This is a genomic window from Caldicoprobacter algeriensis (assembly GCF_023838525.1).
Taxonomy (GTDB): Bacteria; Bacillota; Clostridia; order Caldicoprobacterales; family Caldicoprobacteraceae; genus Caldicoprobacter; species Caldicoprobacter algeriensis.
This window is the reverse complement of sequence record NZ_JAHUQD010000021.1, coordinates 1-46,508: the sequence shown is the minus strand read 5'-3', so window position 1 is coordinate 46,508 and position 46,508 is coordinate 1. Positions and strand designations below refer to the sequence as shown.

The 46,508-nt window shown below is 43.2% G+C and carries 48 protein-coding genes; 22 read left to right on the top strand and 26 right to left on the bottom strand.

The features are described from left to right. Positions 1-290: 290 nt before the first annotated feature. On the top strand, positions 291-671 hold the full coding sequence (locus KVG29_RS10775) for a hypothetical protein (RefSeq protein WP_252228445.1): 381 nt from the start codon (positions 291-293) through the stop codon (positions 669-671). 163 nt (positions 672-834) lie between these two features. Here the strand turns inward: KVG29_RS10775 and KVG29_RS10770 are convergent, their stop codons facing one another. The 3 genes from KVG29_RS10770 to zwf all read right to left on the bottom strand — a co-directional run bounded on the left by KVG29_RS10770 (position 835) and on the right by zwf (position 3,644). Then, positions 835-1,278, bottom strand: a complete 444-nt coding sequence (locus tag KVG29_RS10770) for a PPC domain-containing DNA-binding protein (RefSeq protein WP_252228444.1) — start codon at positions 1,276-1,278, stop codon at positions 835-837. Between the two features lie 66 nt (positions 1,279-1,344). Then, on the bottom strand, positions 1,345-2,037 hold the full coding sequence (locus tag KVG29_RS10765; RefSeq protein WP_420840556.1) for an RraA family protein: 693 nt from the start codon (positions 2,035-2,037) through the stop codon (positions 1,345-1,347). A 128-nt stretch (positions 2,038-2,165) separates the two neighbouring features. Beyond that, positions 2,166-3,644, bottom strand: coding sequence for a glucose-6-phosphate dehydrogenase (zwf, locus tag KVG29_RS10760; RefSeq protein WP_252228442.1), 1,479 nt, complete (start codon positions 3,642-3,644; stop codon positions 2,166-2,168). Between the two features lie 288 nt (positions 3,645-3,932). Between zwf and KVG29_RS10755 the strand changes: the two genes are divergently transcribed. Continuing rightward, on the top strand, positions 3,933-4,109 hold the full coding sequence (locus KVG29_RS10755; RefSeq protein ID WP_252228441.1) for an aspartyl-phosphate phosphatase Spo0E family protein: 177 nt from the start codon (positions 3,933-3,935) through the stop codon (positions 4,107-4,109). Positions 4,110-4,119: 10 nt separating this feature from the next. Here KVG29_RS10755 and KVG29_RS10750 read toward each other — a convergent pair whose 3' ends face one another. From KVG29_RS10750 to KVG29_RS10740, 3 genes are read right to left on the bottom strand one after another with little or no spacing between them, the layout of a single operon-like run. Further along, positions 4,120-4,314, bottom strand: a complete 195-nt coding sequence (locus KVG29_RS10750) for a DUF951 domain-containing protein (RefSeq protein ID WP_252228450.1) — start codon at positions 4,312-4,314, stop codon at positions 4,120-4,122. Then, on the bottom strand, positions 4,314-5,192 hold the full coding sequence (locus tag KVG29_RS10745; RefSeq protein ID WP_252228440.1) for a mechanosensitive ion channel family protein: 879 nt from the start codon (positions 5,190-5,192) through the stop codon (positions 4,314-4,316). The genes KVG29_RS10750 and KVG29_RS10745 overlap by 1 nt, the downstream gene beginning before the upstream one ends. Positions 5,193-5,233: 41 nt before the next feature. Beyond that, positions 5,234-5,950 carry a gamma-glutamyl-gamma-aminobutyrate hydrolase family protein gene (locus KVG29_RS10740; RefSeq protein WP_252228439.1) on the bottom strand — a complete coding sequence of 239 codons (717 nt, stop codon included), beginning with the start codon at positions 5,948-5,950 and terminating at the stop codon, positions 5,234-5,236. A gap of 498 nt (positions 5,951-6,448) precedes the next feature. Here KVG29_RS10740 and KVG29_RS10735 point away from each other — a divergent pair, with 498 nt between their 5' ends. Next, on the top strand, positions 6,449-7,363 hold the full coding sequence (locus KVG29_RS10735; RefSeq protein WP_252228438.1) for a cation diffusion facilitator family transporter: 915 nt from the start codon (positions 6,449-6,451) through the stop codon (positions 7,361-7,363). A 3-nt stretch (positions 7,364-7,366) separates the two neighbouring features. Here KVG29_RS10735 and KVG29_RS10730 read toward each other — a convergent pair whose 3' ends face one another. The 3 genes from KVG29_RS10730 to KVG29_RS10720 are packed head-to-tail and all read right to left on the bottom strand — an operon-like array spanning position 7,367 to position 10,763. Next, positions 7,367-8,701 carry a hypothetical protein gene (locus KVG29_RS10730; RefSeq protein ID WP_252228437.1) on the bottom strand — a complete coding sequence of 445 codons (1,335 nt, stop codon included), beginning with the start codon at positions 8,699-8,701 and terminating at the stop codon, positions 7,367-7,369. Next, complete coding sequence (locus KVG29_RS10725; protein ID WP_252228436.1) at positions 8,673-9,791, bottom strand: DUF58 domain-containing protein; 1,119 nt, start codon at positions 9,789-9,791, stop codon at positions 8,673-8,675. Before KVG29_RS10725 ends, KVG29_RS10730 begins: the two co-directional genes overlap by 29 nt. 3 nt (positions 9,792-9,794) lie before the next feature. Then, the gene (locus KVG29_RS10720) at positions 9,795-10,763 is read right to left on the bottom strand and encodes an AAA family ATPase (protein ID WP_252228435.1); all 969 of its coding nucleotides are present in this window, start codon (positions 10,761-10,763) and stop codon (positions 9,795-9,797) included. Between the two features lie 176 nt (positions 10,764-10,939). On the opposite strand from KVG29_RS10720, the gene KVG29_RS10715 reads away from it, so the two are divergent. Then, positions 10,940-11,146 carry a DUF2935 domain-containing protein gene (locus tag KVG29_RS10715; protein ID WP_252228434.1) on the top strand — a complete coding sequence of 69 codons (207 nt, stop codon included), beginning with the start codon at positions 10,940-10,942 and terminating at the stop codon, positions 11,144-11,146. Between the two features lie 65 nt (positions 11,147-11,211). Beyond that, positions 11,212-12,357, top strand: a complete 1,146-nt coding sequence (locus KVG29_RS10710) for an MFS transporter (protein ID WP_252228433.1) — start codon at positions 11,212-11,214, stop codon at positions 12,355-12,357. Between the two features lie 113 nt (positions 12,358-12,470). On the opposite strand, the gene KVG29_RS10705 is transcribed toward KVG29_RS10710, so the two are convergent. Further along, positions 12,471-12,629 (bottom strand): hypothetical protein, encoded by a 159-nt coding sequence (locus KVG29_RS10705; protein ID WP_252228432.1) that lies wholly within the window; start codon positions 12,627-12,629, stop codon positions 12,471-12,473. A 199-nt stretch (positions 12,630-12,828) separates the two neighbouring features. Between KVG29_RS10705 and KVG29_RS10700 the strand changes: the two genes are divergently transcribed. The 4 genes from KVG29_RS10700 (at position 12,829) to KVG29_RS10685 (ending at position 15,965) form a co-directional block, all read left to right on the top strand. Next, positions 12,829-14,160 carry a tetratricopeptide repeat protein gene (locus tag KVG29_RS10700; RefSeq protein ID WP_252228431.1) on the top strand — a complete coding sequence of 444 codons (1,332 nt, stop codon included), beginning with the start codon at positions 12,829-12,831 and terminating at the stop codon, positions 14,158-14,160. 17 nt (positions 14,161-14,177) lie between these two features. After that, positions 14,178-15,050 (top strand): diacylglycerol/lipid kinase family protein, encoded by an 873-nt coding sequence (locus KVG29_RS10695; protein ID WP_252228430.1) that lies wholly within the window; start codon positions 14,178-14,180, stop codon positions 15,048-15,050. Positions 15,051-15,078: 28 nt separating this feature from the next. Further along, positions 15,079-15,594, top strand: a complete 516-nt coding sequence (locus KVG29_RS10690; protein WP_252228429.1) for a DUF4446 family protein — start codon at positions 15,079-15,081, stop codon at positions 15,592-15,594. A 77-nt stretch (positions 15,595-15,671) separates the two neighbouring features. Further along, positions 15,672-15,965 (top strand): YkuS family protein, encoded by a 294-nt coding sequence (locus tag KVG29_RS10685; RefSeq protein WP_252228428.1) that lies wholly within the window; start codon positions 15,672-15,674, stop codon positions 15,963-15,965. Here KVG29_RS10685 and yyaC read toward each other — a convergent pair. Further along, the gene (yyaC, locus tag KVG29_RS10680) at positions 15,962-16,483 is read right to left on the bottom strand and encodes a spore protease YyaC (protein ID WP_276576530.1); all 522 of its coding nucleotides are present in this window, start codon (positions 16,481-16,483) and stop codon (positions 15,962-15,964) included. The two genes, KVG29_RS10685 and yyaC, sit on opposite strands and share 4 nt — an antisense overlap. A gap of 280 nt (positions 16,484-16,763) precedes the next feature. On the opposite strand from yyaC, the gene KVG29_RS10675 reads away from it, so the two are divergent. Both KVG29_RS10675 and KVG29_RS10670 read left to right on the top strand, forming a co-directional pair. Then, entirely contained in the window at positions 16,764-17,906 is a 1,143-nt protein-coding gene (locus KVG29_RS10675) for a hypothetical protein (protein ID WP_252228426.1), read from the top strand. Beyond that, positions 17,903-18,607, top strand: a complete 705-nt coding sequence (locus KVG29_RS10670) for a CvpA family protein (RefSeq protein WP_252228425.1) — start codon at positions 17,903-17,905, stop codon at positions 18,605-18,607. Before KVG29_RS10675 ends, KVG29_RS10670 begins: the two co-directional genes overlap by 4 nt. A 60-nt stretch (positions 18,608-18,667) precedes the next feature. Here KVG29_RS10670 and KVG29_RS10665 read toward each other — a convergent pair whose 3' ends face one another. From KVG29_RS10665 to rpmH, 11 genes are all read right to left on the bottom strand, one after another. Continuing rightward, positions 18,668-19,528: a ParB/RepB/Spo0J family partition protein gene (locus KVG29_RS10665; protein ID WP_252228424.1), complete on the bottom strand. Its 861-nt coding sequence runs from the start codon at positions 19,526-19,528 to the stop codon at positions 18,668-18,670. Next, positions 19,529-20,302: a ParA family protein gene (locus tag KVG29_RS10660; protein ID WP_252228423.1), complete on the bottom strand. Its 774-nt coding sequence runs from the start codon at positions 20,300-20,302 to the stop codon at positions 19,529-19,531. A 185-nt stretch (positions 20,303-20,487) separates the two neighbouring features. Continuing rightward, entirely contained in the window at positions 20,488-21,306 is an 819-nt protein-coding gene (noc, locus tag KVG29_RS10655; RefSeq protein WP_420840555.1) for a nucleoid occlusion protein, read from the bottom strand. Positions 21,307-21,492: 186 nt separating this feature from the next. Further along, complete coding sequence (rsmG, locus tag KVG29_RS10650) at positions 21,493-22,218, bottom strand: 16S rRNA (guanine(527)-N(7))-methyltransferase RsmG (protein WP_252228421.1); 726 nt, start codon at positions 22,216-22,218, stop codon at positions 21,493-21,495. Continuing rightward, on the bottom strand, positions 22,199-24,097 hold the full coding sequence (gene mnmG, locus KVG29_RS10645) for a tRNA uridine-5-carboxymethylaminomethyl(34) synthesis enzyme MnmG (RefSeq protein ID WP_252228420.1): 1,899 nt from the start codon (positions 24,095-24,097) through the stop codon (positions 22,199-22,201). Before mnmG ends, rsmG begins: the two co-directional genes overlap by 20 nt. Before the next feature lie 15 nt (positions 24,098-24,112). Beyond that, entirely contained in the window at positions 24,113-25,486 is a 1,374-nt protein-coding gene (mnmE, locus tag KVG29_RS10640) for a tRNA uridine-5-carboxymethylaminomethyl(34) synthesis GTPase MnmE (RefSeq protein ID WP_252228449.1), read from the bottom strand. Between the two features lie 122 nt (positions 25,487-25,608). Further along, positions 25,609-26,226 carry an RNA-binding cell elongation regulator Jag/EloR gene (gene jag, locus KVG29_RS10635; protein WP_252228419.1) on the bottom strand — a complete coding sequence of 206 codons (618 nt, stop codon included), beginning with the start codon at positions 26,224-26,226 and terminating at the stop codon, positions 25,609-25,611. Beyond that, positions 26,223-27,257 carry a YidC/Oxa1 family membrane protein insertase gene (locus tag KVG29_RS10630; protein WP_252228418.1) on the bottom strand — a complete coding sequence of 345 codons (1,035 nt, stop codon included), beginning with the start codon at positions 27,255-27,257 and terminating at the stop codon, positions 26,223-26,225. The genes jag and KVG29_RS10630 overlap by 4 nt, the downstream gene beginning before the upstream one ends. Before the next feature lie 3 nt (positions 27,258-27,260). Beyond that, positions 27,261-27,470, bottom strand: coding sequence for a membrane protein insertion efficiency factor YidD (gene yidD, locus KVG29_RS10625; RefSeq protein ID WP_252228448.1), 210 nt, complete (start codon positions 27,468-27,470; stop codon positions 27,261-27,263). Between the two features lie 16 nt (positions 27,471-27,486). Then, positions 27,487-27,831: a ribonuclease P protein component gene (gene rnpA / locus KVG29_RS10620; protein ID WP_252228417.1), complete on the bottom strand. Its 345-nt coding sequence runs from the start codon at positions 27,829-27,831 to the stop codon at positions 27,487-27,489. 58 nt (positions 27,832-27,889) lie between these two features. Further along, positions 27,890-28,024, bottom strand: coding sequence for a 50S ribosomal protein L34 (gene rpmH / locus KVG29_RS10615; protein WP_025748740.1), 135 nt, complete (start codon positions 28,022-28,024; stop codon positions 27,890-27,892). A gap of 412 nt (positions 28,025-28,436) precedes the next feature. Between rpmH and dnaA the strand changes: the two genes are divergently transcribed. The 8 genes from dnaA (at position 28,437) to KVG29_RS10575 (ending at position 38,395) form a co-directional block, all read left to right on the top strand. Continuing rightward, positions 28,437-29,768 carry a chromosomal replication initiator protein DnaA gene (gene dnaA, locus KVG29_RS10610; RefSeq protein WP_252228416.1) on the top strand — a complete coding sequence of 444 codons (1,332 nt, stop codon included), beginning with the start codon at positions 28,437-28,439 and terminating at the stop codon, positions 29,766-29,768. 171 nt (positions 29,769-29,939) lie between these two features. Next, a complete protein-coding gene (gene dnaN / locus KVG29_RS10605) occupies positions 29,940-31,046 on the top strand; it encodes a DNA polymerase III subunit beta (RefSeq protein WP_252228415.1) in 1,107 nt (368 codons plus the stop codon). 11 nt (positions 31,047-31,057) lie between these two features. Continuing rightward, positions 31,058-31,312 carry an RNA-binding S4 domain-containing protein gene (locus tag KVG29_RS10600; protein WP_252228414.1) on the top strand — a complete coding sequence of 85 codons (255 nt, stop codon included), beginning with the start codon at positions 31,058-31,060 and terminating at the stop codon, positions 31,310-31,312. After that, complete coding sequence (gene recF / locus KVG29_RS10595) at positions 31,284-32,393, top strand: DNA replication/repair protein RecF (protein ID WP_252228413.1); 1,110 nt, start codon at positions 31,284-31,286, stop codon at positions 32,391-32,393. Before KVG29_RS10600 ends, recF begins: the two co-directional genes overlap by 29 nt. Positions 32,394-32,501: 108 nt before the next feature. Beyond that, complete coding sequence (remB, locus tag KVG29_RS10590) at positions 32,502-32,792, top strand: extracellular matrix regulator RemB (RefSeq protein ID WP_252228412.1); 291 nt, start codon at positions 32,502-32,504, stop codon at positions 32,790-32,792. Between the two features lies 1 nt (position 32,793). Next, positions 32,794-34,710, top strand: coding sequence for a DNA topoisomerase (ATP-hydrolyzing) subunit B (gene gyrB / locus KVG29_RS10585; RefSeq protein ID WP_252228411.1), 1,917 nt, complete (start codon positions 32,794-32,796; stop codon positions 34,708-34,710). Positions 34,711-34,739: 29 nt separating this feature from the next. Beyond that, complete coding sequence (gyrA, locus tag KVG29_RS10580; protein WP_252228410.1) at positions 34,740-37,178, top strand: DNA gyrase subunit A; 2,439 nt, start codon at positions 34,740-34,742, stop codon at positions 37,176-37,178. 146 nt (positions 37,179-37,324) lie between these two features. Beyond that, a complete protein-coding gene (locus tag KVG29_RS10575; protein WP_252228409.1) occupies positions 37,325-38,395 on the top strand; it encodes a branched-chain amino acid aminotransferase in 1,071 nt (356 codons plus the stop codon). 47 nt (positions 38,396-38,442) lie between these two features. Here KVG29_RS10575 and KVG29_RS10570 read toward each other — a convergent pair whose 3' ends face one another. From KVG29_RS10570 to argS, 4 genes are all read right to left on the bottom strand, one after another. Continuing rightward, the gene (locus KVG29_RS10570) at positions 38,443-38,757 is read right to left on the bottom strand and encodes a spore coat protein (protein ID WP_252228408.1); all 315 of its coding nucleotides are present in this window, start codon (positions 38,755-38,757) and stop codon (positions 38,443-38,445) included. A 22-nt stretch (positions 38,758-38,779) separates the two neighbouring features. Next, on the bottom strand, positions 38,780-38,992 hold the full coding sequence (locus KVG29_RS10565; RefSeq protein WP_252228407.1) for a ferritin-like domain-containing protein: 213 nt from the start codon (positions 38,990-38,992) through the stop codon (positions 38,780-38,782). A gap of 144 nt (positions 38,993-39,136) precedes the next feature. After that, the gene (locus tag KVG29_RS10560) at positions 39,137-40,201 is read right to left on the bottom strand and encodes an undecaprenyldiphospho-muramoylpentapeptide beta-N-acetylglucosaminyltransferase (protein WP_252228406.1); all 1,065 of its coding nucleotides are present in this window, start codon (positions 40,199-40,201) and stop codon (positions 39,137-39,139) included. A gap of 11 nt (positions 40,202-40,212) precedes the next feature. Next, positions 40,213-41,910, bottom strand: a complete 1,698-nt coding sequence (argS, locus tag KVG29_RS10555; protein WP_252228447.1) for an arginine--tRNA ligase — start codon at positions 41,908-41,910, stop codon at positions 40,213-40,215. A gap of 303 nt (positions 41,911-42,213) precedes the next feature. Here argS and gltX point away from each other — a divergent pair, with 303 nt between their 5' ends. The 3 genes from gltX to KVG29_RS10540 all read left to right on the top strand — a co-directional run bounded on the left by gltX (position 42,214) and on the right by KVG29_RS10540 (position 46,210). Next, positions 42,214-43,674 carry a glutamate--tRNA ligase gene (gltX, locus tag KVG29_RS10550; protein WP_252228446.1) on the top strand — a complete coding sequence of 487 codons (1,461 nt, stop codon included), beginning with the start codon at positions 42,214-42,216 and terminating at the stop codon, positions 43,672-43,674. Between the two features lie 318 nt (positions 43,675-43,992). Continuing rightward, positions 43,993-45,654, top strand: a complete 1,662-nt coding sequence (locus KVG29_RS10545) for a cohesin domain-containing protein (protein ID WP_252228405.1) — start codon at positions 43,993-43,995, stop codon at positions 45,652-45,654. Between the two features lie 28 nt (positions 45,655-45,682). Continuing rightward, positions 45,683-46,210, top strand: coding sequence for a cohesin domain-containing protein (locus KVG29_RS10540; RefSeq protein ID WP_252228404.1), 528 nt, complete (start codon positions 45,683-45,685; stop codon positions 46,208-46,210). The last annotated feature ends 298 nt before the right edge of the window (positions 46,211-46,508 follow it).

Here is a 46,508-nt window from a genome sequence, read left to right as displayed (position 1 = left end):
TTAAAGGAATATTATTTATATTTAAGCACCACCCACTCTGGGGAGGTATTTGAAAAATATACCTAAAAAATCAGTTATATTCAGCAACTAAAGCTGATTTTGTATAAAAATTTTTGACACTACGAAAACCAAAAGGAGGTAAAAACCATGAAAAAGAGTAAAATTAAATCCATCTTCACCCCCCAGAAAAGGTCATAGTCCAGGATATTGAAGGGCAAAAGGAGGATACCAAGGTAAACCTCAATGAAGGACCCGGATACGTTATATACGTCGATGAAAGCATGTATCACGTGGTAAAACAAGATGGAAAGGATAGAATCGTTCCAAACGTGGATCCGGGCGATAATTTGCCAGAAGTATACATGGAAATTCAGCGAGTAGCGGATAAATCTCCTCAAGAAATGGCCGCACAAATAGAAGCTGAACTAAAATCTTCTTTTGAAACTGTTGAAAATTATGGCGTCATTGAAGACCCTGTTAAATCAATATCTCTACGTGCTCGTAGTGGCCTGAAACCAAATGCCACTATAGTTAGATATTATCTCGTAGATGATAAACAGGGGGGCACTTTTATAATAAAGCAACAGTACTTTTTAGAGGCAGCAGAGGGCCATGGGGCAAGATTCTACCATATGCTCAAAGAGTTTAAAGTGGTCAATTCCCAGGAATAATCACAAAAATCAAAGCAAAAAGAGGTTGGTAAATCAACCTCTTTTTGCTCTATCGGGCTTCCCTTAAAAGTTTTCCTAATATCCTTTCTTACTCTCATCAAGGAAAACTTACGGAAAGCCTTATATTTTTATTAACCTCATAACTGCCGCCTACAGCCTAACCTCATGATTGCCGCTTGCGGCTTATAAGCTTTAAAATATTCTTATCATTGGGTACTCTGGTAAGGTCCAGCGATTTTACCTCCACTATAACTATTTCTGCCAAATACAAAACCCTGCAGCCGTTCTCAAGATGCCCCGCATAGGCTTTTTCACGATCAGACACCACGGCATGCAAATGTGGCTTTCCATCCGCTATTATGCCGTCTATTGACGCAAGCTCAAGAGGTTTGTCTTCCCAGCGTTCAAAATGCTCAACCGGCGGATAACCGGTGGTCATGACCATATGCAGTGTGCACCTGTCCAGTGTTCCTATGCCAGATACCACCACCGCATCTTTAATCCCTTCCTTGACGATCAGCTCATTTATGCTCTCAAGCACCATGTCTCCTTGGTCTAACCTTAGTATAAATATTCTGCCAATTTCTTGTGTTGAAAAATACTCCATAACGCCAACCCTCCCACTATCCTTTTAGAACCAAACAAAACCCAAAAATCCTTTTGGACCCATTCTTTACTTGACAGTATCGTCCAGTTCCCACCCCAGGGCTTCATACAATTTTCTTCTTTGAACCTTGTCTTTGTTCAATTCGCGCCTTGCATACTTTGCTACCTCGTAAGCCAACTTTCTGGGGACCACAATTACCCCGTCTCCATCCGCTACAACCACATCTCCGGGATGTACAACTACACCGCCAACCGATACAGGAATATCCTTGGCATCGTAACGCAACCTACCCTGTACCATTGCCTGAGATATAAATCTAGACCACACAGGAATCTTTTGCAAAATCAGTTCGTCAGTATCTCGCACTCCACCTTCTATCACATATCCACGTGCTCCTCTTTTAAAACCTTCCAGAGAATTATGAGACCCCATAAGCCCTGCATTTACCCCGCTTTGGTCAATAACTATGAAATCACCTGGCTGGATATCTTCTATCCAAGGATAGGTACATACGTTGTTGTAATACCAGTTTACCCATTCGGTATATTCATCGGGACTCATTTTGGGGATCGAACCCTCATAAGGCAGATACCGTACCGTCCTAGCAATCCCTACTACTCTCGTTCTAAACAACGGACGAATCTCATAAGACATGCTACCATAACCATGCATCATATTCCAATCCATTCCATCTCGTACATCAGCCACGCGAAGTCCTTCATAAAGCTTTAAAAGTTCTTCCCTTTCTGATTTAGACATGTCCATGATTAAAAACCCCCTCATTCACTCTAAACAATAAGTTCTTATACTGGTAATTTTTATCTTACTTTTTTATATTGTATCAGGATATTGTACCAAGTTCAAATAACTTTTATTTTACAAAAGAACTATTCCATCATCTTCCACCTTCTCCCGTCCCTTTCTATAAGCTTCCTGGCTGCAGGAGGGCCCCATGTCCCAGCCGGATAATTTGGAAAATCAGGCTCCTCTTCTGCCAATACTTTGGCTATGTTATCCACAAAGCGCCAGGCATATTCCACCTCATCCCAGCGCGTAAAAAGCGCAGAATCGCCTTTCATGGCATCCAGCAAAAGCCGCTCATAGGCATCGGGAGACACGGCATCGACGGCACAGTTCTGGCAAAAGTCCATCCCCACCTGTATTATCTCGTTCTTAATTCCGGGTTTCTTGGCGTTGAAATACAGCTCCACTCCTTCACGGGGTTGGATCCGTATCAAAAGAGTGTTGGGTTTGAGCCCCTTTAGTTCCTTAAAATACAGCACCTCGGGCAGGGATATGAATTGTATAACTATCTCAGTAAACTTCTTGGGCAATCTCTTACCAGTCAGCAGATAAAACGGCACCCCACCCCATCTGAAGTTTTCAATCTCCACTTTCATGGCCATAAAGGTTTCGGTGTTGGAAAAAGGCGACACCCTGCTCTCCTCCCGATATCCTACAACAGGCTTTCCATCTATATAGCCCCCGCCGTACTGCCCCCTCACCACGTCCCGCCGTACCTTGGCAGGAGTCATTTCCGACAGCGATTTTAGCACCTTGACCTTTTCGTCCCTTATAGACTCGGTATCCAGCTGTGCAGGAGGTTCCATGGCAGTTAGCATCAAAAGCTGGAGCATGTGATTTTGTATCATATCCCTCAGCGCCCCTGCCTTTTCATAATAAGACCCTCTGTTCTCAACCCCCACTGTTTCGCTGGATATAATCTGTACATGGTCTATATATTTGTTATTCCACAACGGCTCAAAGAGGGCGTTGGCAAAGCGTATAGTCATTATGTTTTGGAGCATTTCTTTCCCTAGATAATGATCTATTCTGTATACATGCCTTTCGCTAAACACGCTTGTTATGACATTGTTTAAAGCTATTGCCGAACTTAAATCGCTGCCAAAGGGCTTTTCTATAATCAGCCTCTGCCAGCTCAATCCGTCGTTCACCACCATACCGGCAGATTTGAGGTGCTGAACTATCGTTTTAAAATGCTCAGGCGCCACCGCCAGATAATATACCCTGTTGCCCTGCGTTCCATAACGGTCATCCAGCCTGGACAGGTATTCCTTCAAGCCCACATATCCATAGGAATCACTTATATCCAATTTATAGTAATAGAACCTGGATACAACGGCATTCAAATCTTCATCAGTGCCGCTGTTGGGCCTTGAAAACTTCTTTATCGCTTCAACGGCATCCCGCCTGAACTCTTCGTTGGTCTTATCCCTGCGTCCCACCGAGACCACAGCAAAATGCTGAGACAGTTGCCCTGATAAAAAGAGGTTGTAAACAGCAGGATACAACTTTCGATGAGCCAAATCACCCGTACCACCAAATATGACCAATAAACAGTCCACAGGTTTTCACCTCCATAGGTTCCCCATTTAAAACGCCTTTAAATTTATATCTTAAGTATAACCAGCCTCTACTCCTCTAAAACTAATTTTTATCGCGTAAACCTTACAACGCCCTGTGCATAAAGTTGTGGCATATTATGTCGCTTAATTGAGAAAAACTGTATTAATTTTTTGTTAAAACTTTGTAAATAATGGTGATAAACATCTTGACCCTATCGCACTTTTAAGCTATAATTCGATTCGTTGACTTTTGTATTGACTTTTGACAAGGAAAGAGTGAGGGATCATATGGAATTGGTAACAGAGATAAATACGCTACGCCAAGAACTGCACAATATAATATTAAAAAACCAAAAGCTGTGTAGTGAACCGGTAATCAAATACAGTCAAAAGCTGGACAAACTGATTGAGCTTTATTACTCTCAAACGTACAATGCATCAAAAAAAGGGGCTTCAAAAGAGTGACCCCCTTTTTTTATTCCCCCTCCTTCTTTATCAGCTTTTTTACCCTCTTTTCAAACTTTTCTCTGTCCATCATGACTATTCTACCGCACTTTAAGCATTTTATCTTGAAATCTGCTCCCACTCTTATTATTTCCCATTGGTCATTGCCACAGGGGTGTTGCTTGCGCGTCTGTACAATATCACCTACCGAATACTGATTTGGCATCACTGTTTCTCCTCCTTTTCGGACTGAATTATAACCCTGCGGGGATAAGGTACTCCTATATCGTTTTCATCGAAAGCCTCTTTGATTCGCTTTTTTAACTCTCGTTCTACTTCCCAATGTTTCAAGGGCAAAGTACGGGCTACAGCACGAATGGTTATTTGAGAATCTCCCATGTCCATAACCCCCAAAACCTGGGGCTGTTCAACTATGTTTTTATTCTCCTGAGCATACCTCTTTGCAACATCTTCTATGAGCTTAATGACCCTATCAATATCGGTCTCGTAAGGCACACTTATGTCGACCACAGCCAACACATTACCCCTCGTATAGTTTACCACTTTTTGTACTTGTCCGTTAGGTATGATGGTCAAATCGCCTTTAAAACCGCGTATCTTGGTAATCCTTAAACCTATTTCCTCCACCGTACCCGTCGTATCGCCTATGGTAACAAAATCCCCCACTGCATACTGGTCCTCGAATAATATGAAAAATCCGTTAATCACATCCTTTACCAAACTCTGAGCTCCAAAACCTACGGCTAGTCCACCTATGCCAGCCGTAGCTAAAATAGAAGTAGTATCCACAAATTGCCCCAAAACAGTAAGGCCCGTAACAAAATATACGGTATATTTCAATATGCTATGAGCCAAAGCCCGAAGGGTATTTACCTTTCTTGCATCCACGCCAATTTTTGCCTGAATCCGTGCATTAAAAAATCTATCTATTAAAACCTTACCTATCTTGTGTATAATACACGCCAAAAACAATATAGCCAATATTTTCAAAGCGATAAAAACTAAATGCTGATAGTTTTGAAGTTTAAGCCCTTCAATCCAGGCATTCAGTTCCCTACCAATGCTGAACAAAAACTCCCTCATAATATCGATTTCCTCCCTCCGTTCATTAAACGCCCTATTTTTTATGGCTTGCTCCTGCTGCACGCCTCCACAAAAGCTTTAAATAGTAGCAACATGTTTTGATGATGCCTATACATCCGCTCAGGATGCCACTGAACCCCTACCGCAAAGGTATGCTCTCTGGATTCGATAACCTCAATGACGCCGTCATCGCTTCGGCCGGTGGCACAAAAAGGAGGAGCCACTTCTCTTACAGCCTGATGATGAAAGCTGTTTACCCGTATATGCTGCTGCCCCATTATAGAGCTTATCCTGGAACCGGGTTCAAGCCTGACCCCGTGAATGGGATGCCACCCGGGCGCTGTTTGACGATGATTTATGGTAACTTCAGATTTCAATTGAGTGGCTATATCATGATAAAGCGTCCCACCCATAGCCACGCTCATCACCTGAATCCCCCTGCATATGCCCAGTACAGGCTTGTCATTGTCCATAGCCCAGGCGCAAAGCCTTATCTCTGCCTCATCACGAATTGGATTTACCTGCCCTAAAGCGTAATGGGGATACTCGCCAAAGTAATGGGGGTCTATGTCGCCGCCTCCTGTAAACATAATGCCGTCCAGTCTGGAGGCCAAAGAACAAACATCCTCAACATCGATATATGGCAACACCACAGGCAGCCCTCCAGCCGCGTATATGGCCCTACAATAGTCGCTGTGCAGCTGAATCCTATCAGCCTCCAAATCATAATCGCAGGTAATACCTATCAAAGGCCTCATGCTCCCTACACTCCATTTTCATCATAATATCTTTTTATTCCATGTTACGCAATCCCGTTTTATTTTATAATCCTCTATTCTAGCGCTATGCTTTAACTCATAGGCCTTGTACAATATGCTAAATTTACGGAGACTATTTTATCACATTTTTATACCTTATTCCCCCTCTTTTTGTAAAGTACGCTCTCGAAAAGTCTGAGAGCCTTATTTTAGCTTGTTTGCAGGTTCGGTCTTGGAACTTCACCCCATAATTATTCTGCAAGGTTGCTCTACAAAATCAATCGTTGTGCCTATGTTGCTCAGCTACTTTTCGAGAGTATTCGTAAAAGGATTTGATTGCAATAATTATTCTCAATTGATAATGATGAATATTATCTTTTATTCGCTGCTCAAATAATTTTTGTTGATTTTTAGGCTATTTTATGTTGCATTTCTTCATGAAATGAAATAATATAATAGTAATTTTATTCTTAATTGAAAATGAAAGGGGTTTTAAACATGGGAAATGCTCGATACCATGCAGGGCAGAGAGTTAACAGGGTGGGCATTATAACAAACGCTCTGTTGACGCTGCTGAAGCTGTTAGCAGGTTTGGTGGCCCACAGCACTGCCATGATCGCTGACGCCGTTGAATCGGCTTCAGATATATTGACCACATTGATTGTAGCATTGGGATTGAAAATAGCAAACAAGCCAGCCGATCAGGAGCACCCATACGGTCACGAAAAGGCTGAGGCTATAGCAGCAAAATTTGTTGCCGGATTCCTACTGACAGCAGGGCTGGCGATTGGATGGAAGGCAATACAGCACCTCATCACAGGCGATGCCGAAACGCCCGGCGTTCTTGCCCTTTATGCGGCCATCCTAACCATAGCCGTCAAGGAAATACTGTTTCAGTATACCATCTTTACCGCCAAAAGGATAAACAGCACGGCACTCAAAGCCAACGCTTGGCATTATCGCTCGGATGCCTTGACCTCTATGATAACCCTGATAGGGATTGGTGCAGCCAGGCTGGGCTATGCCGCAGCTGATCCGATAGCAGCTATATTGGGTGCCATGCTCATTTTAAAGATGGCATATGAAATATATGCAAGGTCTATCTCAGAGCTGATGGACTCCTCGGCTCCCCCAGAAAAGGTGGAAGCCATACACCAAATCATACTTTCAGTACCAAACGTCAAAGGCATAGACCTTTTAAAGACGCGCAGGCATGGCAACATGATATATGTGGATGTGGACATAGTTGTTGACCGCCGCATAAGCGTGCTAGATGGGCACAACATCGCCAATGAAGTAAGAAGTGCTGTAATATCAAAGGTGGGGGATGTAAAAGACGTCATGGTTCACGTAAACCCCTGCCAGCCAGCATCTCTCCACTCCGCGTGTCAAAAATGCGATAAATCGTGCTAAAAATCAGTCGCCGAAGCGTTTATCTATCATGTCTGCTAGCTCGTCAAGACTTCTATGGTCGATCAGCTTCTCAGCGTCTTTACCATATTTCACAAGGTTATATAGTGGGATGAGCACATCGGCCTGACGTCCCTTCCTCTCGTTCCACACCTTTAAATCCTCCTTTATCTCGTTGGGCGTCATATAGCTTTTGGGCCGGTATCCTAGGCTGATACAGCGAATCAGAAATCGCCTGTAAAGATACCGCACCTTCTGGGTGACATCGGACAGGTCTTCCCACCGCGGCTCCCTCTCAATCAAGGAGGTCAGCCAGTGCTTCCACCTACTGGCATATTCCTTTCCCAACGTTTTTAGGTCGATCACCTTTTCCTTCACATCCACATATCCAGCATCAGTCCCCATCCACTCCCCTTCCTGTATCAACCTTGCCAGCAGCTTGATAAGCCTCCTCATTACTCTATACAACATCATGGCGAGTGCAGCAACCAACGCAATTACAAACGCTATACTTAAAACATAAGCCAAAACCTCGAATATGTAGTCAAAGATATTTGGAGCTCTAGGCTCTGCCTCGGGCAGCATATCCAGCATCCCACCATCCGGCGGCATCTCCCCTCCCGGCTCACTCATGGGTACAAGGTTGCTTAAAAATAAGATGACCTTGACAATCAACAAAATTATGGCATTAACCAGCCATAAAACCACTTCCTTAAGGCGGCTCAAATTTGCTACAATGACTATCAATATAAATGTCAAGGCAATCAGCAGCCTGTTGTGCCGCAAAAGCCCGGAAGAAAGCACAGGCTCACCGTTTCTGGATAGAGTCGCTCTTTTGAGTTGTTGTAGGTTAAATATGATAAGGCTTATGCCGGTATAAATAAAGCCCATCCGCGCTACCAAACCTGCATAGGGCATGAGCGTCATTGAATGCTTGTAGAAAAAGTAGGCTACAAAATATATCAGTATCCCCACCCACAAGGCAGCAGAGGGGAAAACCTCCTCCCACCTGCGCTCAACAAAGGACATCCCTCTGAAAAGCAGCACAACCCCTACGCTGTATGAAGCCCACAGCGGCAGACCCCAGCCGAAAACGCTATATGCCAGAGAAAATGTAATGATGACGCCCAACAGTACAGATGCAATCTTCGGCTTTTTCCTTAAAACGGTCCTCAAAAGGATTCCTGCAATATAATACACAACTAAAAAAGCCACCCAGCTAAGAACCACAGACTCAGGAAAAGCGAAAACCGCTAGCATCAAAATTAAAGGGAAAAAAGCAATGAGTTCCACTGCGGCCTGCATGCTCCGCTTAAGAAACGCCAATGCCTGATTCTTCATGCTCTTCACTCCTTATATCCTGTTGCGGGTGCAGCCAAAGAAATTCCACTGCATTACCGTATTCCTTCAACTTTCTTATCTGATTCTCCATCCGTGGGCTTGCGTAAGAGGTGATTATGAGAAAATCCATCCCCGTAACCCCTCTTGCCAGGTCCTGTTCCAGAAATGTAAAGAATGTCACGCTCCTTGCTATAACCAATTTAGCCAGGGCTTCATATATGGTGGTGAGATGCTCCAGGCTGCACCTCGGCAAGATGCGCACCGGTTCCCCTGGCCGGTCTATCAGGTATCCGTTGCTTCCAAATCCCACCTCTATTCCCCGGGAAATAATGTGCTGTGCAATGGAAGCAACATAGGATATGCCCTTTTCAATCCCTTCGGGTTCAGTGACAGCATTCCACATCTCTTCGGAAATGTCAACGTTTAAGTATATCATCAACCTGGGGTTTGCAGTAAAATCGAGGTTATTGACCTTTATCTTGCCAGTACGGGCAGTGGTTTTCCAGTTGATGCGGTTTAGAGGATCGCCGTAAGCATAATCCCTTACTCCTGCCACCATGAACGGGTCATCCACTATCCAGCGCTTCACCGTAACATCTCCCTGCCAGCTGTGAGACGGCAAAGGAATATCCTCCATCGGTATGAGTTTGGGATATACCAGAAGCTGTGCCGACAGCTGAAACTCCTTTGACACTTCCTGAAATCCAAACAAATCACCACAGGTCATCGTAACCGAATTGAGATAATAACATCCCCTCTTTAAGCACTTCACTTTGTGCCGCCGGATGATTCGAGTGTACGGCATCAAGCTGAAAAGGCTTTTGTGAAACTGTTGATGCTGTATATCGAGATTGAACTGCTTTTGAAATTTCAAATTTGCGCTGATTTTGGATTCTATGCGGAGCCATGGGACAGGCAAGAGCTTTTCATTGGATATCACCTCAACCATCTCCACCTCTTGCCCCTCAAACACGGCCGGAACGTTAAAATACCTATGGTATTTGAGGTTTTTTAGCCCCCACTTTCTGAATACCATCCCTTGTATCATCACAATGACAACGGTTATAAATATAAACCACTGAACAGACATGGTTTAACCTTCCCTTTCCCACAGCCGTTCTTCGGTGGGTACCGGAACCTGCCGCAGTATTTGATCAATGATTTCGTCCTGCTGACCGCCCTTGGCAGCCATTACATTTCTCAAAATCATCCTGTGCCTGAGTACCGGCTTTGCCATTGCCTTGACGTCATCGGGAATGACATAGTCCCTCCCTTGCAGTATTGCATATACCTGTGATGCCCTAAGGAGTGCCTGGCTTCCCCGGGGGCTTACGCCCAAATGCACGTCATTGTGTTTTCTGGTCATCTCAACGATATTCACTATATACCGAAGAATGTCATCGCTCACAAAGACATTCACATAATCCCGTTGAGCGGCTATAATCTCTTCCTGGCTGACGACTGGGGAGATCTCGTCAAACGGGTTTCTCTCCTTAAACCTTTTCAAGATTTCAATTCCCTCCGAAGTGGATGGATAGCCCATCTGGACTTTTAGCAAAAAACGATCCAGCTGTGCCTCAGGCAGCGGAAAAGTCCCCTGGATTTCTATAGGGTTTTGGGTGGCGATAACCATAAAAGGCTGCTGCAGCTTCATGGTCTCACCGTCGATGGTGACCTGCCTTTCCTCCATGCATTCGAGGAGGCTGGACTGCGTCCTGGGCGTAGCCCTGTTTATCTCATCGGCCAGCAGTATATTTGTGAAAATTGGGCCAGGCCTGAATTCAAACTCGCCGATTTTTTGGTTGAAATAATTTATTCCGCTTAAGTCGCTGGGCAGAAGGTCGGGCGTAAACTGAACCCTTTTAAAGCTGCAGTCCAAGGACTTTGCCAAGCATTTGGCAAGCAAGGTCTTTCCCATACCCGGCACATCCTCTAAAAGCACATGCCCCGATGAAATCAACGCCACCAGCAAAAGGTCTATTATATCCTCTTTTCCCACAATCACCCGCTGTATGTTTGATTTTACCCTCTTTGCCAGGTCATAGATATGGGCAAATCGCATTCGTTACCATCTCCTTTTTTGGTGTCAATTCATTATATTCGCCATGGATCAGTTAATTCCTTGTACAATTTTCACCATATTTAAACTCTTTTTTGATTTAATGGGTCGCCCTTAACCTGAACATATCTTCATGAATATACTGTTATAAATCCAATATGAAAAAGGGAGGAGTTTTGTTGTACAATACAAGAGCGGAGATGCTCTTCTTGCTGAGCGTTATGTGCGATCATGCCATATTTTTGCAGAGTGCGCTGTCTTCAAAAGAAAAAAGACTATATGGCTTCTACCTCATTCCCCTGGTTGCAAACCACATGGTGCGGGAAGAAAAATATTACCTGTCAAAAATTGAAGATTCCCCCTGGCCAGGCTTCACTAGATTTTAAATAAGGTTGATGGTATAATTAGGATAATTAATTCTAAAATTCTTTGAGAGCGACTGGAGGATATAATGAACAATCATTTTTACCGCATACCACTGTTTTGCATTGCAACCAGCTTATATTGGTTTTCCATGTATTCCTACGTACCCATCTTATCGCCCTATGCCGAATCCCTGGGGGCATCCTATAAGATGATAGGCCTCATTGTAGGATCTTATGGGCTTACCCAAATGCTGCTCAGGATTCCCCTAGGAATCCTTTCGGATAAAATGGGCAACCGAAAATTTTTTATAATCATGGGCATTACCGCTTCTCTCATAAGCGCCCTGGGAATGTGGCTTTTTAAAACACCGTTTTGGCTGCTGGCGTTTCGTTCCCTGGCAGGAGCTGCTGCCTCGGCCTGGGTGGCATATACAGTCCTGTTCTCGAGCTATTTTGCCCAGCAGGACACCCCTAAAGCCGTAGGAATTATAAACTCCTTTACCACAATAGGCCAAATGTCAGCCACTCTGATAGGTGGTTACGCTGCGCAACAGTTCGGACAAGCCAGCACTTTCATGGTAGCAGCTTTTGGCGGGTTAATTGGCCTTTTATTGAGCCTGTTCATAGTAGAAAACAAAGGCATAGATCGCCAGCCCCTTACCGCATCGCAGCTGCTTTCAATATCAAAGGATTACAAACTGCTGCTGGTCTCGGGGCTTGCAATACTCGTCCAATTCATCACCTTTGCAACCACCTACGGGTTTACGCCGGTTGCGGCCAAAAACATAGGCGCCAGCGATGCGCAGCTGGGGCTTTTGGCCACTTTCTCTGCCCTTCCTGCGGTATTTGCCTCGGCTGCAAGCGGCTCATTCTTCTCAAAGCGCTACGGTGAAAAGGAAGTGATTGCTATGGGCTTCGTCATTATTTCTGCCGCCTGTGCCGCAATCCCATTTATTAAAAATATATATTTGCTGTACATATCCCAGGCCATCGGAGGAATAGGCCGTGGACTTGTATACCCCCTGCTTATGGCGCTGAGCATAAAATCGGTAGAAGACTCCAAAAGAGCCACCGCCATGGGCTTTTTTCAAGCCATATACGCCATAGGCATGTTCCTTGGACCAGCCTTTACAGGTCTTATAAGCGATATGCTGGGATTAACATGGGGATTTGTATTGACCGCTGTATTAGGATTGTCTGGTGCATTGATTTCAAGGGGGTTTATAAAATAGCCAAAAAAAGGTAAGACCGCATATAATGTATATTATACGGTCTTACCTTAATAATTTTAATCGTCATTCGTTCCCAAATTTGGATCTATTTCTCGCTCTGCGGATTTTTCTCTCTAAACGGGATCATCAGCTTCTTCTACCCTTGAAGGTTTAGCAGTTTCATCATTATAGTAATCTTTCAATCCAGGAGGACCCTCTATAACCATGTAATTATCCGGCAGAGCAGGCACATAAGCCTTGAATGTATTACCATCTTTGGTTTTGCCTGACATCAAATAGTAGGGCACCAGATATTACGGTTGGTAGCCAAGCGGGGGATTATAGTATACCAGTTTGACATCATCAACACTTCCTTCATCATTGGGCTTCACCCCATATAAAATTAAAACGCTCCTTGTCCTGTGCATTAAGTTATGCTAGACTAATTAAAAGGGTGTTGTCTCATGGGTTAACGATTGGGGGGATAAAAAATTGAAGAAAAGATTGTTTGTCTGGGTCACAATTTTTATTTGTGCGTTTGTTTTTGCCATCCCCGTATATGCCATACAAGTGCCAGTAGAGATATCCAGAAGAAGGGCCTATCCGATTCACAGCGATAACATAACCCTGGTTTCATTTCAGGCCACCCTGAGAGTGCGGCCGACCTTCACCGCTGTCGATACATCCATGGTCATAAGGAATAACGGCCCTTCAGAGGCAAGCATTGCAGTGGGCATACCATCAAGGTATGATGACGTAGTGACCGTAAAACAGCCTTCAGTAATAGTTGAGGGGCAAAATCAAAGGCTTATTACACTACGTGCCTCTCAAAACCCGGAAATGCCCGATATATTTTTGCCTCCCAATTGGAGTACATTTACAGTGAAACTAGCCCCCGGCCAATCTAAAGTCATTAAATCTTCTTTTACGATAGATAACAAATTTGATCAGACCGAACTTCGAACTATACATGTTCCTCTAAGACTTCTTAGCCTTTGGAAAGGACCTATTAACTATATTCAGGTTATAGCAGATTTGGATTTTTATCCCCCCTACGTGTTTGAACCCAATCCCTCAACTATGCCTTCTGAATACGATACCGGAGGCAGGTTGATATGGCGCTTTTTGGATGTCAGGCAAGCCGGGGACCTGCAGCTTCATTTTTACCCTGTTGAGCTGGCTGTGGCAAGCTATTTGAAACAAAAAGCACAGGGTAACCCCGATGTAATCAACATAGTCAAATTATACGAAAAAATGGACTATGATGATGCCATCGCATCAATTGCCAAATTCCTAGAGGCAAATCCCTCTTTTGAATTGAACAATGAATTGAAATATCTAAAAGCCCTGTGCCATATGGAGCTTTATCAACCTGGGATGGCCCTTGAAATATTCGATCAACTTCAAAGCTCCCCTGGCTTTGAAGAGCCTCTTTCTAATGTGATACGCAATAAGATAGTCTACGACAGGGTATCCCTTTTGAAACTCATGGGAAGGGAACAGGAAATCCTGGATTACCTCAAAGGGGTGCAACCCTCTTTAAAAAACAATGCCATTTTTATAAAATGGGTGGAAGAGGAGATCAAAAGGCTGTCTCCCCCACCGCCTCCTCCTGAAGAATTAGAAGAAACGGATGAAACCGCAGATGACCAAACCGAATCCCAGAATAACGTCAAAACCAACGATGATAATATTGAATATGTTCACATATTGGGTTATGACGTTCCAGTAGAACTGGTTTTTATAGGTATATTGCTGCTAATTATAATAATGTATATGATACGCAGGCAAAGAAATAAAAGGAAGAAGAGATATATATTTTAAAGAAATAGGGGAGAGGTATGAAAGAACTGCTGTTCATTGTAAATCCTGCTGCAGGAAATGGCACAGCACTTGGTGCCATACCTTTAATTGAGCAATTTTGTAAACAATGCCGTTTAAAATATGAGATAATAAAAACTCAATACAAGGGGCATGCCACAGCTCTGGCAAAGAGTGCCGTCTCTTTGTCATACGATGCCGTTGTAGCAGTAGGGGGCGATGGCACCGTTATGGAGGTTGCAAATGGTCTGGTTGGTTCATTAACTCCTCTGGGCATCCTGCCCACAGGTACAGGCAATGACCTCTCAAAAAGCCTAAACATTCCTTCCAAAATAGATAAAGCCCTATCTATTATTGCATATGGTAAACCTAAATACATAGATGCGGTCTCTTATGGCAACGGTTATTTCTTTAACGTTGCCAGCATAGGCTTTGATGCCGAAATAGCCCGGGATATACAAAAGATAAAGCGCTGGATTTCCGGTAAGACAGCTTATTACGCATCGGCATTACTTAAGTTCATCACTTACAGGCATAAAGACGTTGTAATTGAGATTGACAATACCAAAATTAGTACAAAAATATTGCTTTTTGCAATCGCCAATGGTACCTATTATGGAGGAGGAATGAATGTAAATCCCAACGGTTCTATAGATGACGGTTATATCGATGCGATATTGATAACGCCTGTCCCACGGTTTAAGTTTCCTTTTTTGTTTTGGAAATTCGTATCGGGGAAATACCTGGATCTGCCTTATGTTAAGGCTTACAGGTGCAAAAAAGTGAAAATACACAGCGATGAAAGCCTTCCGGTAAACGGAGATGGCGATATTATCGCAACAACCCCTGTACAATTTTCTGTGTCGGATCATGGTATCCTTGTATTTTGCTAGAGGTTTTTGCAAGGGGAGAGGGTAACATATGGACTTGTACACACTCTTAGAAAAATACAGCCACTTGATCACAGCTATTTCGGCTGCCTTATCTGTACTGGCGTTTACAATCGTAATAGTTTACTCGATAAAAACTAGAAAGATCATAAGAAAATACAAACGATTAATGAGAGGTATGGACAATAAAAACCTTGAAGCGCTGTTGATGCATCATCTTGATTGCGTCAAAAATAATACCGTAAAAATCCAAGATTTGGAACATAGATACCAAAATTTATCAAAAGAACTGGAATCCTGCGTACAAAGGATAGGAATTATAAGGTACAATCCATTCGAGCAGATGGGTAGCGATTTAAGCTTTTCAGTGGCCCTGCTGGATAAAAACAATAACGGAGTAGTATTGACGGGATTGTTCACCAGAAGCTCTTCCTCCATATACGCAAAGCCAATCCAAAACGGTACTTCTACTTATCCTTTGTCCCAGGAAGAGATGGAGGCTATAAATAGAGCCATCAATCAAAACATTTCTTCTACTAAGATCTAATTAGCTGTAAAACCAAATATAAATGGTGTATAGAAAACACCTCCTTTGAGAAAAAATATCAGTGGAGGTGTTTTTTTATGAAAGTCATAGCGATTCAAAGGGGACTGGACTATATAAAAAACCAGTTAAACCAGCTGGGATATAAAGTTGTGTTTTATGAGGAAGCCAACTGCCCCATTGATGCGCTGATATACCTTGAAGAAAACAACGACAACACTCTGCTCAATATTAACAAATATCTATCTCAGCAATATACCATGCTAAACCCCGCTTATAATTACTCTGGGGTTATATTGATCAACGCAAAGGATAAGAGTATCGATGAAATCGTTCAAATAATAGAAAGGCGTGCATACAGCCCTTTATTTTAAGTCCAAACTGGCGCTTCTGCAAGCTTTGAAAAGCTCAAATACATCCCTCTGCTGATGATATCGGCCATATTCATGACCAGGCTCAACCTCGTGTTTTGCAATATGAGATACTCTGCAAAACCGCCCACATTTACTATTCCTATTATGTACATATCTCCTACTTTGGGTAGCTTCTTGTTAACACCCGCCCCTGGAACAATAGGCCCTTTATCCACTATTATACATCCAACCCTCTCATGGCTTCCCAGGCACGCATCAATAGCTATTATAAAAGGACGCCTGTGATTTGCCTTTATTACATCAAGCGTGCTGTGTAAATTTTTAGCATGTACGGGATTCTCCAGCGTACCGTATACGAATATGTTTTGCCACCTGGCCATTGAACTGAGCTTGTACCCCACCAAAGGGCCAAGGCAATCCCCCGTTGACCGATCAGTACCTATACACAACACGATAATGCTGGTATATTCCATCTTGTATGTTTCTTTAAAAGTCAACATGAACCTTTCAACGAACATCGGTAATGCATTTGGATTTTTAACATCGATGATTCTATTCTCTACCGCTTCCACTGCCCTAATTCCCCCTGCCCTTCTTTTTTCATTTTTCCCTGCATTTTAAATATCATTCAATATAATGTTTATGATAATGTTTATGAAATTTCACTGTAATATATATTTGGACAATAAAAAATAATTGGCCAAGTCAAAAGCAGGATTTTTTCACTTTTTGGCGAAATATCAATATTGAATACTGTTATTTTTTCTGATGAAATCATCTAATAAAACGGAGGATAGGATGAAAAAGACAAAGGTAGTTTTACTCATTGCATTAATTGTTCTTGTAATCGCCATAATAATGCACACTCGGCTGCGTGAATTGCTGTTCTACAAGTACGAAAACCTGCAGAGCAGCAACCTATTGAACGAGCCTATTCAGGTAGAACAAAAAGCTCATGTGCATTTTTTCAAAAGTGGATTTGCAGTTTCGGGTACTAATACCAAATTTTACACGTATGATGGTAAAGAGATGAGCTTGCCTTTTAAACCAGAAGATATAGCATTGGTGGGCAATTCCCCTGTTATCAATCAATCTACTTCTCAGCATGTGCTAATAAATAACAGATTCGTATATGATACTACACATACACCTTTTAAGTTGGCATATACCATTGAAGAAGGGAGTGAAGGATTTGCCATACGTGAACTGGGTGATATGCTGCTAGTAATATTAAAAACACAAGATAACCTGTTAAAACCAGTGCTCATTGAAAAGGGCGATATATATACCATCAATCTAGAGGGTATGGACCATTCGCATTATCTAGATGCGTCATATGATCCTGTTACAAAGGGTTTTTCTGTACTTACTCTGGCCACCGATACTCCATACCCATCTACCCGGGTGTTCAATTTTATCAATGGCAATTCCCCCCAAGGGATGTTGTCATTGAACGATTCAATGTTTTACAAGATTTACAGAACTCAAAAAAACGTTGTCTTGGTTGGCATACATCAATTAATATGTTACAATATTGATGGTTCAATAAAATGGAGCATCAATGCTCCAAACTGTTATATCCATCAGTATGTCCATTTAGGCAATGATCTGTTACTCTATTTTCCAAAAGCAAGCTTCAATAGAGCTAATACGGTGTATGTACACAGCAACGGGGAAAAAGAATTGCTTGAACTCCCATATGGGCTAACTGATATGCAGCCGTACAAGGACCAACAGCTCATTGCCCTTAACAAAAACGGTGATTTGGTCGTTATAGGAAAAAGCGGTAACACCGTTAGGACTTATACCTTAGATGTACATCCGGTAAAAGTATACTGGTCATCTTTTGCCCCTGATCGTTTTTATGTATTAAGCAGAGATAATATGCTACATATATATGCGTTAAATAAAGCTGATTCTCGAAAGGATGGAAAAACATGAACTATATTGACTACATAATCTTGTCTATTTTATCAATATGTGCACTAATCGGTGTATACAATGGTTTTGTGGCTTCGGGTTTAGGTTTTTTATCTTCCCTTTTCTCGTGGCTGACCTCACTTATATTTTATCCCCTGCTCTCAAAATTTCTTGTACATCAATATCCAGATTTAATAAAAAACCTCATATATTACACTGAAGGTGCATCCAAAGTTCAATCGATTGAAGAACAAGCTCTTCTCGTATCATCATTAACACAAGAGCAAATAATAAATATAGTGACTCGAGCTCAGCTGCCTCCACCTTTTGATCGTTTGTTGTTGTATAATATGTTAAATGAAACCTTGCCTCATCTTACTACTGTTAGCGAGTACTTCAACTATAGTGTTGCATATATAATTCTCAATATAATATGCTTTATAACGCTATTTGTGATAATTAGAGTAGTCTGTCAGATTGGCATATCCATTACAAAAGAAGTTGCAGGATTACCTGCTTTAAAGAAGTACGATGGGCTTGCGGGCGCTGGAGTTGGACTTCTAAGAGGTATGTTTTTAATATTTCTGTTATTCTCATTGGTACCGGTTATATTGACTTTAGCTCCCCTTGACATAATCTATTCATTAATAGAAAATTCTCTCCTGGGGAAGTTCTTTTTCAAATCAAACATATTCACTAATTTTATAAAGGGATTCGTGTAAACGAATCCCTTCTAATTGTTTCACGTGAAACAATTTTGGAATGTTTCACGTGAAACATTGCTATGACATCAACTTGTCAACTATCCTCTCAAGATCGCTGTCGCTGTAATACTCAATTTGAATTACGCCCTTCTTTTTCCCTGGAGTGATCTGAACCCTGGTTCCAAAGCGTTCCTCCAGGCTTGCCTCAATTTCTAAAATATAGCCAGGCTTATTTACACTTGCCTTTTTGCTTTCTTTATCCCCTGTACGACCCTTTAGATTCCTGACTATCTGCTCAACTTCCCTAACACTTAGGCCCTTTTCAACTATCTTCTTTGCAAGCATTAACCTCATCTGCTCATCCTCAATAGCCAGCAGCGCCCTTGCATGTCCCGATGTCAATCTACCATCCTCCAGGTAACTTTTAATCTCATCGCTTAAAGAGAGAAGCCGTAAGGCATTGGCCACGGCCGACCTGCTCCACCCTATCCTTTCGGCAACCTGCTCCTGAGTAAGCCCGTACTCCTCTATTAGTTGACGTATCCCCTGTGCCTCCTCTATTGGATTCAAATCCTCGCGCTGCAAGTTTTCAATCAACGCTATCTCCACCAGCTCTCGCCTGTCCACATCCCGTACAATAGCCGGTATATGGGTTAAACCAGCAAGCCGCGCTGCCCGCCATCTCCTTTCGCCCACAACGATTATGTATCTCCCATTATTGGGCTTTACTATAATGGGTTGAACAACGCCGTGCTGCTTTATAGACTGTGCAAGTTCCATTATCTTCTGCTCATCAAAACGCTTCCTCGGTTGATTGATGTTTGGATCAATATCGGTTATTTTTATCTCTTGAATAGCTTCCCTGCCAGAGGGAACCACCTGTGCATCATAAGGCTGGAGGAGGGCATCCAACCCTCTTCCCAATCCGCGTTTAGCCAATTAAATCGCCTCCCTATCATTTTCTATAAATTCCTCAGCAAGTTCACAGTACGCAACAGCCCCTACGCATTTTGGGTCATAAAGGGTTATGGGCACCCCGTGACTGGGAGCTTCACCCAATCTAACATTTCTGGGTATTATAGTTCTGTATACCTTATCTCTAAAATGCTTTTTTACATCCTCCACAACCTGGATTGAGAGATTGGTTCTAGCATCAAACATGGTCAATACAACGCCCTCAAGTTCCAGGGATGGATTCAAGTTCTTTTTTACGATATTGATGGTGCTCATCAGCTGGCTTAACCCCTCAAGCGCATAGTATTCGCATTGAATTGGCACTATAACCTTATCCGAAGCAGTCAAGGCGTTTATAGTAAGAAGCCCCAGAGAAGGTGGACAGTCTATAAAGATATAGTCGTATTCATCCCTGATGGATTCAATGGCCTTCTTGAGTATGGTCTCCCTGGCAATCATAGGGACCATCTCTATTTCGGCTCCAGCAAGCTGTATATTTGAAGGTATGATATCGAGATTTTCTATTTTGGTAGACATTATAGCCTGCCTCGCATCAATCCCATTTATTAATACATCATAAATAGAACAATCAATTTTATTCTTATCAATCCCCAATCCGCTTGTGGTATTGCCCTGCGGGTCTATATCTATGGTCAATACCCTTTTATCCAAAGCTGCTACACAGGCACTTAAATTTACATTTGTTGTTGTCTTACCCACCCCACCCTTTTGATTGGCAATAGAAATCACCTTTGACATGAAATAACAACTCCTTCATCTCATTTTCAAGCATAGAACACTACCCTTTAACCTATATTATATTAAAATATAACTTCAATTTAAAGGGCAACAAAAACAAAATACGGCATCACCAATTTTGCGGTTATGCCGTATTTTATTTAAATATGAACTTTAATGCCTCCCTATGACAAAGTACATTATCTTTACGAATACTTGGGTATTTTTACAATTATTTCCACACTGTCCTCGTTATCGATTTGCGTCATCTGCGGGTTGAGCCCATATTCCTTTATCATGCTCACGGCTTTCTTAATGGTATTTATAAAAATTCTCACATCCTTATTACAGGCTTGTTTCACCCTTGTACGTTTAATATTCTCAAGCTTGTCCGATTGAAGCTTTTTCAATACCCTTTCTATCAGCATCTCGGTCTCTTTTACATTGTATTTCTTGCTTATAACCTGCTGCAAGACCTTCAATTTCAAATCGTCATCGGGCAATCTGAGCAATGCCCTGGCATGCCGCTCTGTTAGATTGTTCTCCAGTAACATCTTCTTTATATTATCTGGGAGCTTGAGTAGGCGCATCTTATTGGCAATGGTAGACTGATTTTTCCCTATCCTCTTGGCCAATTCCTCCTGAGTAAAACCATGGTCGTGTATAAGACAGGCATACCCCATTGCCTCATCTAAATAATGTAAATCCTCCCTCTGCAAATTTTCTATCATGGCCACAATTGCCGAATCCCTCTCGTGGACGTTTAAAACTATCGCAGGTATGTACTCCATCCCTATCATTTGACAGGCACGCAAGCGCCTTTCGCCGGCGATCAGCTCATAGGCATCAGAGCCGATCTTCCTAACAGTAATAGGCTGCAGCACCCCATATTGCTTTATGGATTGTGACAACTCTTCCAGCCCCTGCTTTGAAAACTCTTTCCGGGGCTGATAAGGATTTGGCCTTATCTTGTCAATTGGGATTTGCTGCACCACCATGCAATTATCTGATACGCCTTTTCTCATAACCCTTAACACCTCTATCGCCCCCATTCGATTTATAATATTCGCCATAAATTCTTAAATTCCTTCTTAATTGCTTAAATTTTTTTGAAATTTTTGTTTATTATATTATTTTTAATATTTGCTCTTTTTGTTTTCATTTTTCTTCATTTTTCACCATATTTATTTGTGGAAACAAAAAAATCGCCATCACAATGGCGATTTTTGGGGTTTTCCGGGCGATCGAGGATATCTATCCGGAGTCCTTTTTTCTTTTCGTATCACCACTATATTATGAGTTTTTTCCGAAAATGGAACATTAATACTTCTTATCTCAACAAAGCTCCCACCCAGAACACCAATTGCGTTTTTTGACGCTTCAAGCTCCTCCAAAGCCCCGGGCCCTTTATACGACAAAAAAAATCCTCCCGGGTGCAAAAAAGGGATGCAGTATTCACAAAGTACCCTGAGCGGAGCCACCGCCCGGGATACCACTGCATCAAACGATTCCCGATATTGAGAATGGCCCAATTCCTCAGCTCTCCCATGAATCGCTGTTATTTTATCAAGCTTTAAAGCACCTATCACATGGTTTAAAAAGGCCACTCGCTTTTTTGATGCATCAAGCAACACCACATCCAATTCAGGAATGGCTATCTTTATAGGAACGCCAGGGAAACCAGCACCCGACCCCACATCCAAAATTCGCATCTCAGGATGAAAAATATTTATAGTCAATACAGAAAGAGAATCCAAAAAATGCTGTACTACAATCTCCCTGGGTTCCGTAATGGCAGTCAAATTTACCTTTTCGTTGTATTCAATCAAAAGATAGACGTATTTCCTAAACTGTTCAACCTTTAAGTCGTCTATCTCTATACTCCACTTATTAAGGCCACTCTTCAAAAGCTCCATCTCATTGCTGAGGTCCTTCACTGGCCTTTTTCCTCCTCATCTTTTCCATGTAAATCATCAAAACCGATATATCAGCCGGCGATACCCCAGAAATCCTGGAGGCCTGTCCTATGGAACGCGGCCTTATCTCCTTAAGCTTCTGTCTTGCCTCATTTCTAAGCCCGGGTATATCGTCGTAGGCTATATCCTCCGGTATCAGCTTATTTTCCATCTTTTTGAACTGCTCCGCCTGCTGAACCTGCTTCTTTATATACCCCTCATATTTTATCTGTATCTCCACCTGCTCCTTTTCCTGCCTGCTCAGCTCAGGGTTTGCAAGTCCCAGCTTTTCATAATCGCTATACTGGATTTCAGGCCTTTTAAGCAGGTCATACAGCGTAATCCCGCTCTTTATCAGTGAACTCCCCTTTTTCTTCAGAAAATCGAGTATCTTATCGGTAGGTCCCACTATTACCTCCTTCAGCCTGGCCAGTTCTTTGTCCACCCTCTCCCTCTTTCGCATGAACAAATCATATCTTCTATCATCCACCAACCCAATTTTTCGACCTATTTCTGTAAGCCTTAGGTCAGCGTTGTCCTGCCTGAGCAGCAGGCGATACTCGGCGCGCGAGGTCATCATCCTGTATGGCTCATTGGTACCTTTGGTGACAAGGTCGTCAATCAGAACCCCTATATAGGCCTGTGAACGGTCTAAAATCAACGGCGGCTGATCTTTTATATACTGCACAGCATTTATGCCGGCTATTATTCCTTGAGCTGCAGCTTCCTCATAGCCCGAGCTTCCGTTTATCTGCCCTGCAAAAAATAAACCCTTTATTTCCTTGCTTTCCAGTGACAGCTTAAGCTGAGTGGGGTCGATGCAATCGTACTCAATGGCATAAGCAGGACGCATAATCTCAACGTTCTCTAGTCCTGGGACAGTACGATACATGGCAATCTGCACATCGATGGGCATACTGCTGGACATACCCTGCACATACATTTCAAGTGTATTGAGTCCCTCAGGCTCTATGAACACCTGATGGCTCTCCTTATCACTGAATTTGACCACTTTATCCTCTATTGAAGGACAGTACCGCGGTCCAATACCCTCTATAACGCCCGAATACAGAGGAGAGCGGTGCAGATTCTTCAAGATGATCTCGTGGGTACGCTCATTGGTATAAGTAAGCCAACAGGACACCTGCTCCCTCTTTATGGTATCATGCAAGAACGAAAAGGGTACTATAATCTCATCTCCCGGTTGTTCTTTCATCTTTGAAAAATCTATGGTTTTGCGATTGACCCTAGCGGGAGTCCCTGTTTTAAACCTCCTCAATCTAAAACCCAGGTCCTTCAAACACTGGGATAGATAGTTAGCAGGAAAAAGGCCAGAAGGACCGCTGTTTACAGAATACTCACCTATGATCACCCGGGACTTCAAATAAACTCCGGTAGCCACCACAACCGCACGGCAGGTGTAATACTCGCCGGTGCTCAAAACAACTCCTTCAACAGCTCCTCCTTTAACCTTTATAGAAACCACTTCACCCTGTCTTACATCAAGATTTTCCTGCCTTTCCAGCGTTTGCTTCATCTGTATGTGATAGTTCCTCTTATCGGCCTGAGCCCTCAAGGAATGAACGGCAGGGCCTTTACCAGTATTTATCATCCTTATTTGAATAAATGTCTTGTCGGTATTTATACCCATCTGCCCGCCCAGAGCGTCTATTTCCCTCACCAGGTGCCCCTTGGAGGTACCGCCTATAGAGGGATTACATGCCATAAGGGCTATCCCTTCCAGGCTTATAGAAAAAACGGCCGTTCTGCAGCCCAACCGCGCTGCAGCGAGAGCCGCTTCACATCCTGCATGACCAGCTCCTATCACAATTACATCATAATCTCCTGCATAAAACTCCATAGCCTCATTCAACCCCTACTTCCCTACACAAAATTCTGAGAATATCTTATCGATCAAATCCTCGGTCACCGTTTCTCCTGTTATGGTCCCCAGTGCATCACAAGCACTTCGTATGTCAATCGATATCAGGTCCACCGGTATACCGTTTTTCAAAGCCTGCAACGCTTCCACAACGTGCTCTTTTGCCCTTATCAGCGCCTCCTGATGCCGCAAATTGGTTATGAGAATCCCATCGTCTGCCTCTACTTTGCCCTCCATAACGGTATCGTATATGCACCTCTCGATATCCTCTATTCCCCTATTTAAAACTATGGAGGTGTGTATGACAGGCGCATTTAGTTCAATATCCTTCAAATCCAAAACCATGGGCTTATCGGTCTTGTTGAGCACAGCAATCACCTTTTTACCGGCTATCTCAACCATAATCTGTCTGTCCTCACCATCGAATGGCCTTGACGCATCCAGCACCCACAATACCAGGTCTGCATCCTCTATGCTTTTCCTTGACCGTTCAACTCCCAGCCCTTCCACCACATCAGTGGTCTCCCTTATGCCTGCCGTATCGAGTATCCTCACCAAAAGGCCGTTTATGCTGAGCGATTCCTCGATTACATCCCTGGTGGTGCCAGGTATATCGGTAACGATAGCGCGGTTTTCCTTAAGTAAAGCATTAAGAAGCGAAGACTTGCCCACGTTGGGTTTACCCACAATCACTACCTTGATGCCCTGCCTGATTATCTTGCCCTGTTCAGCCGTACTTAACAGGTAGTCAATTTCCTTTACCACATCATTGAGCCCCTGCAAATAATCCTCTACCGGCACCTCTTCTATACCCTCTTCCGGATAATCGATTGTAACCTCTATGTGCGCCATAATATCCAGCAACTTTTCTTTTATACGGCGAATCTTCTCAGACAAAACACCTTCCATATGCTGTATTGATGCCTTGGCTTGGACCTCTGTCTTGGAATATATAAGCTCCATTATTCCCTCGGCCTGGGCCAAGTCAATCCTCCCATTCAAAAATGCCCGCTTGGTGAACTCTCCCGGGTCTGCCAGCCTGGCCCCATACTCAATGGCAAGCTTCAGGATCTGTCTGAGTGGAATAATCCCACCGTGACAGTGGATCTCCACTATATCCTCTTTGGTGTAGGAATGGGGTGCTTTCATGACCACTACAAGCACTTCATCGATAATCCGCCCCTCGCCATCTACTATATGCCCATAATAAAACCGACGATTCTCAAAATCGCCCGGCTGCCTGCCGCTTTTGGTTCTGAACATCCTCTTTAAGATATCCTGGGATTTACTTCCGCTCATCCTCACTATGCCAATGCCGCCCACACCAATAGGCGTTGAAATTGCAGCTATCGTATCTTCCAAACCCATTGCCATAACATCTCATCCTCTTTTTTGCTTGCCTGACAAAATAGATTTACTATAAGTTTTTGCCATTTAAACATAAATATTAACCCAGTAATTATCTACTGGGTTAATATAAAAGATAACCATTATTTCAGCTTTATAACCACTTTTCTGTATGGCTCTTCCCCTTCGCTGTATGTGGTCACATATGGATGATTCTGAAGAGTAGAATGTATGATGCGCCTCTCATAAGGATTCATCGGTTCAAGCACGATACTCTTCTTTGTGCGCTGCACTTTATTGGCTAGCCGCTTCGCCAGCTTTCTTAAAGTTTCCTCTCTTTTGCTGCGATACTCCTCTGTGTCTATGATGATCCGCTTGCAATCGTTTCTGCTTTTATTCACAGCGAGATTTGTAATGTACTGAAGCGCATCCAGCGTCTCTCCCCTACGGCCTATCACCAATCCCATATTTTGACCGCTGAGCTTTACCATTATCTGTGATTTTTCTTCGGTTATCTCTATTCTGGCCTCAATTCCCATCAACTCCAAAACCCTGGATAAAAACTCCTTTATCTCGTCCTTTATGCTCTTCTTTACAGTCGCTCGAATCCTGGCATCCCTACCACCTATTATTCCAAATAAACCCTTTACAGGCTGTTCAAGAACTTCTATTTCCAGATTATCCCTCTGCACCCCCAGCTTTGCCACAGCCATCAAAATGGCTTCTTCAATAGTCTTACCGGTGGTCTCCACGCTTTTCACGGCTTTACACCTTCCCCTTCAGGTGAATTTGTTCGATTATATACAATTTGCTGGACTATTTGAAATATATTATTTGTCACCCAGTACACGCCAAATGCCGCTGTATACATAGCAGTAAACCATACGGATAAAATAGGAAAGATTGCAGTAAAACCACCTGTCTGTTGGTTAGCCGTTGAAGTACTCGCCAGCTTTGTCTGATAATAAGAGGTAACACCTGCAAGAATGGGGAGTATGAACAAGCCATTCCACTCATTTGAAAATAGGTCTATAGGTCTTCCCACAACGCTTACAAGGGGAGAGTCAGCAATCCATACGTTTTTAATCCAGAGGAATCTGTAAGCACCATACTGCGCATTGAGAAAGCTGTATATTTCCTTATTGCTTATGTTCTTGATTGCCTCCAAAAGCAAAGAAACATTTTCTGACCCCGCAATTTCTTTCATCCGATCGACGATTGGCAAATCAGTTCTTATAAACAATTGAGGTATGATATCCACCATTCTTTGCTTAATGGTACTTGAAGACTCAACAGCTTTTGTAATTTGATCCAAAACAGGTATTATTGAAGGGTCATCATGCTTGATTACATCAATCAAAAAGCTTCCAAGCTCCATGCTTGAAATCTGCCTTAAAGCAGCAAACAGAGCAAAAAATATCGGGATCTGTACCAATAAAGGAAGGCAACCCCCCAGCGGGTTTACCCCGTGCTTCTGATACAGTTCAGCAGTCTTTCTGTTCCTCTTATCAGGGTCATACTTGTACTTTTCGTTTATCTCTTTCAGCAGAGGCTGTAGCTCGTTAATCTTCTTGGTCGAAGCCTTGGCCTTTAAATCCAGCGGCAACAGCACAAGCCTCATCAATATAGTGAATAGCACCACTGAAAGGCCGTAATTGTTGGTTATATTATTTATAAGCTGCAGTACATTCGCCAAAAAGTTTACAAATGAACCCCATAGCCCTGGATTGGCCGCCTCCGCAATGACAAAGACACCTGCTATTAGATTATTCATTACATTCACTACCCCCATCGACTACTCTACCGGATCATAGCCTCCCGGATGAAACGGATGACACTTCAACACTCTTTTTATTCCCATATAGAGTCCTTTTAAAACGCCATACTTTTCCACTGCTTGTACAGCATATTCAGAGCATGTGGGATAAAAACGGCAGCTATTGGGCAGCAAAGGCGAAATCGTTCGCTGGTAGCAGCGTATAATGCCTATCAAAAACCTTTTCATGAGCGCGGCTATCAAATCAACCCATCTCCTTGAAAAGCTCAGCCCTTTTTAACAGATTGTCCACCGCCTCTTCAAGCTTAGAAAACTCCACATCCCGAGCATTTTTTCGTACTACAAAGATAAGATCAAATCCCTCTTTCACATACGGAATTCTCTTGCGATATATCTCCTTCAATTGACGCCTTATCCTGTTTCTCTTAACAGACTTACCAAACTTTTTGCTTATCGAAAAACCCGCGCGGGTAACAGGAAGGCCCGAACGACGATACACCAGTACCAGATACTGATTAGCAACTGACTTTCCTTTTTTATAAGTATAATTAAAGTCTCTTCGCTTTCTCAACCTGTAAATCTTCTTCACTTTTTCCTCCAGCAAGCTACCGCTTAATGTCAGAAAAGGCCACTTACCAGCGGCCTTATTATGCTGTCAAAACCTTTCTGCCCTTTTTCCTCCTCCTCTTGATTACCATACGACCACTCTTTGTGCTCATTCTCTTCCTAAAACCATGTACCTTCTTTCGCTTTCGGTTATTTGGCTGGTACGTTCTCAGCATCCCTTTTAACCCTCCTTCCTGCTAAATTGCCTTTCGCTTCCTATAATATCCTTGCAATACTTGAGTACGATAGTATTATAAGCGAAACATCTCCAGCATGTCAAGAAAATCAAGATACTTCGACGTTGATTATCCACAAATAATCTGATATTATAGTATTGCCTGTTGATAACTTCGGAATATATAATAAGGAAGGAATCCCCAAAGTTATACACATGTTGTGGATAACTCTGTGTATAACTTCTGAATTTTTCCCTAGCTGTACTTAAAAAACAAAGATTTTAGCCATGTGGATAATGTTGATAATTGACTTCAGCTGCTGTTTAAAATTAGCCGACGGATATTATTATTGATAATTTTGGCAAAAATATAACTTAGAAAGTTTTCCCAAAATTGTAGGAGGTTTTTTTTGATGAGCAAAAACGTCAACGACTTGTGGACCAGAGCTCTTCAATACATGAAAGCCCAATTATCCGATGTCAGTTTCGATACGTGGATAAGGGTTATACAGCCGCTGCTTTTGAAAGACAACGAAATCGTGCTGAGTGTGCCTAACGAATTTACTAAGAATATCCTTCAATCGAGGTATATAGAGACAATAGCCGGTTCTCTAAAAGAAGTGTCAGGAGTACCTATTTACGTTAAATTTATCTTAGAAAACGAGGTAGAAGCTTACCTTGAAAGCATAAATAGCAGAGATGTGGACAACACCCAAACACACAGCATATTAAATCCAAAATACACCTTTGATACTTTTGTAGTGGGTAACAGCAACAGATTTGCCCACGCTGCATGCCTTGCAGTGGCTGAGGCTCCTGCAAAGGCATACAACCCCCTTTTCATATACGGAGGCGTGGGATTAGGGAAAACCCATCTTATGCACGCCATAGGGCATTACATTTTAGCCCGCAATCCCAAAGCCAAGGTGCTGTACGTTACATCCGAAAAATTTACAAACGAGTTAATAAATTCTATACGCGACGACAAAAACGTGGAATTCCGCAACCGTTACCGTAACATCGACGTGCTGCTAATAGACGACATACAGTTTATAGCAGGCAAAGAAAGGACACAGGAGGAGTTCTTCCATACCTTTAACGCGCTGCATGAAGCAAACAAACAAATCATAATATCGAGCGATCGTCCGCCTAAAGAGATCCCTACTCTTGAGGACAGGTTGCGCTCCAGGTTTGAATGGGGGTTAATTGCCGATATACAGCCTCCAGACCTTGAAACCCGGGTGGCCATCTTGAAGAAAAAAGCTGAGCTGGAAAACATAGAAATCGACGATGAAATACTTCTATTTATTGCCAAGCGCATCGAGTCCAACATCAGAGAGTTAGAAGGTGCCCTAATCAGAATTATGGCCTATGCTTCACTTACCAACAATAAGCTGGATATATCCATAGCCGAGGAAGCGCTAAAGGATATATTGTCCACTGCACAGCCTAAGGAAATAACCATACCGCTGATACAACAGGTGGTAGCCGATTATTTCCACCTGAAAGTGGACGACTTTAAATCCAAAAAGAGAAGCCGGCCAATAGCATACCCCAGACAGATTGCAATGTACCTGTGCAGAGAGCTTACTGATCAATCCCTTCCGAAAATCGGCGAAGAGTTTGGAGGACGCGACCATACAACAGTTATACACGCATGCGAAAAAATTCAGGAGGATATGCAAAAAGACAGCCAGCTCAGAAGGACCATCGATGAACTTAAGAAAAAGATCAGAGAAGGCTAATATGCACAATCTGTGGACAAGGTATGCCAAAACGAAGTTGGATATCCCCACGACTATCCACAGGGGGTTTGTGGATTTTACCCCTTTCGACATAAAAATCCACATATCCACAATCCTTATTACTATTACTCCTAACTATTAAAATAAGCAACTACAATCGGGAGGTATGCTATGAAATTCAGATGCTTCCAAAAAGATCTGTCTGATGCAATAGCCACAGTGCAAAGAGCTGTTCCAACGCGCAGTACCATACCTGTATTACAGGGCATACTGGTGGAAGCAAAAGAAAATACAGTAAAGCTGACAGGCACTGACCTTGACATTACGATTGAAACGCGTATAGCCGCAGAGGTCATTGAAGAAGGCTCTGTCGTTATGCCTTCACACATTTTTGGGGATATCATAAAGAAATTTCCTGAAGCCGATATAACAGTACAGCTTAACGAAAGATTCCAAATGGATATAATCTGTGAAGACAGCATATTCACTACTCTGCAGGGGCTAGAACCTTATGAGTATCCCGAAGTACAGCAGGTGGAGAAAAAGGAGCAAATAAAGCTGAGGCAGGACATCTTTAAAAAGATGATCCAACAGACCACCTTTGCTGTGGCTACAGATGAAACCAGGCCGATTTTGACAGGTGTTCTGCTTGAAATAGAAAATGGTTCTATTGTAATGGTTTGCCTTGATGGGTATAGGTTGGCGCTGAGAAAGGAAATTCTTCCTGAAAATACTGTAAATACCAGCCTAATTGTACCGGGTAAGTCCCTCACCGAAATCAGCAGAATACTGGAGGACGAAGAACTTGATTTATACATAAATGTGGGGGATAAGCACGTGCATTTTGACCTGGGAAATACCCAGATCATATCGAGGTTGCTGGAGGGCGAATTTGTAAATTACAGGCAGATAATACCTCAGGAATATAAAACGCGGGTTAAAGTTGACAGGCTCCTTCTGCAACAGAGCCTTGAAAGGGCGTCTTTGATGTCACGCGAGCTGGAGAACAACCTGATAAAGCTGAACGTGCAGGACGACAAGCTGGTGATCACATCCAATTCAGATATAGGTAAGATATACGAACAGATTCCAATAATTGTGGAGGGTAAGAACATCGAGATTGCTTTTAATGCACGGTATTTGCTGGATGTGATGCGCGTTATAAAGGATGACGAAATTTGCCTGGATTTTACTACAAATGTCAGCCCATGTATTGTGCGTCCTCTGGAAGGGGAGGCCTACTGTTACCTTGTGCTTCCTGTTAGACTACACAGTTAGGGGATGGAAATATGCAGGAAATCAGGATACACACCGAATACATAAAGCTTACCCAGTTTTTAAAGTGGGCTAATATAGCTACTACGGGTTCTGAAGCAAATCAAATGATAAAAAGCGGGATGGTTAAGGTAAATGGACAGGTGGAATTGAGAAGGGGCAGAAAATTGTATCCTGGCGATTGTGTAGAGGTTAAAGGTGCGGGCCTATATTGCGTTATCGGGGGAGGAAGTGCTGAGGGTGCATCTAAAGGAACTGACCCTGAATAATTACAGAAATTACCAAAATATTAGTTTAAAATTTGACGGCGGTAGAATACTATTTGTTGGTAGAAATGCGCAGGGTAAGACCAACATACTGGAGTCTATATTTCTCACGTGTACAGGGCGTTCTCACAGGACGCCCAGGGATAGCGAGCTTATAAGATGGGAGCAGGATAGCTGCTATGTAAAGGTACTGGTTGAGAGAAGGGTGGGATACAACTCAATAGAGGTTTTTTTGAGCCTCAAGGATAAGAAGAGAATAAAGATAAATGGAGTAACAATACAGAAGCTGGGGCAGTTGATGGGTCATTTCAATGCCGTAATATTTTCGCCGGAGGATTTGAGGCTGGTAAAAGAGGCTCCTTCAGAACGGCGCCGGTATATGGATATGGAGATATCTCAGATGAGGCCCCAGTATTTCTATAACCTTCAACAGTACAACAGGATACTGGCCCACCGCAATAATCTTTTGAAAGAGATGAACAAAAATCCTGAGGCAAAAAAAATGCTTACGGTCTTTGATGAACAGCTATCAGAGGTGGGGGCATTCATAATAAAGCAGAGGTATGAATTTATAGAGAGCCTCTCTAAAATAGCCAGGGAAATTCATGCTAGGATCTCTTCGGGAGCTGAAAGGCTAAATATAAAGTACAGGCCATCGATTAGGGCCAGCAGCCTGGATGTTGGCGATATCCGGAAAGAATTTTTTGCGGCTCTGGAAAAGAACAAGTCGGAAGACATACAGCGCGGGAGTACCGGGGTAGGTTGCCACCGTGACGATATTGGGTTTGAGATAAATGGCGTGGATGTGAGGGTGTTTGGATCGCAGGGGCAGCAGCGAACGGTGGCGCTATCGCTCAAGCTTTCTGATATCGAGCTTATGTATAGGGAAACGGGGGAATACCCCGTTCTATTATTGGATGATGTAATGTCGGAGCTTGATGAGTGGAGGCACAGGAGGTTGTTTGAGGAGCTGGGGGATGTTCAGGTGTTTGTCACAGCAACTGATTTAAATAGCATACCGCCGCGGGAGTTAGAAAAGTTTCATATTTACGAGGTAGAGGAAGGTAAAGTAACAAAGAGGTAAATTTATGGGTAAAATGAAGGATATTCAAAAATAGGGCTTTAAAATTGGGCAAAAAACGGTTATAATAGGTCTATAAACGTGATTTTAGGCCGTATTGGAGGAATAATCATGATATTACACCTTGGAGGAGACGTAGTGGTTTCAATGAAGAATATTATCGCAATCTTTGATATAGAGACCATCAATACATCCTGTATAAACCGGGAGTTTTTGCATATTGCTGAGGAAGAAGGCTTCGTACGAAGGGTATCAGACGATGAACCCAAAACCTTTATACTGGCTGAAATCGATAAAAAAAGCGTGGTGTTTTTGTCGCCTATTTCTTCTTCTACCCTTCTTAAAAGAAGTTCATTTATAGACGGGATTGCTTTGGATAGCAAAGAGATGGAGGGAGCATGAGATGGAGCACAACAGGAAAGATAATGTACCAGTGTATGACGAGACTCAAATCCAGGTTTTAGAAGGGTTAGAAGCAGTTAGGAAAAGGCCGGGAATGTACATTGGAAGTACAGGCATTAAGGGCCTTCATCAGCTCATTTATGAGGTTGTAGATAACAGCATCGATGAAGCCATGGCAGGCTTCTGCGATCACATACATGTGATAATCCATAAGGACCTGTCGGTTACCGTCTCGGACAACGGTAGGGGCATCCCTGTGGGCATCCATCCCCAGGTGGGTAAGCCGGCCGTTGAGGTTGCGCTCACCGTTCTTCATGCAGGCGGAAAGTTTGGCGGACAGGGTTACAAGGTATCGGGTGGACTCCATGGGGTGGGCGTTTCAGTGGTAAACGCTTTGTCAGAGTGGCTGGAGGTAGTTGTAAAAAGGGATGGCCATATATACAGACAGCGGTACGAGCGCGGTAAAACCGTTTCAAACTTAGAGGTGGTCGGTGATACCGATGAGACGGGTACTACCATAACTTTCAAACCTGATGCCGAGATATTTGAGGAGGTAAATTTTAGCAGTGAAACGGTGGGCAATCGCCTGCGTGAACTGGCTTTTTTAAACAAAGGGCTGCGCATTGTGTTTGAAGATGAGCGCGAGGGGATAAAGAAGGAATTCCATTATGATGGAGGAATTGCGTCTTTTGTTAAATATCTGAACAAGAATAAAAATACCTTGTATCCAGAGCCCATATATATTTCAGGTGAGAAAAATACTACTTTTGTGGAGGTAGCGCTTCAGTACAACGATTCATACATGGAAAATATATACTCATTTGCCAATAATATTGCCACCCATGAAGGCGGTACGCACCTTATAGGCTTTAAATCGGCTCTGACCCGTGCGCTTAACGATTATGCTAAAAAGTACAACATCCTGAAGCAGAATGATGATAACTTGACAGGGGAGGATACCAGAGAGGGCCTTACGGCTATTATAAGCGTAAGGTTGGTGGAGCCTCAGTTTGAAGGGCAGACCAAGACAAAGCTGGGAAATACCGATGTGCGTGGGCTGGTAGATAGCATCGTCTATGAAGGTTTAACTGTGTTTTTGGAGGAAAACCCTGCTATTGCCAGGGCAATAATTGAGAAAGCCATAAGTGCAGCAAGGGCTAGAGAAGCGGCAAGAAAGGCGCGGGAGCTGGTGAGGAGAAAGAGCGCCATAGAGAGCACTTCATTGCCCGGTAAGCTGGCCGATTGCACGGAAAAAGACCCAGCCCTCAGCGAGATATTTTTGGTGGAGGGCGACTCGGCAGGTGGCTCTGCAAAACAGGGCAGAGACAGGCGTTTTCAGGCTGTGTTGCCTTTAAGAGGTAAGATTTTAAACGTTGAAAAAGCCAGGCTTGACAAGATATTGGCCAATGAAGAGATAAAGGCCATGGTTACAGCTTTTGGGACGGGCATCGACAATGAGTTTGATATCAGCAAGCTCCGGTATCACAGGATCATATGCATGACCGATGCTGACGTGGATGGAAGCCATATACGTACGCTGCTCCTTACGTTTTTCTATCGGTATATGAGACCTCTTATAGAGAACGGGCACGTGTATATAGCCCAACCGCCTCTTTATAGGGTGGCCAAGGGCAAGGACGAGTATTACGTGTACAGTGATGCGGAATTGGATAAATTGCTCAACGATATAGGCCGTGACGGCATTGAAATACAGCGGTATAAGGGTTTGGGTGAAATGAACCCTGAACAGCTATGGGAGACCACCATGAATCCTGAAACCAGGACTATATTAAAAGTTAAGATGGAGGATGCCATAGCAGCCGATGAAATATTCACCATACTCATGGGAGAAAAGGTTGAGCCTCGACGTGAATTCATTGAGAAAAACGCAAAACTGGTAAAGAATCTGGACATATAAAACTTTGGAAGTAGAGGGGAATGTTTGCTATGGAGCTCATAAACCAGAAGGTAATAGAGGTAAACATAGAGGATGAGGTAAAGCGGTCTTTCATCGATTATGCTATGAGCGTTATAGTTAGCCGGGCGCTCCCCGATGTTCGGGACGGTTTAAAGCCCGTTCACAGGCGTATACTGTATTCGATGTTTGAGCTGGGTATTACTCCCGATAAGCCGTATAGGAAATCTGCCAGAATCGTGGGCGATGTGTTGGGTAAATACCATCCCCACGGCGATGCGGCAGTCTATGAAGCCATGGTGCGTATGGCACAGGATTTCTCTATACGATATCCTCTTGTGGACGGCCACGGGAATTTTGGTTCCATAGACGGCGATTCGGCTGCCGCAATGCGCTACACCGAAGCCAGGTTATCTAAAATTGCCATGGAGCTCATGGCCGATATAGGCAAAGAGACAGTGGATTTCATGCCCAATTTTGATGAGACCCTGAAGGAGCCCACTGTGCTTCCTTCGAAGTTTCCCAACTTGCTGGTCAACGGTTCGTCGGGCATTGCGGTAGGGATGGCCACCAACATTCCTCCTCACAACCTGGGAGAAGTGATAGAAGGTACCATTGCCCTCATCGATAATCCTGATATTACCATAGAACAGCTTATGAAATATATAAAGGGGCCGGATTTCCCAACCGGTGGTATAATCATTGGCAAAGAGGGCATACGTGAAGCCTATACCACCGGGAAAGGACGCATAATAACTAGGGCAAAAGCCGAGATTGAAGAGATGCAAAGCGGCAGGGCCCGTATAGTGGTCACCGAAATACCTTATCAGGTAAACAAGGCAAAATTGATCGAAAGGATTGCCGAGCTGGTACGCGATAAGAGCATAGAGGGCATATCAGATATAAGGGATGAATCGGATAAGTCTGGAATGCGGATTGTAATCGAGCTTAAGAAAGATGCCAATCCCAATGTGGTTTTAAATTATCTGTACAAGCATACCCAGATGCAGGAGACCTTTGGGGTTATCATGCTGGCTTTGGTGGACGGGCAGCCCAAAATCATGAACCTCAAGGAAATGCTGACTCATTATATCCTTCACCAGAAGGATGTCATAACCCGTCGTACCAGTTATGACCTGGATAAGGCACAGGCAAGGGCGCATATACTGGAAGGGTTGCTCATTGCTCTGGATCATATAGATGCGGTGATTTCATTGATTCGCAGCTCCAGAACCGTTCAGATCGCGAAAGAAGGATTGATGAAGAATTTCTCATTAACCGAAAAACAGGCCCAGGCCATACTAGATATGCGCCTGCAACGGCTCACTGGACTTGAGCGGGAAAAGGTTCAACAGGAATACGCAGAGCTTCAAAACACCATAAAATACCTGCAGGAAGTTTTGGCCAACGAGCACATGGTGTATAACATCATAAAAGAGGAATTGCTGGCCATCAAAGAAAAGTATGGAGACGAGCGAAGGACAGTGATTTCTTCGGCGTCTGATGAAATAGATATTGAAGACTTGATTCAGGAGCAGAATATAGTAATCACCTTGACGCATTATGGGTATGTAAAGAGGACTCCTCTTAGCGTGTATAAGAGCCAACACCGTGGGGGACGAGGAATTGTGGCCCTTCAAACCCGGGAAGACGACTTTGTGGAGGACATATATGTTACCTCCACCCATGACAGGCTGCTGTTCTTCTCCAGCCTGGGGAAGGTTTACGAGCTCAAAGCTTATGAGATACCCGAAGCCGGGAGGCAGGCCCGGGGGATGCCCATAATAAACCTGTTCCAGGTGGCACCAGGGGAGAGGATACAGGCGGTCATCCCTGTAAAAGACGTGGATAACAAGAAATATATCATGATGGCCACCCGCAAAGGTTACATCAAAAAAAGCCTGCTGGATGAATTTGTAAATATACGTAAAGGGGGGCTTGTAGCCATCACCCTTCGCGACGACGATGAGTTGATACAGGCGCAGCTGACCGATGGCGATAGGGAAATAATAATGGCATCTCACAACGGAATGGCCATCCGCTTCCATGAGTCGGAGGTACGCCCCATGGGTAGAACAGCTATGGGGGTGAAGGGCATGGAGCTAGATGAAGTGGATTATGTCATCGGCATGGAGCTTGTAAAGGAAGGGGCTTATGTCCTTTCAATAAGCGAAAATGGATATGGCAAAAAGACGCCCATTGACGAATACAGGGTGCAAGGCCGAGGTGGGAAAGGAATTATAACCATGAACACCACCAAAAAGACAGGGAAATTGGTGGCTTTGAAGGTGGTTACCGATGATGATGACCTCATGATCATCAATTCGGAGGGAACGGTTATACGCATAGATTCCAGGGAGGTTGCCAGCACCGGCAGAAACACCCAGGGTGTTATGCTGATGAAGCTGGATGAAGGCGTGTTGGTGGTTTCAGTTGCAAGAGTTAAACGTTCGGAGGATTCAGGGGATTGATAGGCCTGCCGTTTTTGGCGGGTCTATTTTTTATGAAAGTTTCAAAAAATGAATTTGCTATATGGAAAAGGGAGCACAGAGGTGATATAATCTACAGATGATGAATTTTTATACACCTCTACATCAAAACAATGGGAGGCATATTTATGAGTAATATTCAATTCATTAGGAACCAAAATCCAAAGCCGAAGCCCAAAAGCGATGAGCTTAAGTTTGGTACCATATTTACTGACCACATGTTTGTTATGGATTACAGCGTGGATAAAGGATGGCATGATCCCAGAATCGTGCCCTATGGCCCGATTAGCTTTGAGCCGTCTACCATGGTATTCCATTATGGGCAGGCCATTTTTGAAGGTTTGAAGGCATACAGGAATATAAAAGGAGAAGTGGTCACATTTCGCCCCATGGACAACATTGCTCGGCTGAACCGGTCGGCCGAAAGGCTGTGTATCCCTCAGGTAGATGAAGAGCTGCTGTGGGAAGGTTTAAAGATGCTGCTGGAGATCGAAAAAGATTGGGTCCCTGCGGCAGAAGGTACGGCTCTGTATATCAGGCCTTTTATAATCGCTACTGATCCTTATTTGGGTGTGAGGCCATCAAACACCTATAAGCTGTTTATTATACTCTCTCCTGTTGGGGCATACTATGCGGAAGGGTTTAAGCCCGTGAAAATATATGTCACCGACAAGTACGTGCGGGCTGCCAGGGGTGGCTTGGGTTATACCAAAGCCGCTGCCAATTATGCCGCCAGCCTTTATGCTGCCGAAGAGGCAAAGAAGAAAGGGTACACCCAGGTGTTATGGCTGGATGCATGTCACCACAGATATGTAGAGGAAGTCGGCACCATGAACATATTCTTTAAGATAGACGGGGTGGTGGTGACGCCGTCGCTAGAAGGGGGCAGCATACTGCCGGGTATCACCCGCGATTCTGTGATTACCCTCGCTAGGTCCATGGGCTATAAAGTGGAGGAGAGGCTGATTTCCATTGAAGAGGTATTTGAAGCCCATGAAAAGGGCAAGCTTGAGGAAGTGTTCGGTACAGGTACTGCTGCTGTCATATCACCTGTTGGAGAGCTCAACTGGAATGATAGGGTCATAGAGATAAACGATGGCAAGATGGGAGAATTTTCTAAGCTAATGTACGATAAGTTGACAGGCATTCAGTACGGCAGAGAGGAAGATAAGTTCAACTGGGTAAAAAAGATTTGTTAACGGGATCAGTAAAAGGGGTATCGATTTAAATACCCCTTTTACTGTTATCAGCCTTCATGTTGTACTTTTTGTTCAAGTTCCTGGCGTCTGTTTTGCATTTGGTTTGAGATCTGCTGGTCCACCTCTTGCTTGGCGGCCTGGCTGGGATGGGCGGCTTCTACGGTGTACCAGCCGCGATGGTGCATGGCTTCAAAAAAAAGCTGTGCATGGTTTTGTTCTTCCTGCTGAATGTGCTGTAAGGCCTGAATTATATTTTGGTTGGCCGATTCCATGATGGTGTTGTTGTACGCTTCTGAAACGTATTTTTCTGTCATAATGGAATCGTAAAGCATTTCTCTTTCGGTCAGTTGATTTTGAGGCATGGCCTTCCCTCCCCTGTATGTTTTATTGCTGTTTTGGCGGGTTGAAACCGCCCTGCTGAAGCAGCATTTTGATGGTGTTTGCGTGCTGTTCTTCCTGTTTGGCTACCAGGTCAAAAAGATATTTGATCTCCGGGTCCACTGCCTGTGCAGCATATGCCCTGTATTTGTTCATGCATATGTATTCGACTCGAAGCTGATCTTCTAGCAATATCCTCTCTTTGTTTGTAAGTTCCATCCTTGCTTATCCTCCTTTCTTTGAATAGTTTCTCCTAAAATCGAGTTTTAATAAATCAAAAAATGTCTGAAAATTTGAATTAAACTAAAAAGAGCTCCTTTTTTTAATGAGGAGCTCTTTTTATTGTGATACTTTCTGTACGGATTATGCGTATCTATTAATTATCTCCATGACGTTTCTTGTGCCGGAGGTATGGTCCTCTGAAGACATGGCATTTATGTATTGGTGTCGCTTGTTGTAAAGGTCCAGGATTGAGAGATACAGCGAGTCTTCGGTCATGTCTTCCTGCAGGAGGACCTTGCTGTAGCCTTTCTTTTCAAAGGATTTGGCGTTTAAGATTTGATCCCCACGGCTGGCTTTAAGGGGTAAGGGAATTAAAAGGCAGGGCTTTTTAAGGGCCAGAAATTCATGGATGGAATTGGATCCAGCCCGGGATACCACTATATCCGCCAAAGCCATGATGTGAGGCAGTTCTTTATCCAGGTATTCAAATTGGACATAGCCAGGAACATCTGCATAATTGGGATCTATATTTCCTCTGCCACATATATGTACTATTTGAAATCTGGTGAGCAGCTTTTTGACTATTTTGCGCAGGCAGTTATTTATGGCTACTGCTCCTGAACTTCCACCCATTACCATTATTACTGGCTTTTCTTGTGTAAAGCCACAGAGCTTTTTACCGGTTTTAGCGTTGCCTTGAAACAATTCTTTACGTATAGGAGTGCCGGTGTATATGGCCTTGTTTCCTTTAAATTGAGAGACAGTTTCGGGAAATGTGGTACATATAACCTGTGCAAACAACGAAGCTATCCTGTTTGCCAGGCCAGGGGTGATATCGGATTCGTGTACTATGACCGGGATGCGGTTTGCCCACCCGCCAATCACAACCGGGACGGATACAAACCCTCCCTTTGAAAAGATGACATCGGGTTTTATCTTTTGGATTATGTGTACGGATTGACCTATACCGTACGCGACTTTAAACGGGTCGGTGAAGTTTTTGACATCCAGATATCGCCTTAACTTGCCTGACTGTACGGCGTGATATATGACCCCGCTTTGCTTTGATATGAGATTGTATTCGATGCCACTTTTTGTGCCTATATAATGGATTTCCCATCCATCACGCTTAAGCTCTGGGATGAGCGCTATATTGGGGGTCACGTGCCCTGCCGTGCCCCCGCCAGTCAGTACTATTCTTTTCATGATGTTACCTCCTACACCCTTTCGAGCGGTTTGAGCCCTATCAGTTTAAGCCCATTGGCCAAAGTAATCCGCGTGGCCTTCACCAGCGCCAATCGTGCAGCTCTCAGCTGTTGGTCGTCTGCCAGGATGGGGTGTTCATGGTAGAAACGATTGAAGTTCTGGGCCAGGTCTACAAGATAGCGAGTTATGATAGAGGGTTCAAGCTGAGTTAAAGCCATCATAACTTTTTCGGGGAACTGGTACAGCGTTTTACACAGCTGATACTCTTCCTTGGTCTGAAGCAGGCCGGGATTGAAGCTGCTGTCCTGCTCATAGGCCTTTCTGATGACGCTGCAACATCTTGCGTGGGTGTATTGTACATACGGGCCTGTCTCTCCATCAAAGTTTAGCACCTCATCCCAGGAGAAGGACACATCTTTGATTCGATTGCTGTACAGGTCACTGAATATGACGGCGCCTACTCCCATGTAACGGGCTACTTCTTCCTTATTCTCCAGGTCGGGATTCTTGCTCTCGATTATTTCAAGGGTTTTCTTGATGGCCTCGGATAGTATATCTTCAAGTAACACTACTTTTCCTTTGCGGGTGGACAGCTTTTCTCCGCCTAGGCTTACAAGCCCAAAGGGAACGTGTATGAGGTCCTTTGCCCACTCGTATCCCATGAGTTCTATGACTTTGAACCACTGCTGGAAGTGAAGGCTTTGTGCTGCACCCGTTACGTATATGCATTTGTGGAAATCATACTCCTTTTTGCGGTATATGGCGGCGGCTATATCGCGAGTGGCATACAGGCTGCTGCCATCTTTTTTTAGTATCATACAGGGGGGCATCCCGTATTCTTCTAGATCTACGATCATGGCACCTTCGCTTTCCTTGAGCAAATTCTTTTGTCTGAGCTCTTCAATTACGGCATCCATTTTATCGTTATAAAAGCTTTCGCCGGCATATGAATCGAAATGGACGTCAAGAAGGTCATATACCTTTTGAAACTCTTTGAGGCTTATATCTTTAAACCACTGCCACAGCTCCAAAGCCTCGTTGTCTCCTTTCTCCATTCGGGCAAACCAGCTTCTTGCCTCATCTTCCAGCTTTGGATCCTTTTCGGCTTCTTCATGGAATTTTACGTACAGGCGCATAAGCTCTTTTATGCCATGGGCTTCTACTTCCTCTTTGTTGCCCCACAGCTTGTACGCTACTATAAGCTTGCCAAACTGGGTTCCCCAGTCACCCAGGTGGTTTACGCCGATGCACCTATATCCCATAAACTCAAAAATTTTGCGCAGGGAATTGCCGATGACTGTGGAGCGAAGGTGCCCCACATGGAAAGGCTTGGCTATGTTTGGAGCCGAATAATCTATGACTATGGTCTTGCCCTCTCCAATGGGTTGGGAACCATATCTTTCCTGTTCTTCTAATATATGCTTTAAAGTCTGCTCTACAAACAGGGACTTGTTGAAAAAGAAATTGAGATATCCGGATACGGGTTCTACCTTGTCGATAAATTCCATATTTGAAATGTTTGATGCCAGTTCTTGAGCAATTTGTACCGGAGGCTTTCTGAGCGTTTTGCTCAGTTTAAAACACGGAAGGGCTATATCGCCCATCTCAGGGTTAGGAGGATATTCTAGCATATCGTAAATTTGGTCACGGCTCAGTTTGGGAAGCTGTTTATGTATTGCCTGTGCAATAATGTCCTTGACGTCGAACATGGCCACTACTCCTCTTCCTTAATTTTTTCTTTATAGTCTATAATACCACACAGCTACGTCAAATAACAATAACCATCGGCAATTTCTTGGCCTAGAGGAATAATCGGCTTGACAGATTTTCTATAATAGTATTATACTACACTTGGGCATAGACTGGTAAAAGGTGGCCTTTCTCCCTGCGACAAGGGTGGAAGGCTTTGTAAGTTATAAAAGGTTGTCGGGATAAGAGGGATTTTAAAAACGAAAGGAGGAAAAGGCGTTTTCCCATTTTAAAGCATTTTGGGATTTAACGCCATAAGGCCGATGAGTGAAGTCAGGACGCGATTTGCGCCAAGCCCTACAGGTTATATGCATATTGGTAACTTGAGAACAGCGCTCTATGCCTATCTGATTGCCAAGAGCCAGGGTGGGAAGTTTATATTGCGCATTGAAGATACGGATCAAGAGAGGTTTGTAGAAGGGGCTATAGACGTAATATACAAGACGCTGAAGATTGTGGGGCTTGACTACGATGAAGGGCCTGATATTGGGGGACCTTACGGGCCTTATATACAAAGTCAGCGTAAGGAGATTTACCAGCAATACGCAAAGAAACTGGTCGAGATGGGCGGAGCATATTATTGCTTCTGCTCCAAGGAGAGGCTGGAAGCTCTGCGGGAGGAGTGCCAGAAGAGAGGGATTCCATTTAAATATGATGGTCACTGCAAGAACCTGAGCAGAGAAGAAGTTGAGCAGAGGATTCGAAAGGGCGAGAAATACGTTATAAGGCAGAGGATACCATCCACAGGCACCACCTCATTTCATGACGAGGTGTTTGGTACCATAACGGTGGAGAATTCAACTTTGGACGAAGGCGTGCTCATAAAATCAGATGGCATGCCCACTTATAACTTTGCCAATGTAATCGATGACAGCTTGATGAGAATAACCCATGTGGTAAGGGGAAGCGAATACCTTTCTTCTACCCCCAAGTACAATCTGCTTTATCAGACGTTTGGATGGGAGATTCCAACTTACATTCACCTGCCCCCTGTGATGAAGGAAGCGGGCAAAAAGCTCAGCAAGCGTGAAGGCGATGCCTCTTTTGAAGATTTCTACAACAAGGGGTATCTCGTTGAGGCTATAATAAACTACATTGCATTGCTGGGATGGAGCCCTGGCACAGACAGGGAGTTTTTCACCCTAGAAGAGCTTAAAGAGCATTTTTCCATAGAGGGGCTCAACAAGTCCCCGGCCATTTTTGACGTAAACAAGCTGCGCTGGATGAATGGCGAGTATATAAGAAAGAAGAGCCTGGAAGAGTTTTATGAGTTGGCCTTGCCTTACTACAAGAAGGCCATAAAGAGGCAGGATATAGATTTGATGAAGTTGAGCCGCCTGTTGCAGACCCGTATAGAGATTTTGAGCGACATAATAGAAAATGTGGATTTTATAGATGAGCTCCCAGATTACGATGTGGAGATGTTTGTACACAAGAAAATGAAGACTAATCTGCAAAACTCTTTGGAGCACCTCAAGAAGAGCTATGAAGTGCTAGAGAAGCTGGACAACTGGAATGAAGAGGAGATCCACAGGGTACTTATGGAGCTCATACAGCAGCTGGGCGTCAAGAATGGCCAGGTGCTGTGGCCTATACGTACCGCCATATCGGGAAAGCAGTACACGCCGGGTGGAGCCATAGAGCTGCTGGACTTGCTAGGCAAAGAGGAGTCGTTGAGGAGAATAAAGATAGGAATTGAAAAATTGGAAAAAGCGGGTGTCTAATGGCACCTGCTTTTGATTTTTAAAGCAGATTTGACTTTAGTTATTAAAAACAAAACGACATCGAATTGTGTCGAAAATTTGTATATTTTTAAATTTTATGTAAATAACTGGACAAAATTCAAAGTATGTGGTATATTTATAAAAAACGACAATTTAATCCAAAATCCATTTCTTATTTTTTCAACTTTAAACAACAACGTGCAATCTTTTGGCAAGTTTGTCGCAATTTAATCTGAAGGATATACCAAATCGTTGTATCAATGAAAGCTGTAGCTTAACCGCTATTTGTGAAAAATCAAATTGCAGGGGGTAAGAGCATTGAAAAAGGCAGGATTGCTGCTTGTATTGCTCATCTTTTATCAAATGCTTTTGCCGCTGTTTGATATCAATGTAAACGCGGATGGTTCGGTAAAGCTGATCCCATCTACAGAACGGGTAAGATATGGGCAACAATTTGAAGTGGACGTTTATTTGGAGAATGTATACGACTTGTATGGCCTTCAAATCCATTTAAGGTATGACTCCAATGAATTGGAAGTAGTTGATTTTTGGCCTGCTTTTTTTGGATGGCAAGAATCAGTTGACTATTATGTAATTTCAAACTTGGGTGATGGTCAAAGTGGCACTTTTGGCATAGCCTTTACATGTTTGGGAGAGGAGCGATTCTTTTCAGGGAGCGGCAAAGTAGGCACGATAGTTTTTAAGGTTAAGGGTAAGGAGACTAAGGACTTGAGGATATCTGCCAACACAGCGGATTTTGGCGAAAGGGCCTGTATGGGTGTGGATAGCGCAATTCAAACCGTTACATATCAGCTGAGCGATGTCGAGGTTGTAAATGACAATACTCCCCCTGGCATAAAGAGCATAGAGGTGCTGAGCAATAACACAGTTAAAATAATATTTGATGAGGCTGTAGATCCACAATCAGCACAGGATTTGAATAACTATTCCATATCTCCATATCTTGCAGTAAAGGATGTACAACTCGATCCCAGCGGCACAGCGGTAATACTTATAACAGATTCCCAGGTAGGAAACAGGACATATCAAGTTACTGTGTCCAATATAGAAGATGTAATAGGGAATAAAATCGATGGTTATTTAAACAGTGAGTTTCGTGGGGCTCTTAAACTGTGGTTGGAAGCTGAGAGTCCGATTTATAAAGGCAATGCGTGCATTGTTAGGCTTAAAGCGGGCCCGGTGGAAAAACTCACAAGGCTCACATTTTATGTAAGATACGATGAAAGTTATTTTGGATATCAAGCTTTATCCAGGTTAAATGAATATTTTACTGGTGAGGTGCAAACGAGAACCGGTTCTTCTGGAACGGTATTTGGCGGCACGCTAATGGTATCAAAAACGTTTAATTATGTTACATATTACGATGAATGGACCATCTGCGAATTTAGTTTTATGCCGAAAGCAGTGACCAGTATCAATTTGGAATTTGTCAATTATGTAGCTGCGCCTTTGAAGGCTTATGGAATAGCAGAAGGCACTGAGAAAGATATCGTGGTAGATTTTTCAAATGAAGAAGTACATATACTACAAAGCTATACTTTGCGTGGATATATTCAGTTGGCTGGATTTAAAGCTTTTGACGGTTTACAGGCATTTCTTGTGGATAATGAGTTGATTGGCATTGCTGTTAATCTATATGATGGAAGTTTTGAACTGAATGATTTAAAGCCGGGTATTTATACTATAAGGCTTTTGAAACCCGGATATCTTGATATGGATTATTCAGTAGATGTACAAAGCGATACGATTGAAAGGTTAAGCATGATAGCAGGGGATTTAGATTCAAATGATCAAATCGATATTTTAGATATTGCGGCTATTTGTAAGAAATTTTCGCTTAATTCCGAAAAAGACGGATGGGATGCTGTTATGGATTACAATGGAGATAAATGGATTGACATCATAGATGTTTCTATTGTAGCTAGGAATTATGGAAAAAAGAGCAATATTGTGAATTAGGAAATTTGCAACAAGGGGTTATTGAAGGATGGTTGTGAGCAGGAAGGCTGTACTTAAAATGACATGTATCGTGCTCTTTGTTATGATTTTTTTGCTATATACGCCCTTGCCAAAAAGACCAAACCTACCGGTTATACGTGCAACTTTATATGAAGACAGGTTAGAGATATGGGTAGAAGAAATAGTAAGCCTTTATGCAGCTGCGGTAGACCTCTGTTATGACCCAGATATGTTAACAATAAAAGAGCTGGAAACAGGAAGTTTATTTAAAGATTGTGATGAACCTTGGATGGAAATCATAAAGCGGATTGACCAACATAATGGGATGGCCGAATTTGCCGTTTCGCTTATTGGAAATGTTCAGCCCATAGCAGGTACAGGTATGTTAATGAGAATTCATTTTTTGATGCTTTCGAATGAGGTTCCTAGATTGCGTTTTTATGACAACGAAAAGCCAATATTAGGTCATAAAGATAGTTTAGGCATTGCGATAGGATTGGTTGATGATAACATACGTTATATTAAATATATTCATACATTGGAAATAGGCTATTGATTCTGACTTTTCTGCGGATTTACCGGTTTCTCTATTATCTCTATCAGGTTAAAAATGTAAGATCCAAATATAAAGACGGTTTTGATATATTGACAAGCATGGATGATGTATGCTAAACTATAATAGAATCTTGAAAGTGCATGTTTTTCAGCATTAACAGGCTTCAAATTTCAAAAAAAGGGTATTGACAAAGTAAAGTTGATTTGATAGTATATAATTCGCCGCTCTGGAGGGGGCGGCGGAGGGAAATGGTCCTTGAAAACTGAACAGTGGTTGGAAGGCCAGGTCAATTCTGGAG

Coding starts and splice junctions, on each gene's coding strand:
- KVG29_RS10770 (WP_252228444.1), bottom strand. CDS start 1,278: ATGGAGTATTTTTCAACACAAGAAATTGGCAGAATATTTATACTAAGG.
- KVG29_RS10765 (WP_420840556.1), bottom strand. CDS start 2,037: ATGTCTAAATCAGAAAGGGAAGAACTTTTAAAGCTTTATGAAGGACTT.
- KVG29_RS10755 (WP_252228441.1), top strand. CDS start 3,933: ATGGAATTGGTAACAGAGATAAATACGCTACGCCAAGAACTGCACAAT.
- KVG29_RS10750 (WP_252228450.1), bottom strand. CDS start 4,314: ATGCCAAATCAGTATTCGGTAGGTGATATTGTACAGACGCGCAAGCAA.
- KVG29_RS10745 (WP_252228440.1), bottom strand. CDS start 5,192: ATGAGGGAGTTTTTGTTCAGCATTGGTAGGGAACTGAATGCCTGGATT.
- KVG29_RS10740 (WP_252228439.1), bottom strand. CDS start 5,950: ATGAGGCCTTTGATAGGTATTACCTGCGATTATGATTTGGAGGCTGAT.
- KVG29_RS10735 (WP_252228438.1), top strand. CDS start 6,449: ATGGGAAATGCTCGATACCATGCAGGGCAGAGAGTTAACAGGGTGGGC.
- KVG29_RS10730 (WP_252228437.1), bottom strand. CDS start 8,701: ATGAAGAATCAGGCATTGGCGTTTCTTAAGCGGAGCATGCAGGCCGCA.
- KVG29_RS10725 (WP_252228436.1), bottom strand. CDS start 9,791: ATGTCTGTTCAGTGGTTTATATTTATAACCGTTGTCATTGTGATGATA.
- KVG29_RS10720 (WP_252228435.1), bottom strand. CDS start 10,763: ATGCGATTTGCCCATATCTATGACCTGGCAAAGAGGGTAAAATCAAAC.
- KVG29_RS10710 (WP_252228433.1), top strand. CDS start 11,212: ATGAACAATCATTTTTACCGCATACCACTGTTTTGCATTGCAACCAGC.
- KVG29_RS10705 (WP_252228432.1), bottom strand. CDS start 12,629: ATGTCAGGCAAAACCAAAGATGGTAATACATTCAAGGCTTATGTGCCT.
- KVG29_RS10695 (WP_252228430.1), top strand. CDS start 14,178: ATGAAAGAACTGCTGTTCATTGTAAATCCTGCTGCAGGAAATGGCACA.
- KVG29_RS10690 (WP_252228429.1), top strand. CDS start 15,079: ATGGACTTGTACACACTCTTAGAAAAATACAGCCACTTGATCACAGCT.
- KVG29_RS10685 (WP_252228428.1), top strand. CDS start 15,672: ATGAAAGTCATAGCGATTCAAAGGGGACTGGACTATATAAAAAACCAG.
- yyaC (WP_276576530.1), bottom strand. CDS start 16,483: ATGTTCGTTGAAAGGTTCATGTTGACTTTTAAAGAAACATACAAGATG.
- KVG29_RS10675 (WP_252228426.1), top strand. CDS start 16,764: ATGAAAAAGACAAAGGTAGTTTTACTCATTGCATTAATTGTTCTTGTA.
- KVG29_RS10670 (WP_252228425.1), top strand. CDS start 17,903: ATGAACTATATTGACTACATAATCTTGTCTATTTTATCAATATGTGCA.
- KVG29_RS10660 (WP_252228423.1), bottom strand. CDS start 20,302: ATGTCAAAGGTGATTTCTATTGCCAATCAAAAGGGTGGGGTGGGTAAG.
- noc (WP_420840555.1), bottom strand. CDS start 21,306: ATGAGAAAAGGCGTATCAGATAATTGCATGGTGGTGCAGCAAATCCCA.
- mnmG (WP_252228420.1), bottom strand. CDS start 24,097: ATGGAGTTTTATGCAGGAGATTATGATGTAATTGTGATAGGAGCTGGT.
- mnmE (WP_252228449.1), bottom strand. CDS start 25,486: ATGGGTTTGGAAGATACGATAGCTGCAATTTCAACGCCTATTGGTGTG.
- KVG29_RS10630 (WP_252228418.1), bottom strand. CDS start 27,257: ATGGGGGTAGTGAATGTAATGAATAATCTAATAGCAGGTGTCTTTGTC.
- yidD (WP_252228448.1), bottom strand. CDS start 27,470: ATGAAAAGGTTTTTGATAGGCATTATACGCTGCTACCAGCGAACGATT.
- rpmH (WP_025748740.1), bottom strand. CDS start 28,024: ATGCTGAGAACGTACCAGCCAAATAACCGAAAGCGAAAGAAGGTACAT.
- dnaA (WP_252228416.1), top strand. CDS start 28,437: ATGAGCAAAAACGTCAACGACTTGTGGACCAGAGCTCTTCAATACATG.
- dnaN (WP_252228415.1), top strand. CDS start 29,940: ATGAAATTCAGATGCTTCCAAAAAGATCTGTCTGATGCAATAGCCACA.
- KVG29_RS10600 (WP_252228414.1), top strand. CDS start 31,058: ATGCAGGAAATCAGGATACACACCGAATACATAAAGCTTACCCAGTTT.
- remB (WP_252228412.1), top strand. CDS start 32,502: ATGATATTACACCTTGGAGGAGACGTAGTGGTTTCAATGAAGAATATT.
- gyrB (WP_252228411.1), top strand. CDS start 32,794: ATGGAGCACAACAGGAAAGATAATGTACCAGTGTATGACGAGACTCAA.
- gyrA (WP_252228410.1), top strand. CDS start 34,740: ATGGAGCTCATAAACCAGAAGGTAATAGAGGTAAACATAGAGGATGAG.
- KVG29_RS10575 (WP_252228409.1), top strand. CDS start 37,325: ATGAGTAATATTCAATTCATTAGGAACCAAAATCCAAAGCCGAAGCCC.
- KVG29_RS10570 (WP_252228408.1), bottom strand. CDS start 38,757: ATGCCTCAAAATCAACTGACCGAAAGAGAAATGCTTTACGATTCCATT.
- KVG29_RS10565 (WP_252228407.1), bottom strand. CDS start 38,992: ATGGAACTTACAAACAAAGAGAGGATATTGCTAGAAGATCAGCTTCGA.
- KVG29_RS10560 (WP_252228406.1), bottom strand. CDS start 40,201: ATGAAAAGAATAGTACTGACTGGCGGGGGCACGGCAGGGCACGTGACC.
- argS (WP_252228447.1), bottom strand. CDS start 41,910: ATGTTCGACGTCAAGGACATTATTGCACAGGCAATACATAAACAGCTT.
- gltX (WP_252228446.1), top strand. CDS start 42,214: ATGAGTGAAGTCAGGACGCGATTTGCGCCAAGCCCTACAGGTTATATG.
- KVG29_RS10540 (WP_252228404.1), top strand. CDS start 45,683: ATGGTTGTGAGCAGGAAGGCTGTACTTAAAATGACATGTATCGTGCTC.